Annotated in this window: 52 protein-coding genes and 1 pseudogene (1 of these 53 running past the window's edge); 28 read left to right on the top strand and 25 right to left on the bottom strand. The window is 70.5% G+C overall.

The window, feature by feature from the left end:
- Positions 1–12 precede the first annotated feature (12 nt).
- Positions 13–138, top strand: coding sequence for an ATP-binding protein (locus VIS07_18365; protein ID HEY8517479.1), 126 nt, complete (start codon positions 13–15; stop codon positions 136–138).
- Complete coding sequence (locus VIS07_18370) at positions 135–1,253, top strand: ATP-binding protein (protein ID HEY8517480.1); 1,119 nt, start codon at positions 135–137, stop codon at positions 1,251–1,253. Before VIS07_18365 ends, VIS07_18370 begins: the two co-directional genes overlap by 4 nt.
- A 21-nt stretch (positions 1,254–1,274) precedes the next feature.
- Here VIS07_18370 and VIS07_18375 read toward each other — a convergent pair.
- The 7 genes and pseudogenes from VIS07_18375 to VIS07_18405 all read right to left on the bottom strand — a co-directional run bounded on the left by VIS07_18375 (position 1,275) and on the right by VIS07_18405 (position 9,416).
- Positions 1,275–3,289, bottom strand: a pseudogene (locus VIS07_18375) (acetyl-CoA carboxylase biotin carboxylase subunit).
- 6 nt (positions 3,290–3,295) lie between these two features.
- Positions 3,296–4,903 (bottom strand): carboxyl transferase domain-containing protein, encoded by a 1,608-nt coding sequence (locus VIS07_18380; protein HEY8517481.1) that lies wholly within the window; start codon positions 4,901–4,903, stop codon positions 3,296–3,298.
- 13 nt (positions 4,904–4,916) lie between these two features.
- Positions 4,917–5,783, bottom strand: coding sequence for a lysophospholipid acyltransferase family protein (locus VIS07_18385; protein ID HEY8517482.1), 867 nt, complete (start codon positions 5,781–5,783; stop codon positions 4,917–4,919).
- Positions 5,784–5,848: 65 nt separating this feature from the next.
- Positions 5,849–6,793, bottom strand: coding sequence for an NAD-dependent epimerase/dehydratase family protein (locus tag VIS07_18390; GenBank protein ID HEY8517483.1), 945 nt, complete (start codon positions 6,791–6,793; stop codon positions 5,849–5,851).
- 75 nt (positions 6,794–6,868) lie between these two features.
- Entirely contained in the window at positions 6,869–7,300 is a 432-nt protein-coding gene (locus VIS07_18395; GenBank protein ID HEY8517484.1) for a hypothetical protein, read from the bottom strand.
- Positions 7,301–7,435: 135 nt separating this feature from the next.
- Positions 7,436–8,338, bottom strand: a complete 903-nt coding sequence (locus VIS07_18400) for a 3-hydroxyacyl-CoA dehydrogenase family protein (GenBank protein ID HEY8517485.1) — start codon at positions 8,336–8,338, stop codon at positions 7,436–7,438.
- Positions 8,339–8,378: 40 nt separating this feature from the next.
- A complete protein-coding gene (locus VIS07_18405) occupies positions 8,379–9,416 on the bottom strand; it encodes a CoA ester lyase (protein HEY8517486.1) in 1,038 nt (345 codons plus the stop codon).
- Between the two features lie 143 nt (positions 9,417–9,559).
- Here VIS07_18405 and VIS07_18410 point away from each other — a divergent pair, with 143 nt between their 5' ends.
- Together VIS07_18410 and VIS07_18415 are read left to right on the top strand one after the other, a co-directional pair.
- Positions 9,560–11,539, top strand: a complete 1,980-nt coding sequence (locus VIS07_18410) for a protein meaA (protein HEY8517487.1) — start codon at positions 9,560–9,562, stop codon at positions 11,537–11,539.
- A gap of 49 nt (positions 11,540–11,588) precedes the next feature.
- A complete protein-coding gene (locus tag VIS07_18415) occupies positions 11,589–13,223 on the top strand; it encodes an acyl-CoA dehydrogenase family protein (protein ID HEY8517488.1) in 1,635 nt (544 codons plus the stop codon).
- A gap of 22 nt (positions 13,224–13,245) precedes the next feature.
- Here the strand turns inward: VIS07_18415 and VIS07_18420 are convergent, their stop codons facing one another.
- Positions 13,246–13,533: a BolA family protein gene (locus VIS07_18420; protein ID HEY8517489.1), complete on the bottom strand. Its 288-nt coding sequence runs from the start codon at positions 13,531–13,533 to the stop codon at positions 13,246–13,248.
- A 123-nt stretch (positions 13,534–13,656) separates the two neighbouring features.
- On the opposite strand from VIS07_18420, the gene VIS07_18425 reads away from it, so the two are divergent.
- The 7 genes from VIS07_18425 to secA all read left to right on the top strand — a co-directional run bounded on the left by VIS07_18425 (position 13,657) and on the right by secA (position 21,530).
- Positions 13,657–15,306, top strand: a complete 1,650-nt coding sequence (locus VIS07_18425; protein HEY8517490.1) for a thiamine pyrophosphate-binding protein — start codon at positions 13,657–13,659, stop codon at positions 15,304–15,306.
- Positions 15,303–16,040 (top strand): competence/damage-inducible protein A, encoded by a 738-nt coding sequence (locus VIS07_18430; GenBank protein HEY8517491.1) that lies wholly within the window; start codon positions 15,303–15,305, stop codon positions 16,038–16,040. Before VIS07_18425 ends, VIS07_18430 begins: the two co-directional genes overlap by 4 nt.
- A 50-nt stretch (positions 16,041–16,090) precedes the next feature.
- Entirely contained in the window at positions 16,091–16,510 is a 420-nt protein-coding gene (locus VIS07_18435) for a hypothetical protein (protein HEY8517492.1), read from the top strand.
- A 19-nt stretch (positions 16,511–16,529) separates the two neighbouring features.
- Complete coding sequence (locus VIS07_18440; GenBank protein ID HEY8517493.1) at positions 16,530–17,162, top strand: SRPBCC family protein; 633 nt, start codon at positions 16,530–16,532, stop codon at positions 17,160–17,162.
- A 90-nt stretch (positions 17,163–17,252) separates the two neighbouring features.
- Positions 17,253–17,795 carry a ribosome biogenesis GTP-binding protein YihA/YsxC gene (gene yihA, locus VIS07_18445; GenBank protein HEY8517494.1) on the top strand — a complete coding sequence of 181 codons (543 nt, stop codon included), beginning with the start codon at positions 17,253–17,255 and terminating at the stop codon, positions 17,793–17,795.
- Between the two features lie 9 nt (positions 17,796–17,804).
- Positions 17,805–18,719 carry a glutamate racemase gene (gene murI, locus VIS07_18450; protein ID HEY8517495.1) on the top strand — a complete coding sequence of 305 codons (915 nt, stop codon included), beginning with the start codon at positions 17,805–17,807 and terminating at the stop codon, positions 18,717–18,719.
- 132 nt (positions 18,720–18,851) lie between these two features.
- Positions 18,852–21,530, top strand: coding sequence for a preprotein translocase subunit SecA (gene secA, locus VIS07_18455; GenBank protein ID HEY8517496.1), 2,679 nt, complete (start codon positions 18,852–18,854; stop codon positions 21,528–21,530).
- Between the two features lie 90 nt (positions 21,531–21,620).
- Here secA and VIS07_18460 read toward each other — a convergent pair whose 3' ends face one another.
- Both VIS07_18460 and VIS07_18465 read right to left on the bottom strand, forming a co-directional pair.
- Positions 21,621–21,908: an HU family DNA-binding protein gene (locus VIS07_18460; protein HEY8517497.1), complete on the bottom strand. Its 288-nt coding sequence runs from the start codon at positions 21,906–21,908 to the stop codon at positions 21,621–21,623.
- A gap of 155 nt (positions 21,909–22,063) precedes the next feature.
- Positions 22,064–22,285, bottom strand: a complete 222-nt coding sequence (locus VIS07_18465) for a hypothetical protein (protein HEY8517498.1) — start codon at positions 22,283–22,285, stop codon at positions 22,064–22,066.
- Positions 22,286–22,555: 270 nt separating this feature from the next.
- Between VIS07_18465 and VIS07_18470 the strand changes: the two genes are divergently transcribed.
- Positions 22,556–23,977 carry a beta-N-acetylglucosaminidase domain-containing protein gene (locus VIS07_18470; protein HEY8517499.1) on the top strand — a complete coding sequence of 474 codons (1,422 nt, stop codon included), beginning with the start codon at positions 22,556–22,558 and terminating at the stop codon, positions 23,975–23,977.
- Positions 23,978–24,013: 36 nt separating this feature from the next.
- Here VIS07_18470 and VIS07_18475 read toward each other — a convergent pair whose 3' ends face one another.
- The gene (locus VIS07_18475) at positions 24,014–24,736 is read right to left on the bottom strand and encodes a DUF1499 domain-containing protein (GenBank protein ID HEY8517500.1); all 723 of its coding nucleotides are present in this window, start codon (positions 24,734–24,736) and stop codon (positions 24,014–24,016) included.
- 147 nt (positions 24,737–24,883) lie between these two features.
- Between VIS07_18475 and VIS07_18480 the strand changes: the two genes are divergently transcribed.
- Positions 24,884–25,549 (top strand): PKD domain-containing protein, encoded by a 666-nt coding sequence (locus VIS07_18480; GenBank protein HEY8517501.1) that lies wholly within the window; start codon positions 24,884–24,886, stop codon positions 25,547–25,549.
- A gap of 137 nt (positions 25,550–25,686) precedes the next feature.
- Here the strand turns inward: VIS07_18480 and VIS07_18485 are convergent, their stop codons facing one another.
- Entirely contained in the window at positions 25,687–26,142 is a 456-nt protein-coding gene (locus VIS07_18485; GenBank protein ID HEY8517502.1) for a hypothetical protein, read from the bottom strand.
- 435 nt (positions 26,143–26,577) lie between these two features.
- Positions 26,578–27,036 carry a hypothetical protein gene (locus tag VIS07_18490; protein HEY8517503.1) on the bottom strand — a complete coding sequence of 153 codons (459 nt, stop codon included), beginning with the start codon at positions 27,034–27,036 and terminating at the stop codon, positions 26,578–26,580.
- A 263-nt stretch (positions 27,037–27,299) separates the two neighbouring features.
- Between VIS07_18490 and VIS07_18495 the strand changes: the two genes are divergently transcribed.
- Positions 27,300–29,273, top strand: coding sequence for a hypothetical protein (locus tag VIS07_18495; protein ID HEY8517504.1), 1,974 nt, complete (start codon positions 27,300–27,302; stop codon positions 29,271–29,273).
- Between the two features lie 12 nt (positions 29,274–29,285).
- On the opposite strand, the gene gatB is transcribed toward VIS07_18495, so the two are convergent.
- From gatB to gatC, 3 genes are read right to left on the bottom strand one after another with little or no spacing between them, the layout of a single operon-like run.
- On the bottom strand, positions 29,286–30,779 hold the full coding sequence (gene gatB / locus VIS07_18500; protein HEY8517505.1) for an Asp-tRNA(Asn)/Glu-tRNA(Gln) amidotransferase subunit GatB: 1,494 nt from the start codon (positions 30,777–30,779) through the stop codon (positions 29,286–29,288).
- Positions 30,776–32,278, bottom strand: coding sequence for an Asp-tRNA(Asn)/Glu-tRNA(Gln) amidotransferase subunit GatA (gatA, locus tag VIS07_18505; GenBank protein ID HEY8517506.1), 1,503 nt, complete (start codon positions 32,276–32,278; stop codon positions 30,776–30,778). Before gatA ends, gatB begins: the two co-directional genes overlap by 4 nt.
- Before the next feature lie 16 nt (positions 32,279–32,294).
- Positions 32,295–32,582 (bottom strand): Asp-tRNA(Asn)/Glu-tRNA(Gln) amidotransferase subunit GatC, encoded by a 288-nt coding sequence (gene gatC, locus VIS07_18510; protein HEY8517507.1) that lies wholly within the window; start codon positions 32,580–32,582, stop codon positions 32,295–32,297.
- Positions 32,583–32,751: 169 nt separating this feature from the next.
- Here gatC and VIS07_18515 point away from each other — a divergent pair, with 169 nt between their 5' ends.
- The 6 genes from VIS07_18515 (at position 32,752) to VIS07_18540 (ending at position 41,012) form a co-directional block, all read left to right on the top strand.
- Positions 32,752–33,429, top strand: a complete 678-nt coding sequence (locus VIS07_18515; protein ID HEY8517508.1) for a DUF2760 domain-containing protein — start codon at positions 32,752–32,754, stop codon at positions 33,427–33,429.
- The gene (locus VIS07_18520) at positions 33,426–35,321 is read left to right on the top strand and encodes an Hsp70 family protein (protein ID HEY8517509.1); all 1,896 of its coding nucleotides are present in this window, start codon (positions 33,426–33,428) and stop codon (positions 35,319–35,321) included. Before VIS07_18515 ends, VIS07_18520 begins: the two co-directional genes overlap by 4 nt.
- A gap of 40 nt (positions 35,322–35,361) precedes the next feature.
- Positions 35,362–38,196, top strand: a complete 2,835-nt coding sequence (locus tag VIS07_18525) for an Hsp70 family protein (GenBank protein HEY8517510.1) — start codon at positions 35,362–35,364, stop codon at positions 38,194–38,196.
- Positions 38,197–38,365: 169 nt separating this feature from the next.
- The gene (locus VIS07_18530) at positions 38,366–38,752 is read left to right on the top strand and encodes a YraN family protein (protein ID HEY8517511.1); all 387 of its coding nucleotides are present in this window, start codon (positions 38,366–38,368) and stop codon (positions 38,750–38,752) included.
- A 51-nt stretch (positions 38,753–38,803) separates the two neighbouring features.
- Positions 38,804–40,078: a serine--tRNA ligase gene (gene serS / locus VIS07_18535; GenBank protein ID HEY8517512.1), complete on the top strand. Its 1,275-nt coding sequence runs from the start codon at positions 38,804–38,806 to the stop codon at positions 40,076–40,078.
- Positions 40,079–40,160: 82 nt separating this feature from the next.
- The gene (locus tag VIS07_18540) at positions 40,161–41,012 is read left to right on the top strand and encodes an alpha/beta hydrolase (protein HEY8517513.1); all 852 of its coding nucleotides are present in this window, start codon (positions 40,161–40,163) and stop codon (positions 41,010–41,012) included.
- Here the strand turns inward: VIS07_18540 and VIS07_18545 are convergent.
- Positions 40,989–41,201 carry a hypothetical protein gene (locus VIS07_18545; protein HEY8517514.1) on the bottom strand — a complete coding sequence of 71 codons (213 nt, stop codon included), beginning with the start codon at positions 41,199–41,201 and terminating at the stop codon, positions 40,989–40,991. The genes VIS07_18540 and VIS07_18545 overlap by 24 nt on opposite strands.
- 166 nt (positions 41,202–41,367) lie before the next feature.
- Here VIS07_18545 and VIS07_18550 point away from each other — a divergent pair, with 166 nt between their 5' ends.
- Complete coding sequence (locus VIS07_18550; protein HEY8517515.1) at positions 41,368–43,230, top strand: FAD-binding protein; 1,863 nt, start codon at positions 41,368–41,370, stop codon at positions 43,228–43,230.
- On the opposite strand, the gene VIS07_18555 is transcribed toward VIS07_18550, so the two are convergent.
- Positions 43,227–43,841: a 2,3-bisphosphoglycerate-dependent phosphoglycerate mutase gene (locus VIS07_18555; protein HEY8517516.1), complete on the bottom strand. Its 615-nt coding sequence runs from the start codon at positions 43,839–43,841 to the stop codon at positions 43,227–43,229. The genes VIS07_18550 and VIS07_18555 overlap by 4 nt on opposite strands.
- Before the next feature lie 127 nt (positions 43,842–43,968).
- Here VIS07_18555 and VIS07_18560 point away from each other — a divergent pair, with 127 nt between their 5' ends.
- Entirely contained in the window at positions 43,969–44,160 is a 192-nt protein-coding gene (locus tag VIS07_18560; GenBank protein HEY8517517.1) for a ferredoxin, read from the top strand.
- Between the two features lies 1 nt (position 44,161).
- Here the strand turns inward: VIS07_18560 and VIS07_18565 are convergent, their stop codons facing one another.
- Positions 44,162–44,488, bottom strand: coding sequence for a gamma-butyrobetaine hydroxylase-like domain-containing protein (locus VIS07_18565; GenBank protein HEY8517518.1), 327 nt, complete (start codon positions 44,486–44,488; stop codon positions 44,162–44,164).
- Between the two features lie 75 nt (positions 44,489–44,563).
- Here VIS07_18565 and VIS07_18570 point away from each other — a divergent pair, with 75 nt between their 5' ends.
- A complete protein-coding gene (locus VIS07_18570) occupies positions 44,564–45,583 on the top strand; it encodes a hypothetical protein (GenBank protein HEY8517519.1) in 1,020 nt (339 codons plus the stop codon).
- A gap of 12 nt (positions 45,584–45,595) precedes the next feature.
- Here VIS07_18570 and VIS07_18575 read toward each other — a convergent pair whose 3' ends face one another.
- Positions 45,596–45,808 carry a twin-arginine translocase TatA/TatE family subunit gene (locus VIS07_18575; protein ID HEY8517520.1) on the bottom strand — a complete coding sequence of 71 codons (213 nt, stop codon included), beginning with the start codon at positions 45,806–45,808 and terminating at the stop codon, positions 45,596–45,598.
- Positions 45,809–45,896: 88 nt separating this feature from the next.
- Here VIS07_18575 and murJ point away from each other — a divergent pair, with 88 nt between their 5' ends.
- Together murJ and VIS07_18585 are read left to right on the top strand one after the other, a co-directional pair.
- Positions 45,897–47,585: a murein biosynthesis integral membrane protein MurJ gene (gene murJ / locus VIS07_18580; protein ID HEY8517521.1), complete on the top strand. Its 1,689-nt coding sequence runs from the start codon at positions 45,897–45,899 to the stop codon at positions 47,583–47,585.
- A 33-nt stretch (positions 47,586–47,618) separates the two neighbouring features.
- Complete coding sequence (locus VIS07_18585) at positions 47,619–48,311, top strand: methyltransferase domain-containing protein (GenBank protein ID HEY8517522.1); 693 nt, start codon at positions 47,619–47,621, stop codon at positions 48,309–48,311.
- Between the two features lie 12 nt (positions 48,312–48,323).
- Here VIS07_18585 and VIS07_18590 read toward each other — a convergent pair whose 3' ends face one another.
- Complete coding sequence (locus VIS07_18590; protein ID HEY8517523.1) at positions 48,324–48,560, bottom strand: hypothetical protein; 237 nt, start codon at positions 48,558–48,560, stop codon at positions 48,324–48,326.
- A gap of 858 nt (positions 48,561–49,418) precedes the next feature.
- Here VIS07_18590 and VIS07_18595 point away from each other — a divergent pair.
- Positions 49,419–50,495 (top strand): sigma-70 family RNA polymerase sigma factor, encoded by a 1,077-nt coding sequence (locus VIS07_18595; GenBank protein ID HEY8517524.1) that lies wholly within the window; start codon positions 49,419–49,421, stop codon positions 50,493–50,495.
- Positions 50,496–50,558: 63 nt separating this feature from the next.
- Here the strand turns inward: VIS07_18595 and VIS07_18600 are convergent, their stop codons facing one another.
- The 4 genes from VIS07_18600 to VIS07_18615 all read right to left on the bottom strand — a co-directional run bounded on the left by VIS07_18600 (position 50,559) and on the right by VIS07_18615 (position 54,971).
- Positions 50,559–52,175 (bottom strand): 1,4-alpha-glucan branching protein domain-containing protein, encoded by a 1,617-nt coding sequence (locus VIS07_18600; GenBank protein HEY8517525.1) that lies wholly within the window; start codon positions 52,173–52,175, stop codon positions 50,559–50,561.
- Positions 52,176–52,189: 14 nt separating this feature from the next.
- Positions 52,190–53,014, bottom strand: a complete 825-nt coding sequence (locus VIS07_18605) for a DUF4912 domain-containing protein (protein ID HEY8517526.1) — start codon at positions 53,012–53,014, stop codon at positions 52,190–52,192.
- Between the two features lie 117 nt (positions 53,015–53,131).
- Positions 53,132–54,652 (bottom strand): R3H domain-containing nucleic acid-binding protein, encoded by a 1,521-nt coding sequence (locus VIS07_18610; protein HEY8517527.1) that lies wholly within the window; start codon positions 54,650–54,652, stop codon positions 53,132–53,134.
- Positions 54,653–54,695: 43 nt separating this feature from the next.
- A complete protein-coding gene (locus tag VIS07_18615) occupies positions 54,696–54,971 on the bottom strand; it encodes a hypothetical protein (GenBank protein ID HEY8517528.1) in 276 nt (91 codons plus the stop codon).
- A 132-nt stretch (positions 54,972–55,103) separates the two neighbouring features.
- Here VIS07_18615 and VIS07_18620 point away from each other — a divergent pair, with 132 nt between their 5' ends.
- Entirely contained in the window at positions 55,104–55,571 is a 468-nt protein-coding gene (locus VIS07_18620) for a universal stress protein (protein HEY8517529.1), read from the top strand.
- An 88-nt stretch (positions 55,572–55,659) separates the two neighbouring features.
- Positions 55,660–57,104, top strand: partial view of a penicillin acylase family protein gene (locus VIS07_18625; protein ID HEY8517530.1) — the 5' portion only. It continues 1,015 nt past the right edge of the window; only the first 1,445 of its 2,460 coding nucleotides appear in the window; its start codon is at positions 55,660–55,662; the stop codon falls past the right edge of the window.

The following is a 57,104-nucleotide window of genomic DNA, read 5'->3' on the forward strand; positions in this document are numbered from 1 at the left end:
GATGGGCACGGTGTGGGACTTGCGATCGTACGGCGGATTGTCGAACGATACGGCGGCGTGATCAATGTCCGTAGTGCGAGGGGGGAGGGAACCGTGTTCGAGGTAACGCTTCCGCGCGAGGACGGTGCGGTCGCATGACGAGCGAGAGGGGCGAGACCCTCCAGATGCTGGTTGTTGAGGACAACCTGCGTCATGCCGAGTTGATCCGAGATGAGCTCGAGATCGAGCTGCCCGCGGTAAGCGTGAGTATCGCGCAAGGCGTGGCAGAGGCGCGGCAGGCTCTCGCCGGACAGCAGTTTGATCTGATCATTCTCGATTTTCGGCTGCCCGACGGAGATGGTCTCGAGGTACTTCGTGAGCTCAAAGCTCAGGGACGCAGTGAGCCTGTGGTCTTCGTCACGACGAGCTCGTCGGCCTCCATCGCCGTGGAGGCGATGAAGATTGGTGCCGAGGATTACATCGTTAAGGAAGAGGGTTACGTCTCGGTCTTGCCGTTCGTCGCTCGTGAGGTGGTCGAGCGAGCGCGGTTGCGCGCGGAGCGAGCAGAGCTCGAATCTCGGCTGCGGCAGGCGGAGAGGCTCGCATCGCTCAATACCCTGATGGCGGGAATTGCCCACAACTTGAACAATCCCCTCACGACGGTGCGCACGTTTCTGGAGCTTTTACCGCAGCGATACGAGAGTGACGCGGAGTTTCGGACGAGCTACTACAAGCTCGTCCTGGAAGAAATGGAACGTATTCGCGTCCTTATCGGCAGCATGATGCAGGCCGTGGCGGTACCGAAAGAGCAGGCGGATGCTGCACCGTGGAGCGTGGCGGATCTGCTGCGTGAGCTCGAGGCGTACGCAAGTGCTGGACTGCGAGAGAAGTACCTGCGTCTGGATGCCCGTTGCGAGGGAGAACTCCCCCCCCTGAATGCGGCACGGGAGTCGCTCAAGCAGGCGCTTATCGTTCTGGTCGACAATGCGATCGCGTTCTCGCCGGAGGGAGGATTGATCTCCGTCGTGTGTCGCCCTATCGGACAACCGGGCGGGCGAGCCGGCGTCGTGTTCGAGGTGAGCGATGAAGGACCGGGCGTCCCGATGGAGGACCGGGCAAAGATCTTCGCCCCCTTTTTCTCCACCCGGAGCGGGGGCATTGGCATCGGGCTCTTCGTTGCACAGAGCGTCGCGCGGGCGCATGGTGGCTCGCTAGAAGTTGGGGAGCGCGAACCGAACGGCGCGGTCTTCGTCCTCTCTCTCCCCCTCACCTGAGACCGGGCACCTCACCGCCACTCAGTACTCGCACGTCACCAGCGCCTGATCCTGATCGACGAGCTCTCCCGCCTTGACGTGCACCTCGGCGACGGTCCCCTTGGCCGGCGCGACGACCGGCGTCTCCATCTTCATCGCCTCGATGACGACCAGGACGTCGCCGGCCTCCACCGACGCGCCGGCCTCCACACGAACGTCGAGCACCTTGCCGGGGACCGGCGCGCGGAGCACGGGCTCGTGCTGCTCGACGCCGTGTCCCGTCTGCGCCATCGCCGCCGACTGTCGCGCGAAGGCCGTCTCGCGGCCGTCGATCACGACGCGCACCTCGCGCGGCGTCGCAAGCGCATGCGCCTGAATCATGGCGCCATCAAGCTTAAAAACCAACCGCGAGCCTTCGTGCTCGACGACCTCCACCGATCGGACCTCGTCACCGAGCGCGATCGTGAAGCGTCCGGCCTCGCGCCGTACCTCGACGCCGAGCACCGTGCCGTCGCGACGTTTGAGATCGATCTTCATCCGCCCGCCTCGCCGAGACGCCACGACGTGAGCGCGTCCCAGGGCGTAGACGGGCGCCCGTTCGACGAGCTCCCGACGTCGCCGACGGCCACCGATCTCCCTCCATCGCGCGACGTCGCGATCGCCAGCGCCGCCGCGATCACGTCCGGCCTGAGCGACGTGCCGCTCGCACCCGCAGGCGCCCAGTCGGCGAAGCGGCGCCCGACGAGCTGCGTGTCGACCTCGCCCGCCGCGACCGCCGGGTCCTCGAGCAGCGCGGTCAGGAACTCGGCGTTCGTCGTCACGCCGAGCACGACGAGCTCGCGCAGCGCGCCGATCAGGCGCCGGAGCGCGGCCGGACGATCCGACGCGTGCGCGATCACCTTGGCGACCATCGGATCGTACTCGGGCGGGACCGCGCCGCCGCTCGCGATGCCGGCGTCGCAGCGGATGCCGGGACCCGTGGGCGCGACGAACGCCGCGATCGTGCCCGGCGAGGGAGCGAAGCCGCGCGAGGGATCCTCCGCGCACACGCGCGCTTCGATCGCGTGGCCACGCACGGCGATGTCCTCCTGCCGGAAGGGCAGGGGCTCGCCCGCCGCGACCGCGATCTGGAGCTGCACGAGATCGACGCCGCACACCATCTCGGTCACCGGATGTTCGACCTGCAGGCGCGTGTTCATCTCGAGGAAGTACCAGCGGTCGCCATCAACCAAAAATTCGACGCTGCCCGCGCCCTCGTAGCTGGTCGCGCGCGCCGCACGGACGGCGGCGTCGAGCAACCCGGCCCGCACCTTGGGATCGAGGTTCGGCGCCGGCGCTTCCTCGACGATCTTCTGGAAGCGTCGCTGCAGCGAGCACTCGCGCTCGTAGACGTGCACGACGTTGCCGTGCGCGTCGCCGAGCACCTGCACCTCGACGTGTCGTGCGGGCGAGACGATCCGCTCGACGTAGACCCGTGGGTCGCCGAACGCGGCCTGGGCCTCGCGCGACGCCGCCTCGAGCGCTTCGGGAAGCTGCGCGGGATCGTCGACGCGCCGCATGCCGCGACCGCCGCCGCCGCCCGCGGCCTTCACCAGCAGCGGGAAGCCGACCCGTGACGCGACGTCGACGAGCGTCGCGGGATCGGCGTCGGGATCGCTGCCCGGTACGATCGGGATGCCGAGCGCGGCCATCGTCTTGCGCGCGCCGAGCTTGTCGCCCATCGCCGCGATGGCCTCGGGCGAGGGACCGACGAAGCGCAAGCCGGCCTTCTGCACGGCGCGCGCGAAGTCCGCGTTCTCGGCGAGAAAGCCGTAGCCGGGGTGGATCGCCTCGGCGCCGGTGTCGCGCGCGGCGCGCAGGATGCGCTCCACGTCGAGGTAGCTCTCGCGCGGCGCCGCGGGGCCGATCGGCACCGCGACGTCCGCGAGCGCGACGTGCGGCGCGCCGCGGTCGGCGTCGGAGTACACGGCGACGCTGCGGATGCCGAGGTCGCGGCACGCGCGGATCACCCGCACCGCGATCTCACCACGGTTGGCGACGAGCAGGGTGCGGAACATCGCGGGCTACATCCGGAAGACGCCGACGCGCGTGCGCTCGATGGGCGCATTTGCGGTCGCTGCGAGCGCGAGACCGAGGGCCGCGCGCGACTCGGCCGGATCGAGGATGCCGTCGTCCCACAGGCGCGCGCTCGAGTAGTACGGGCTGCCCTCGCGCTCGAACTGCTCGCGAATCGGGGCCTTGAACGCGTTCGCCTCCTCGGACTCCTCCTCGGGGTCGCCGCCGCGCGCCTGCTGACGGACCGTCCACAGGGTGCTCGCTGCCTGCTCGCCGCCCATCACCGAGATGCGCGAGTTCGGCCACATGAAGAGGAAGCGCGGCTGGTAGGCGCGGCCGCACATCGCGTAGTTGCCGGCGCCGTGCGAGGCGCCGATCACCAGCGTGATCTTCGGTACCGCGGCGGTCGCGACCGCGTGCACCATCTTCGCTCCGTCCTTCGCGATGCCTCCGTGCTCGTACTGCCGACCGACCATGAAGCCGGTGATGTTCTGCAGGAACACGAGCGGGATCCCGCGCGCCGTGCAGAGCTCGATGAAGTGCGTCGCCTTGAGCGCCGACTCGGAGAACAGCACGCCGTTGTTGGCCAGCACGCCGACGGTGTAGCCGAAAAGCCGCGCGAACCCGGTCACGAGCGTCGGCCCGAAGCGCGGCTTGAACTCGGCGAACAGCGAGCCGTCGAAGAGACGCGCGATGACCTCGTGCACGTCGTACGGTTGCCGCGTGTCGCGCGGCAGGATGCCGTAGAGCTCCTGCGGGTCGTAGGCAGGCTCCTCGGGTGGCGCGCTCGGAACGAGCGACGGCGTCGTGAGCGCGCCGAGGTTCTCGAAGATGCTGCGCGTGATCGCGAGCGCGTGCGCGTCGTTGCTCGCGAGGTGATCGGCGACGCCCGAGATGCGCGTGTGCACGTCGCCGCCGCCGAGCTCCTCCGCGGTGACCACCTCGCCGGTCGCGGCCTTCACGAGCGGCGGTCCGCCGAGGAAGATCGTGCCCTGCTTGGCGACGATCACCGCCTCGTCCGACATCGCCGGCACGTACGCGCCGCCCGCGGTGCACGACCCCATGACCACCGCGACCTGCGGGATGCCGGCCGCGGACATGCGCGCCTGGTTGTAGAAGATCCGGCCGAAGTGGTCGCGGTCGGGGAAGACGTCCGCCTGCAGCGGCAGGAACGCGCCGCCCGAATCGACCAGGTAGACGCAGGGCAGGCGGTTCTCGAACGCGATCTCCTGCGCGCGAAGATGTTTCTTGACGGTCATCGGGAAGTACGTGCCGCCCTTCACGGTCGCGTCGTTGGCGACGATCATCGCCTCGCGACCGTGGATGCGGCCGATCCCCGTCACCAGACCGGCGGCGGGCGCGTCGCCGCCGTACATGCCGTACGCGGCGAAAGCGCCGAGCTCGAGGAAGGGGCTGCCGGGGTCGAGGAGCGCGTCGATGCGGTCGCGCACCAGCAGCTTGCCGCGCGCCATGTGACGCTCGCGCGCCTCGGGCGGACCGCCGCGCCGGACCTCGCTCAGACGCTCGCGGAGCTCGTCGGCGAGCGCCCGGTGGTGCGCGGCATTCTCTCGGAACTCCGGGCTCGACGTCCGGATCTTGCTGGTCAGACGTTCCACGCGTGCAGAAAGCTCAGAAGAAGATGCTGCGACGGGTGCGCAGGCCGCACTCGATCATGGCGCGCATCTCGTCGCGCACCTCCTGGACCTTGGCCTCGATCACCGCGTCCTCGTCGTGCGGGTTGCCGGAGAAGTGCATCGGCGCGCCGATGTAAATGTGATACTTGACGGGAAGCGGAAGCAGCCCGAGCGGACCGAGCCACGGGAAGGTGAGCGTGATCGGGAAGGCCGGCGCGCCGATCAGCCGTCCCAGCGGCTCGACGTTCGCGATGGCCGGCGCCTGCTCCTCGGAGCCGATGACGACCGCAGGCACGATCGGACAATCGGCCTCGAGCGCGAGCCGCATGAAGCCGAGGCCGAAGCGCTGCAGACGGTAGCGCTGCGTGTAGGGCTTGTTCAGGCCACGGACGCCTTCCGGGAACGCGATCACCGCCTCCTCGCGGCGCAGCAGGTCGATGCAGTTCTTCGGCGTGCCGACGACGGAGCCGATGCGGTGGCCGATCGTGCTGATGAACGGCAGCGTCGGCATCCAGTACTCGGCCATGCCGCGGAGCACGCGCGGCGGCTCGGCCTCGAGGATCGACGCGGTCATCAGCATCGCCGCGTCGAGCGGCAGCTGTCCCGCGTGGTTCGCGATCAGCAGCATCCGCCCCGACGGGAAGTTCTCGATGCCCTCGGTCTCGACCCGGAAGTAGTAGCGGTAGAGCAGGGCGGTGAGCGTCGTGGCGTAGCGCAGCGTGCGCAGGCTCATGCCCCATGGGTCGTAGCCGTACTCGTTGAGCTGGCTCGGGATCCGCGCGAGGCGGGACTCGACCTCGGCCTCGATCTCGCCGACGACGCCCGGAAACACGAGGCGCAGCGACGAGACGACGCCCCGCAAGAGGTCGTCGACCAGGCCCTCGTCGTGCGTCGGCTCGACCGTGCGCGCACGCTCCTTCGGCGGCGTTACGCGCTTGCGCGCTCTCGCTCGACCCGCAACTGCGCGAAGATGTCGTGCAGGCTCCATTTCGGCTCGAATCCGGTGGCCGCTTTGAAGCGACGATCGCTTACCGTGCACGGATACTTGATGAAATCAATTGCGCCAGGGGGAAACGGATAGAGGCCAAAGCGGAACAGCCGCTTCACGAACGGACGCGCGAGCGACTCCGGCAGCGTCAGCGGGACGCCGCCCGTCTCGCGGATCGCGACGTGCAGCGGAACCGCTCCCGGCCCGGCGACGTTGTACACGCCGCGCAGCTGACGCTCCAGGGTCAGGAGGATCGCGCGCGCGAGGTCCTGCTCGTGGATGAACTGCATCATGGGGTCGAAGCCCATGAGCATCGGCACGTAGCGCAGCTTGAGGTACGTCCCGATCGCGCTGTGCACCGAGTCGCCGAGCGTGTTCACCGGCCGCAGGATCGTCGTGCGGACCTCGGGGTGCTGCCAGAGGAACGCGGAGCACAGGGCGTCCACCTCGGCGAGGTCGCGCACCTCGGGGTAGTTCCGGCTGACGTTGAGCGGGCTGTCCTCGTCCATGTAGCTCGGGTTCTCGGCGAGCGCGCCGTAGACATAGGCGCTCGACAGCACCGTGAGCTGGCGCACGCCATAGTGCGCGCAGTAGTCGAGGAGGCGCTTGGTCCCGAGCACGTTGACCTCGTGCCGCTCCTCGAGGCTCGCGCGGAAGTGGCGCACGAAGGCGAGGTGGATCACCGCGGTCGGACGCTCGTGGCGGAAGACGTCCTCGAATTTTCGCTTGAGAAGATCGACGACGTAGACCCGGACGGGCGTGCCGTCGGCGAACGCCGTCATCTCGTCGCGGTCGACACCGCAGACGTCCCACGACCCGGCCGCGAGCCGCGCGACCAGCCGACCCTGCCCGCCGGCGATGCCGGTGATGAGCAGCCTCTCCATGCGCGCGCTTCTATAGCGTGCGACACGTCGCGCGTCGCCAGCGAGCGCGCGCGAGAACGAGAAAGCGCTAAGCGGCTACGCGACGGTGCGAACGCGCAGGAAGCTCGCGGCCTGCACCGGACGCTTGACGGGCGCCTCGGCGATCGGAGCGGACGGAGCCGCCGGCCGCGTCTCTGCGACGGGCGGCACCAGCGCGTGCACCGTGGCCGACGAGCGCGGCTGCTCGGGCGGCAGCGCGCCGCCGTGCGCCGCGCGGTAGGCGGCGAGCAGCTGCTGCGCGCGCGTGCGCGGATCCGTGGTCAGCTCCCAGCGGATGCAGCGTGCGCGCAGACGCAGCTTCGGGTTGTCGAGCGCGCGCCGTACGGCGCTGCGCAGCGTCTCGTTCGGATCGCCGCCGATGTAGAGAACGCTGCGAACGAGGTTGCCGATCTCGAAGACCGCCATCGCCTCCGGCAGTCGATCGACGGCATCCGGAGTGAGCGGGTGCCACGCGGATCCTATTGCCATCCCCACCCCCACATGCGCCACGCCGGGCGGCGCGACGCGAGATCCGTGCCAGCAAAACCTCGAGGGAATATGGTGCTCGGCGGTGTCGCGGAGCGGTACGATCACCGCCGAGCGTCAAATCCTTGACGTCGAGCGCTACTCCGCGCGCTCGAGCGCCGGGTTCGGCTTCAGCGGCTTCGAGCTGTAGTCGTAGAAGCCGAGGCCGGTCTTGCGGCCGAGCTGACCGGCGAGGAACAGGCGACGCAGCACCGGCGGCGGCGCGAAGCGCGGCTCGCGGTACTCGTCGTGGAGGTTCGTCGCCATGTGGTACACGACGTCGAGCCCGATGAAGTCGGCGAGCGCGAACGGCCCCATCGGGTGCCCCGCGCCCTGGCACATCGCGGTGTCGATGTCGGCGATCGACCCCGTCCCCTGACGCCACGCGTTGATGGCGTCGAGCAGGTAGGGCACGAGCAGCCGGTTGACGATGAAGCCGGTCGAATCCGGCACCAGCACCGGCGTCTTGCCGAGGTCGGTGACGAACTTCTTCACCGCCGCGACGACCTCCGGCTTGGTGGCGAGCGTCGTCGCGATCTCGACGAGCTTCATCGCCGTCGCCGGGTTGAAGAAGTGCAGCCCGATGAAGCGGTCCGGACGCTTGGTGCGCACCGCCATCTCGGTGATGCCGAGCGTCGAGGTGTTGCTCGCGAAGATCGTGTCCGGACGGCAGATGTCCTCGAGCTTCGCGAACGCGTCGTGCTTCGTCGGCAGGTGCTCGACGATCGACTCGATGACCAGGTCGGCGTCCGCCAAGTCCTTCAGGTTGCCGGTCGTGACGAGGTTGTCGAGCGCGGCCTTCTGCGCCTCGGCCGTCAGGCGGCCCTTCTCGACCTCCTTCCCGAGAGCGGTCTCGATGCGCTTGCGCACGTCGTCGACCGAACCCGGCGTCATCTTGACGAGGATCGTCTTGAAGCCGGCTCGCGCCGTCACCTGCGCGATGCCGAGCCCCATCTGACCGGCACCGAGGATCCCGACGGTGCGGATCGTCTGGTCGCTCATGTTTCCCTCCGATTCGGTTGGAGCGTGAAGGCGCGCCGGCTCAAACGATGCGCCGCATCTGCTCGAGGATGTCGTAGCCCGTGATCGCCTTGGACTTGGCGGCCTGCTCCGCGAGGTAGGCCGGATCGACCTTGCCGGCCTGCACGCCCTTCGCGAGGTCGACGAGCGCGATCTTGATGGTCGCCTCGTCGATCATCTCGCCGGTCTCGGGATCGGCCATCGAGCCGCCGCCGCGCTCGTGGTAGAGCTCGGTGACGCGCTTCGCGTAGGCGAGCTGCTCGTCGGTCGGCGTGTAGCACTCGTTGCAGATCGCGGCCTGCTGCGGGTGGATGACCCACGTGCCGTCCATGCCGAGGTTCGCCGAGCCGATGTTCTTCTCGCGCAGCCCGTCCTCGATCTCCTTGACGCGCTCGGGCGTGTCGTCCTTGCGCGCGAGCTTCAGGTAGACGTTGTCGATCGCGTGCAGACCAGCGGCCTTCGCCGCGACCACCACCGCCTGCTTGGCGTAGAGGAAGTTGATGTTCTGGTTGGCGACGATCTCGCGGATGCCGAGCGTCGCAGCGAAGTCGGCGATGCCGAAGATCAGGCCCGCCATGCGCGGCGACGCGGTCGCGATCGCGTACGCGTTCAGCACCGCGCGCGGCGTCTCGATCAGCGACTCGATCTGCAGCGGGTACTTCCAGCCCGCCTCCTTCTCGAGCGAGTCGAGCAGCTTCGAGACGTAGATGATGTCCTCGGGCCCCGAGGTCTTCGGCAGCACGATGCCGTGGAAGCGGTTCGGCGCGCCGCGCACGATCGCCTCGATGTCGCCCAGGAAGAACTTCGAGTGGATGTTGTTCGGCCGGACGGTGACGACCTTGTTGCCGAAGTCGAGCGTGTTGAGCGCCTCGACCACCACCTCGCGGCTCTTCGGACCCTTGAACTCGTAAGGACACGCGTCCTCGAAGTCCGCCATGACGTGGTCGACGGGCGACTTCACCGGGTCGGCCGCGTTCTGGTGGAGCTTCATGCTGTGCCCGGGGTACGTCATCTCGGTTCGCGGGATGACGAACCGCTTTCCACCATCAAGTACGAACATGAGGCGAAACCTTTCTGAGAGGGAAATCGGGGGTCGCGGCGCGACCGCGTCGAGCGCGGGACTATAAAAGTCGCGCACCTTCGCGGTCAACCTCGATCGGCGCGGACTCCCGCAGCGCGGGTGCGACTGCTAGGTAAACGCCCGTGAAACGCGACAAGCCCTGGGTCATGCGCACCTACTCGGGCCACTCGAGCGCCCGGGCGAGCAACGAGCTCTACCGCCTCAACCTGTCGAAGGGGCAGACCGGCCTGTCCGTCGCCTTCGATCTGCCGACGCAGACCGGCTACGACAGCGACGACCCGATCGCCGTCGGCGAGGTCGGCAAGGTCGGCGTGCCGATCGCCCACATCGGCGACATGGAGACGCTGTTCGCCGGGATCCCGCTCGGCGAGATGAACACGTCGATGACGATCAACGGCACGGCGGCGTGGCTGCTCGCGCTGTACATCGCCGTCGCCGAGCGTCAAGGCGTCGACCCGAAGGTCCTTCAGGGCACGACGCAGAACGACATCATCAAGGAGTACCTCTCGCGCGGCACCTACATCTTCCCGCCCGCGCCGAGCATGCGGCTCACTTCGGACATCATCACCTACACCGTCAAGCACGTCCCGAAGTGGAACCCGACCAACGTCTGCAGCTACCACTTGCAGGAAGCGGGCGCGACGCCAGTGCAGGAGATCGCCTACGCGCTCGCCGCGGCGATCGCGATCCTCGACACCGTGCGCGAGTCGGGGCGCGTCGACGAGTCCGAGCTCGCGCAGGTCGTCGGGCGCATCAGCTTCTTCCTCAACTCCGGCATCCGCTTCATCGAGGAGATCTGCAAGACGCGCGCGTTCGCCAAGCTGTGGGACGAGATCACGCGCGAGCGCTACGGCGTCACCGACGAGAAGCTGCGCCGCTTCCGCTACGGCGTGCAGGTGAACTCGCTCGGCCTCACCGAGGCGCAGCCCGAGAACAACGTCCCGCGCATCGTGCTCGAGGCGCTCGGCGTCACGCTGTCGCGCAACGTCCGCTGCCGCGCGCTGCAGCTTCCGGCGTGGAACGAGGCGCTCGGCCTGCCGCGTCCGTGGGATCAGCAGTGGAGCCTGCGCATCCAGCAGATCCTCGCCTACGAGACCGACATCCTCGAGTACGACGACATCTTCGACGGCAGCCGGGTGATCGAGGCGAAGGTCGCCGAGATCGAGGCGGCCGCGCGGCGTGAGCTCGACGAGGTGCTCGCGCAGGGCGGCATCGTGCCCGCGATCGATTCCGGCTGGGTCAAGCAACGGCTGGTGCGCTCGCAATTCGAGCGCCTGCGGCGCATCGAGTCCGGCGAGCAGGTGGTCGTCGGCCTGAACCGCTTCACCGAGACCGAGCCGTCGCCGCTCGCGACCTCGGGCGCGTCGGCGATCCTCAAGGTCGACGAGGCCGCCGAGCGCGAACAGATCGAGTCGCTGCGCGCCTTCCGTGCGCAGCGCAACGCGGCCGAGGTCGCGGCGGCGCTCGCCGCGCTGCGCGACGCCGCGGTCAACGGCGAGAACATCATGCCGGCCTCGATCCGCGCGGCGCACGCCGGCGTCACGACCGGCGAGTGGGCAGGCACGCTGCGCGAGATCTTCGGCAGCTACCGCGCGCCGACCGGCATCGTCGGCGTCGCGACCGGCAGCACGAACGGCGACCGCGACCCGCGCGTCGCCAAGATCCGCGAGCGCGTGCGCGAGGCCGCGCAGCGCCTCGGCCACCCGGTCAAGGTGCTGATCGGCAAGCCCGGGCTCGACGGGCACTCGAACGGCGCCGAGCAGATCGCGATGGCCTGCTGCGACGCCGGCATGGAGGTCATCTACGGCGGGATCCGCCTGTCGCCCGCCGAGATCGTCGCGACCGCGCGCGACGAGGCCGTCGACCTCGTCGGCCTCAGCATCCTTTCCGGCTCGCACCTCACGCTGGTGCCGCAGATCGTCCGCGGGCTGCGCGAGCAGGGCGTCGACGACGTGCCGATCGTCGTCGGCGGCATCGTGCCGGAGGAGGACGCGCAGGCGCTGCGCGCCCAGGGCGTCGCACGCGTCTACACACCGAAGGATTACGACGTGCTCGCGATCATCGACGACATGGTCGACGTCGTCGTGCAGCGCGCTGCTTGACCGGGCACGACACCGCGGCAAGACAAAACTCAATCGGAGGAACCGAGGGATGTCCCTGTCCAGTGAAGCCGTTCAGGCGGCGCGTGCGTCCAACGAGCGTCTGCGCAAGGTGGTCGACGCGGCCCTCGCGCACGGGCGCGAGGTGACCCAGAATGGTCGCGGCATCGACGAGCACCAGGCGCACTGCGAGCGTCTCGCCTACCTCGCGACCGAGGCGCTCGCCGCCGAGACGCTCGTCACCTACGCCGAGGAGGCCGCGCAGCACGATCCGTTCGCGACCGAGTGCGCGACGATCTTCGCGGCGCAGGCGGCGTCGCGCGCGCGGGCGCAGCTCCTGGATCAGGGGCCGGCGTTCGGCGTGAGCGCTTCGCTGTTCGACGAGACGCTCGGCTCGGCCGACGAGCGCGACTTCATCCAGAAGGCGCTCGCCGACTCACGCATCGAGGCGCTCGGCCGCGAGGTGGTCGCGCGTCGCGGCACGCCCGACTCGTGGCTCGAGGCGGAGGAAGCGCGCCTGACCCGCGAGACCGTGCGCGACTTCGCGCGCTCGGAGGTCGCGCCGATCGCGCAGCAGATCCACCTCAACGACGACCTCGTGCCCGAGTCGATCATCTCGAAGATGGCGGAGCTCGGCTTCTTCGGCCTCGCCGTGCCCGAGCAGTACAGCGGGCAGGGGATGGGCAACCTCGCGATGATCGTCACCACCGAGGAGCTCTCCGCAGCCTCGCTCGCCGCGGCGGGCAGCCTGATCACGCGGCCCGAGATCCTCACCAAGGCGCTGCTCGCCGGCGGCACCGAGGAGCAGAAGCAGACGTGGCTCCCGCGCATCGCGCGCGGCGAGATCATGGTGGCGATCTCGGTGACCGAGCCCGACACCGGCTCCGACGTCGCGTCGGTGAAGGTGCGCGCGGAGAAGGGCGAGCTCGACGGCAAGCCCGGCTGGTTCCTCTCCGGCGCGAAGGCGTGGTGCACGTTCGCCGGGCGCGCGAACGTGATCGCGATGCTCGCCCGCACCGATCCCGACCCCGCGAAGGGCGCCAAGGGCCTGTCGCTGTTCATCGTGCCGAAGGACCCGTTCCCCGGACACGAGTTCGTCATGCGTCAGCCCGGCGGCGGCACGATCGAGGGCAAGGCCGACCGCACGCCCGGCTACCGCGGCATGCACTCCTTCACGATGCAGGTCGACCGCTACTTCGTGCCCGCGGAGAACCTGGTCGGCGGCGAGGGCAAGGGCTTCTACCTGCAGATGAGCGGCTTCGCCGCGGGCCGCTTGCAGACCGGCGGACGCGCGTCGGGCGTCGCGCAGGCGGCGATCGAGGCCGCGGCGCAGTACGCCAACGAGCGCTCGCAGTTCGGCAAGCCGATCGGCTCGTACCAGCTCACGCAGTACAAGCTCGGCCGCATGGCGGTGGAGATCGCGGCCGCGCGTCAGCTCACCTACCATGCGGCGCGCGTGTTCGACGGTGACGAGCGGCGCTCGCTCGAGCCGGCGATGGCGAAGCTGTTCGCCTGCGACGTCGCGGTGCGCACGACGCAGGAGGCGCAGCTGCTGCACGGCGGCTGGGGCTTCGCGGAGGAGTTCCCCGTCTGCCGCTACGTGCTCGACGCGCTCGTGCTGCCGATCTTCGAGGGCGTGAAGCCGATCCTCGAGCTCAAGGTGATCGCGCGCAGCCTGCTCGCGTAGGCGATCACCCGCGCGGCGGAGATCACCCGCGCGGCGGAACCTCTTGCCACTCTTCGGGCGTGTACGCGCGCACCGAGAGGGCGTGGATCTGCTTCGGGATCATGTCGCCGGCGGCCTCGTAGACCGCACGGTGGCGTGCGACGCGATCGAGTCCTTCGAGCTTGCGCGACACGACGATCACCGTGTAGTGGCCGGCTCCGCCGCGCGCTCCAGCGTGCCCACGATGCTGGGCGCTGTCGTCGAGCACCTCGACGTGCTCGGCTTCGAGGGCTTCGACGATCCGCCTTTCGAGCTCTGCAGCGCGATCCATGTCTCGACGCCTAGCATACGAAGACGGTCACGCGCGCCCCCGCGCGAGCTGGTGGTTGCCAGCCCATTTTGCGGCACATATAAGCCTCCCTGGCACAACGCCTCACGAACCGGGACCTTCCGAATGGCACAACTTCACGGTGGACAGATCGTCGCGCGCGCGCTCGCCAAGGAGGGCGTGAAGTTCGTCTTCACGCTCTGCGGCGGTCACATCATGTCGATCTACGACGGCTGCATCGACGAGGGCATCCGCGTGATCGACGTCAGGCACGAGCAGACCGCGGCGCATGCGGCCGACGGCTGGGGACGCGTCACGGGACAGCCCGGCGTCGCGATCGTCACCGCCGGTCCCGGCCTGACCGACGCCGTCACGGGCGTCGCGACGGCGCACCGCGCCAAGGCGCCGATGGTCATCATCGGCGGCCAGGCGCCGCGCGCCTTCCAGGACATGGGCGGCCTGCAGGACATGAACCACGTCGAGCTGATGCGGCCGATCACCAAGTGGTCGGTCGCGGTGCCGGACTCGCGGCGGCTCGGCGAGTACGTGGCGACCGCGTTCCGCATCGCGACGACCAACGTGCCTGGGCCCGTGTTCCTCGAGATGCCGCTCGACTTCCTCTTCGACCAGGTCGACGAGGAGCGCGTGGTCTCCCCGACGCAGTACCGCACCGAGGCCGGCATCGCCGGCGACCCGGCGTACATCGAGCGCGCCTTCGAGGTCATCCGCAAGGCCGAGCGGCCGGTGTGTCTGGTCGGCAGCCAGTACTGGTGGTCGCGGCGCCGCGAGGCGTACCTGCCGTTCCTCGAGACCTTCGGCATGCCGACCTTCGTCAACGGCATGGCGCGTGGGTCGATCCCGCCGGGGCATCCCTACGGCATGTCGCTCGCGCGCAAGGACGCGCTCCGTCAGGCGGACTGCGTGCTGATCTTCGGCACGCCGCTCGACTTCCGCCTCGGCTACGGGCGCCCGACGCACATCAACGCCGACGCGAAGCTCATCCAGGTCGACCTCGACGGCGGCGAGATCGGACGCAACCGCGCGATCGAGGTCGGCATCATCGGCGACACCGGTCTCGTCATGGAGCAGCTCACGCAGCTCGCGCGCAAGAGCGGCTTCCAGAAGGACCTCTACAAGTCGTGGACCGACGAGATCCGCCGCATCGACGCCGAGAAGCGCGCGTCGCACCAGTCGGAGATGACGTCGGACGCGGTGCCGATCAATCCGGTGCGGGCGTGCGCCGAGATCGACGCGGTGCTGAACGACGACACCATCGTGATCGGCGACGGCGGCGACTTCGTCGGCACGGCGGCGAACGTGCTGCGCATCCGCAAGCCCGGTCACTGGCTCGACGCCGGTCCGCTGGGCACGCTCGGCGCGGGGCCGGGCTTCGCGATGGCCGCGAAGCTCGCGCGTCCGGAGAGCGACGTCATCATCGTCTACGGTGACGGCTCGTTCGGCCTGAACGGCTTCGAGTTCGAGGCCATGGCGCGGCAGAAGATCAACGTCGTCGGCGTGATCGGCAACGACGCCGCCTGGCAGCAGATCAAGCGCGGTCAGGTGCAGCTCTACGGCGCGGACCGTGCGGTCGCGTGCTCGCTCGACTACACCCGCTACGACAAGGTCGGCGAGGCGCTCGGCTGCCACGGCGAGTACGTCGAGAAGCCCGACGAGATCCGTCCGGCGCTGCAGCGTGCGCTCGCTGCCGGCAAGCCGGCCATCGTCAATATCAAGATCGGAACCAGCGAGTTCCGAAAGGACGCGATTTCGGTGTGAACGCGCGCGAGCGAACAGCAGGCGTCATCGTCATCGGCAACGAGATCCTCTCGGGCAAGGTGACGGACACCAACTCGCCGTTCCTCGCCGAAGAGCTGCGCAAGCTTGGCGTCGCGCTGCGCCGTATCACGACGATCCCCGACGAGCTCGACGTGATCGCGAGCACGGTGCGCGAGTTCCACGAGTCGTTCGACTACGTCTTCACCTCGGGCGGGGTTGGTCCGACGCACGACGACGTCACCATCGAGGGGATCGCGCGCGGGCTCGGACGTCGGGTCATCCAGCATCCGGAGATGGTGAACAACCTCCGCCGGTTCCTGCGGGGCGAGCTCAACGCGGCGCACCTCAAGATGGCGGAGGTTCCCGAGGGCGCCGAGCTGATTCAGGACGAGAAGCTCGGCTTCCCGACGATCCGCGTCGAGAACATCTACATCCTCCCCGGGATCCCGGAGATCCTGCGCAGCAAGTTCGTCGGCTTGCGGCACTTGTTCGCGGACGAGCCGTACCACCTGAAGGTGATCTACACGTGCTTCAGCGAGAGCATGATCGCCGAGTCGCTGAACCAGGCGCTGGCGGAGTTTCCCGACATCATGCTCGGCAGCTACCCGAAGATGGGCGATCCCGATTACCTGGTGAAGCTCACGATGGAGTCCAAGGACGGCGACTACGTGCAGCGCGCCTTCGACCGCCTGCTGACGCTCCTGCCTGCGGGCTCCGTCGTACGGACGGAATGAGCGCGTCGCCGGCAAGGCGGCCGGCGACCTCGAGGAGTGGAGGTGCTGTGATGGGTGGAGTCAGGACGGGACTCGGGCGCCGCGCGCGGCGGATCGCGGTGATCGTGGGCTTGACGGTCGTCCTCGGCGCGCGGCCGGCGGCGGCCGAGGACAGCTTTCTGAGCAACGCCGGCGTCGGGCTCGGGACGGCGCTGGTCAACGTGCTGTACATTCCGGCCAAGCTCACCTACGCGACCGTCGGCGGGCTGATCGGCGGTCTCGCCTGGGTGCTGACGCTGGGCGACACCGACACCGCGATGGGCGTCTGGGAGCCGACGATGGGCGGCAGCTACGTCGTCACGCCGGACATGCTGCGCGGCAAGGAGCCGATCGAGTTCAGTGGGACGACGACCTATCAGGAAGAGGTCGTCGAGGAAGTTTCCGAAGAGTACGAAATCCGCGAATACGACGCTCGCCCGCCGGGCGAGTAGCACCGGGGGGTTCAGGTCCATGCGCAACGCCGTCATCGCCATCGTCGTCATCATCGTCCTCGCCGTCGGCGCGTACCTGCTCTGGCAGGCCCGCAGCGTTCAGCAGGCGGCCGTCAAGTGGGACGGCCCGGTGCCCGAGATCGCTTCCGAGGACATCAAGAAGGAGGGCGACGAGACTTCGGTGACGTTGACCTCGCGCATCGATGCGCCGGTCGAAGACGTGTTCCGCTCGTTCCAGCAGCCGGAGCGCACGCAGGAGCTGGTCGAGGAGATCAAGCTCTCGAAGGTGCTGTCGGGCGACGATCAGAAGAAGACCGTCGAGTTTCACATCTTGACGCTCGGCCAGCTCCAGGTCCTGACCGTCGATCTGACCTACCGCAAGGACCAGAACGCGATCGGCATCAAGACGGTCGAGGGCGTGATCGACATCGACGGCACGTACACCCTGTCGCCCTCGCCGGACGGCAAGAAGACGCTCGTCACCTACACCGCGAAGCAGCGCAACAAGCTGCCGCTGCCGGTGCCGGAGTCGGTCGAGCGCAGCGCGATCAAGGAGCAGTTCGCGAACCTGATGCGCGCGATCAAGAAGGACCTCGAGCAGCAGGGCAAGATCGTCGGCAGCGCTCCGGCGCCGGAGCGGCTCGCCGCCTGAGCGTCGCTCCGGCCGCGTCGACACGCGGCGGCGTCGATGAAGCACGCACCGCGCTCGACAAGCCCTTCGGGATGGCACTTCGCGGGCGCGATGTCTCCGGGTGGGCGCGCGCCGACGCTGTCGCTGCCGGAGTTCGCGTTCGCCGGACGCTCGAACGTCGGCAAGTCGAGCCTCATCAATCGCTTGACGCGAACGCCGGGCCTCGCGCGCACGAGCTCGACCCCGGGCCGCACGCAGCAGATCAACTTCTTCGTGCTGCCCGAGCGGATCGTCTTCGCCGACCTGCCCGGGTACGGCTTCGCGCGCGTCCCCGAGCACGTGCGCGCCGCCTGGAAGCCGCTGCTCGAGGGCTACCTCGGCAGCCGCGAGACCCTGCGCGGCGTGGTCGTCATCATCGACGCCCGCCGCGGGCTGAGAGACGAGGACGAGCAGCTTTTGCAGTTCGCGGCGGCCTGCGGACGTCCGACGATCGTCGTGGCGAACAAGATCGACAAGCTCAAGCAAGGCGAGCGCGTGCGGTTGCTGCGCGACCTCGGCGCGCGCCTCGGTGAGGTCGTCGCCTTCTCCGCGGTGACGGGAGAAGGCGAGCGCGAGCTCTGGCGGCGATTGACCGCGCTTGCCGGGGTTCGCTAGCGTCCGCGCGTGGCGAAGCCGCACAGCGCGGGGGGCGGGGTCCGCAAGGTCGTGCGGCGCGTGGCGCAGAGCGCCAGCGACCGGCCGATCGGCGTGTTCGACTCGGGGATCGGCGGGCTGACCGTGTTCAAGGAGCTCGCCGCGCAGCTGCCGCGCGAGCATCTGCTCTACCTCGGCGACACCGCCCGCGTGCCCTACGGGACGAAGTCGCCCGAGACCGTCACGTCGTTCGCGATCGAGGTGGCGGACTTCTTCGCCGAGCGCGACGTGAAGCTGATGGTGGTCGCGTGCAACACGACCTCGGCCGTCGCGCTCGACGTGCTGCGCGCGCGCTACGACGTGCCCGTGCTCGGCGTGATCGCGCCCGGCGCGCGCGCCGCCGCCGCCGCGACGGCCCGCGGCCGCATCGGGGTCATCGGCACGGAGGCGACGATCGCGAGCGGCGCCTACGAGCGCGAGCTGCAGGCGATCGCTCCCGGGGTCGAGATCTTCGCGCGCGCCTGCCCGCTGTTCGTGCCGCTGGTGGAGGAGGGCTGGGTCGACAACGAGGTCGCGCGGCGAACGGTCGCGCTCTACCTCGGCAGCTTGAAGAAGAGCGGCATCGACACGCTCATCCTCGGTTGCACGCACTACCCGCTGCTCCGTCCGGTGATCGCGGAGTACCTCGGGCGCGGCGTGCGCATCGTCGATTCGGCCGAGGAGACCGCGCGCGAGGTGCGCCGCGTGCTGCGCGAGGACGGGATGCTGCGGACCCGCGGTCGCGGCGCCGCGAGCTTCTTCGTCACCGACGCGGTGCAGCGCTTCCTGCGCGTCGGCGAGCGCTTCTACGGCGCGAGCGTGGCCTCGGCGGTGCGGGTGGTGCTGCGCGGCGACGTCGCGCGCGCCGACCGCGCCGCTCCGGTGCGCGCGCGCAGCCGCGCGTGAGGGCCTGAGGCTCGCACAGCTTTGAGATGTCGAGCGCTTTCCGGTAGCGTTTAAGGTTCGACAATGAATTCACGCAAGGTCGTGCACGCCGCGGCCGCATTCGCGCCCACCGCGCGGAGAGCGATCTGAGCCATGCTGGGCGCACTCGTCAGGAAGGTCATCGGGACCAAGAACGATCGCGAGCTGAAGCGGCTGTGGCCGCTCGTCGACGAGATCAACCAGCTCGAGCCCGAGCTCGAAAAGCTCACCGACGATCAGCTCCGCGCTCGCACGGCCGCGTTCAAGGAGCAGCTCGACCAGGGCGCGACGCTGGACGACATCCTCGTGCCCGCGTTCGCGACCGCCCGTGAGGCGTCGAAGCGCGCCCTCGGCATGCGTCCGTTCGACGTGCAGCTGCTCGGCGGCATCGTGCTGCACAATGGCAGCATCGCCGAGATGAAGACCGGTGAGGGCAAGACGCTGGTCGCCACCCTGCCGGTCTACCTGAACGCGCTGAGCGGCAAGGGCGTCCACGTCGTCACGGTCAACGACTACCTCGCGCGGCGCGACGCCGAATGGATGGGACGCCTGTACCGGTTCCTCGGGCTCGAGGTCGGCGTCATCGTCCACGGCATGGACGACCAGCAGCGCAAGCGCGCCTACCAGGCCGACATCACCTACGGCCAGAACAACGAGTTCGGCTTCGACTACCTGCGCGACAACATGAAGTTCGCGCTCGAGGACTACGTCCAGCGCGAGCTCAACTACGCGATCGTCGACGAGGTCGACTCGATCCTGATCGACGAGGCGCGCACGCCGCTCATCATCTCCGGTCCGGCCGAGGAGTCGACCGAGAAGTACGCGATCATCGACCGCATCATCCCGAAGCTGAAGCGCGGCCGGAAGGTCGAGAAGGGCGAGCCGGAAGAGGGCGATTACGCGGTCGACGAGAAGATGAAGAGCGTCATCCTCACCGAGCAGGGCATCGCCCGCTGTGAGGAGCTGCTCGGCATCGACAACCTCTACGACCCCGCGCACATCGACACCCTGCACCACATCAACCAGGCGCTACGCGCGCACGCGCTCTTCAAGCGCGACATCGACTACGTGGTGAAGGACGGCGAGGTCATCATCGTCGACGAGTTCACCGGCCGCATGATGCCCGGACGCCGCTGGTCCGACGGCCTGCACCAGGCGATCGAGGCCAAGGAGGGCGTCAAGGTCGAGCGCGAGAACCAGACGCTCGCGACGATCACGTTCCAGAACTACTTCCGCATGTACAAGAAGCTCGCGGGCATGACGGGCACCGCGGACACGGAAGCGGTCGAGTTCAAGAAGATCTACAACCTCGACGTGATCGTCATCCCGACGCACCGGCCGATGATCCGCATCGATCACCCGGACGTCGTCTACAAGACCGAGCGCGAGAAGTTCGAAGCGGTGGTCGACGAGATCGAGGAGTGCCACGAGCGCGGCCAGCCGGTCCTCGTCGGCACGATCTCGATCGAGAAGTCCGAGCGTCTGTCCGCGATGCTCAAGCGCCGCGGCATCCGCCACCACGTGCTGAACGCGAAGCACCACGAGCGCGAGGCGGAGATCATCGCACAGGCGGGACGCTTCGGCGCGGTGACGATCTCGACCAACATGGCGGGCCGCGGCACCGACATCATCCTCGGCGGCAACCCGGAGTTCCTCGCCGCCGCGGAAGCCGGTACGCGCGATCCCGACAACCCCGAGTTCCAGGCGGCGCTCGAGAAGTACACCAAGCAGTGCGCCGAGGAGCGCGAGCGCGTGCTCGCGGCGGGCGGCCTGCACATCATCGGCACCGAGCGACACGAGTCGCGGCGCATCGACAACCAGCTGCGCGGCCGTGCGGGACGTCAGGGCGACCCGGGCTCGTCGCGCTTCTACCTCTCGCTCGAGGATGACCTGCTGCGCATCTTCGGCGCCGAGCGCATCCAGGGCCTCATGACGCGCCTCGGGATGGAGGAGGGTGAGCCGATCGAGCATCGGATGATCTCGAAGGCCATCCAGAACGCGCAGGCGAAGGTCGAGGGGCACAACTTCGACATCCGCAAGCACCTGCTCGAGTACGACGACGTCATGAACAAGCAGCGGGAGGTGATCTATCACCGCCGCCGCGAGACGCTCGCCGGAACGAACCTCAAGGAAGAGGTGCTCGGGATGATCGAGGAGCTGGCGGGAAGCGTCGTCGACGTAGCGGTCGAGGAGGGCGTCGCGTCCGACGAGTGGGACTGGGACGCCGTGCAGACCGCGATCGTCGAGCGCTTCGGCATCCCGCTCGAGCTTCCGCAGGGCGAGGAGCGCGCCAAGCTCACGCCGGACAAGCTGCGCGAGCACATCACCGAGCGCGCGATCGCGGCCTACGAGACGCGCGAGGCGACCTTCGGCGAGCCGGTGATGCGTCACCTCGAGAAGGTGATCCTGCTGCAGACGATCGATCAGCAGTGGAAGGATCACCTGCTCAACATGGATCGCCTCAAGGAGGGCGTCGGGCTCCGCGGCTATGCGCAGCAGAACCCGCTGCAGGCGTACCAGAAGGAAGGCTTCACGCTGTTCGGCGAGATGATCGCGCGCATCGATGCCGAAGCGGTCCGCAAGCTGTTCACCGTGCAGCTCGTGCGCGAGGAAGACATCGAGCGCATGGAGGAGCAGCGTCGTCCGCAGCCGATGACGTTGAGCCACGGTGCGGTGGTGGAGGCGCAGACCGCCAAGTCGAAGGCGACCACCAACGACGGCGAGAAGCTCGGCCGCAACGACCCGTGTCCGTGCGGCAGCGGCAAGAAGTACAAGAAGTGTCACGGGCGCTGAGCCGCTAGCTCACGGCGCACGCCCCAAAAAGCACGAGGGCGCCGTGCTCGTGCACGACGCCCTCGGAGCGAAAGCTGCTCTTTACGTCGGTTACTTCTTCGCCGTCCCCAGAACGCCGTCCTTGAAAGTCTTGGCGACGGTGAAGCCGACCTTCTTGCGGGCCGGGATCTTGATCTGCTCGCCCGTCTGCGGGTTGCGCCCGATGCGCGCCTTCATCTTGCGCAGCCGCAGGATGCCGAGCCCCGGGATCTTGACCGACTCACCCTTCTTGATCGTCTTCGCGGCGGTCTCGACGAGCGCGGTGAGCACCTGGTCCGCCTGCTTCTTCGTGATGTCCGCCGACGCGGCAAGCTTTTCGAGTAGTTCCGACTTCGTCATAGGCACCCCCCCTCACTGCTGGTGAATGACAATTTTCAGGTAAGGCGGTGCCTCTTACGCAAGACGGCCCTTGTGTGTCAAGGCGAATCGCGCCTCGACGCGCGAAAAACCGCGCCCAGAGCGGCTCAGCGCGAGGTCGCGTGCGAAAACACCGCTCAAGAGTGCATCTCGCGCTGGTTGTTGTCGAGCGGCTCGATCTCGTGCTCGAAGAGAACCAGCGTCTCGCCGCAATCGAAGTCGACGGTGATCAATCGTCGTCCGATGTTCTCGCGCGTGGAAAGAACGGTTCCCTCGGCAGCGCGATGCAGCACTCCGCGACGGTGCGTGATGGGTCGAGTTGATCTGCAGCGCAGGCCTGGGACAAAGTGCGGATCCATGTCGGCGCACCTCCTTTCGCGTCACCCGGCTATGCATTTCCCGTGCCGCGTGGCTGCCGGTGCGTGGCCCTCGTGCTCTCGCGCGTTGCACCGTGCACCGGGCCGCGCGACACCCTTCCGTCGTTCAGAATCCGTTCTGCTTCGTCCGAGAGAAAGACGAACGACGCGCGGGATTCTTGCGCTCGTCGCGAAGAGCGCGCTGCGACGATCGTGCGATCGCGTGCCCGCAACGTCGCCAACGCGTCGCTGCGCTGATCAAGGAGCGTGCAGGTGACGTCGCGAAGCGCACCAGCGGTACGCGGCGCGATCGAAGGGTTTTACGGCGAGCCCTTCAGCCATGCGCAACGCGCAATGCTCGTGCGCTTCCTCGGCGCGCACGGCTACGACCACTACGTCTACGCGCCGAAGAACGATCCGCTGCACCGCGAACGCTGGCGCGATCCGTATCCGCCGCGCGAGCTCGCGGCGTTTCGCGAGCTCGCCGCGACCTGCGCGGACGCCGGCGTGCGGCTCGTCTACGCGATCGCGCCAGGTTTCAGCTACGACGCGAACGACCCGCGCGACTTCGAGCGCCTCGTCGCGAAGATCACGTCGATGGTCGACGCCGGCGCGCGCGGCATCGCGCTGCTGTTCGACGATCTCACGACCGACTCGACGACGCTCGATCCCGTCGTGCAAGCGGAGCTGATCGCGCGCACGGCCTCGGTCGTCGAGTCGCTCGATCGCGATCTCACGTTCTGGTTCATCGGCAACTTCTACTGCGGCACGGTCGCCGAGCTGCGCGCGGGGACGGGCTTCTGGAGCGCGCTCTACGGTCGCACGGCGCTCGAGTACTTCGAGGCCTACGCGCGCTTCGTGCCGCCGTCGATACCGATCATGTGGACCGGGCCGGCGGTGTTCACCGCGCGTCTCGCTCGCGACGACGTCGAGGAGCTGCGCGCGCTCGTGCGCCGACCGGTCGTGCTCTGGGACAACTTCCCGGTCAACGACACGCTGCCGGGACAGCTCTTCCTCTCTCCCTACGTCGGACGCGAGCCCGAGGCGCTGCGCGCGCTGCACGGGGTCGTGCTCAACCTGATGTCGCAGGCGAGCGCGAACCGCATTCCGCTCGCCACCGCGGCCGAGCTGTTCGCGAATCCCGACGCGTACGATCCGGTCGCGGCGCTCGAGCGCGCCGTGCGCAAGGTCGCGCGCGACGAGCGCAGCGCTGCGGCGCTCCGCATGCTCGTCGAGCAGCAGAAGGGACACCCGGTGCTCGCGGGGCAGGCATGCGCGCAAGAGCTCGCACGTCACATCGCGGCCGCGTTCGGCGACGAGCGCGTCGACGCGGACGGCATCGCGGCGCTGCGCGACTATCTCGTTGCGCTCGTCGAGAACGACCGCGCGCTGCGCGAGCACCTCGCCGACGATCCGCTGCTCGACGAGGTCGCGCCGTGGAGCGAGCAGCTCGCGCGTCTCGCGCGCGCGGCGCTGCTCGGCCTCGAGGCCCTCGACGGCGTCGCGTCGCGCGAGGAGTACGAGAGCGCGCGCGACGCCGCGCGCGCGACCGATCGCGTGGTCGCGGCGACCGTCCTGCCGCCCGTGCTGCTGCCGCTGGTGGCAGGGCAGGGCGACACCGTCGACCGCTTCGCGACGCTGTTCGCCGAGATCGACCGGCGGCTCGACGCCGCGGCGTCCCGCGACGTGTCGTAGCGTCGGGCGAGCGCTCGCGCGCGGCGCGACGACGCTCTACTGCGAGCTCGCCTTCGACTGCTGCAGCGCTGCGAGGAAGGCGCGGATGCGCGCCGCATTCGCGCCGAGGTCGCTGCGACCGTCGCGCGACTTCGAGCGCATGTCGACGATGCTGCCCGCGCCGTCGGGTCGCACGCGAATCACGATGTCGTCGCGGAAGCCGAAGATGCGCGTTTCCTCGACCGCCTCGATCGTTCCCGCCTCGGTGTCGACCTGGGTCACCGTCCAGCGCGGCATGCGCGCCGCGACGTGCACCGCGCGCAGCAGCGCCTCCGCCGGCGGCTCGGCGAGCTCGAGGGGCCGTAGGTCCGCGCAGCACGCGCGCTGCGTCTCCGCGAAGGCCGCGGGGTACGACATGTCGCGCCCGACGTTGGGCGGCAGCATCGCAGCCTTGCGAAACGCCGGCGGGTCGTCGAGGTCGGTCGTGAAGTCGTTGATCGGTGGCGCGCCGCCCGCGCCGCGCACGGCGACGATCACGAACACCAGCGCGACGAGCAGCCCGAGCATGCGTGCGACGCCGTAGCGACGGCCACGCACGAGACCGATCACGGTGCCGATCGCGAGCAGCAGCGAGAGCAGTCCGCCGAGCGCCATGACGTAGAAGCCGACCAGCGCCGGAACGAGGCGCAGCCACGCGAGCAGCGGCCCGGCGATCGCTGCGAGGATCGCGAGCAACGCGATGACGTCCAAGACCCCGGAGCGCTGCGATCCGCGCGCCATGCCGTTCCCTCCCTCGGTCGCGGATGACGACCGCTGTAGGCCCTGCGTTATCGACGCTTCGCGACGCGCGCGCAAGGCTCCCGGAGCGGGTCGCGTGCGCAGTCGGCGCGTTGACTTCTCTTTTGCGCGTCTGCGAAGCTGCGCGCCATGAAGATTCGCTCCCGCTTCGTCACGATCGCTCTTCTTCCGACCCTTCTGTCCCTGGCCGCGTGCTCGCGCGAGGAGCCGGCCGCGACGCAGGCTCCGACGACCGCGCAGGCCCCCGCCCCGCAGGCCGCCGCACCGGCCGCTCCGGCCGCAGCTCCTGCGGCTCCCGCTGCCCCGGCTGCCGCGCCGGCCGAGAAGGCCGAGGCGCCGGCCGCCGACCTCGCGAACGATCCTCGCGTGCTCGAGAACCCGACTCCCGAGGAGCCCGGCTTCCTGACCGCGTTCGCCGACGCGGACGAGACCATCGGCGACGCGCCGTTCACGGTGAAGCTCAACGTCGACGTCGTCGAGAACACCGGCACGCCGCCGTACACCTACATCTGGGACTTCGGCGACGCGACGGAGTTCAGCACCGAGAAGTCGCCGACGCACACCTACACGATTCCGGGCAGCTTCCGGGCGAGCGTGATCGTGCGCGACAGCAAGGGTGAGGTCGACCAGGACTACATCGACGTCTCGGTCAGCGACCCGAACATGCCGTCGGGGATCACGGCGGAGCAGCTGATGCAGCAGGTTCCGGTCGAGGAGATCCTGCGGCAGGCGCGCGAGGCCGCGGCGAAGGGCGCTGGTCAGCAGGGCGCGACGGGCGAGGGCGGCGCGCAGTAGGCAGTTAGCCGATCGCATCGCCTCGCCGCGCAACGTCGCGCGCGAGAGAAACGAAAAACCCCGCGGGCGGAATTGCCCGCGGGGTTTTTTCTGGTCGAGTGGCTGCGCGCGTGTGCGCGCGTCGTGAGCGACGAGAGCTAGAAGGTCGCCGTGCCGTCGATGAAGGCGCCGCTCGGCGACTGGCAGTACACCTGGGCGTTGAAGCCCTTCACGAGGGTGGCGATGAGCGCGCCGTCCGCCTCGTAGTCATGGCAGGGCGGCAGGCCCGGCGCCTTGCTGGCGATCTTGCTGATCTTGGCGACGAACTTGGGAAGAACGCCCTTGGACGGATCGTTCAGGCAGGTATCCACGCCAGTGGCCTTGCCCTTGGAGAAGTTCGCGGCGCCCTTGGCGTAGCACTTCTCGACCGAGGCGGCGAGCTTCGCGCCTTCCTTGGTCGCCTTCTGGACGTTCTTCAGAACGGCCGGATCCGGCGGGATGAAGCCGCCGCCGAACTCCGGCGGGAGTGGACCGGTCACGTACGTGCCGGCGAGGGCCGCGGAAGCGGAGAGAGCGAACGCAAGCGCTGCCGCGGTGCTCAGGAACTTCCTCATCATTTCGAGTGCCCTCCTATCCACCGTCTGGTTTGCGCCGTAGGCTTCCCAGTGCGCAGTGAATGCCACTCGACCGTTGATCAGCGCATGCGTGGGGCCCAGGCTACAGCTGCATCGGCGCGGAAACTACGGCGGGTGCGATCCGTGGTCAATAGGGTAATCGCTGCACGGAAGTAGGTCGGCGAATGCATGCGCGACGCAGGCTCCGATGCCTGCCCTTCGCGCCAGCGACCGACGCCGCTGCACGACGAGATGAGCGCGTCGCGCACGGTTCGCAGCACGCGCTCGCGCAGTGGGCGCCCCTGCGAGAACGGCGTCGCCCGAAACGACGAAGGGCCCCGGGGGGAGCCCCGGAGCCCTTCGTGGGTCGAGTGCGGGGCGACCGTCGTCACCCCGATCGGGAACGAGTTGGAACGAGAACTGGAAAAGGAAGCGTTAGAACGTGGCCGTGCCGTCGACGAAGGCACCGCTCGGCGACTGACAGTACACCTGAGCGTTGAAGCCCTTCACCAGGGTGGCGATGAGCGTGCCGTCCGCGGCGTAGTCGTGACACGGCGGCAGGCCCGGCGCCTTCGCCGCGATGCTGTTGATCTTCGCGACGAACTTGGGGAGCACGCCCTTCGACGGGTCGTTCAGGCAGGTGTCCACGCCGGTGGCCTTGCCCTTCGAGTAGTTCGCGGCGCCCTTGGCGTAGCACTTCTCGACCGACGCCGCGAGCTTCGCGCCCTCCTTGCTCGCCTTCTGCACGTTCTTCAGAACGGCCGGGTTCGGCGGAATGAAGCCGCCGCCGAACTCGGGCGGAAGCGGACCGGTCACGTAGGTGCCGGCCAGCGCCACCGACGCCGACAGAGCCACCGCCAGCGCGGCAGTGGTGCTGACGAACTTCTTGATCATAGACATTGCCCTCCTACAGGAGTTGGGGTTGGGCCGTGGGCTTCAAGATTCGCAGGATTTTCACTCGACCGAAGGGTGCGACCCCATTTGCCCCGGCTGCAGCTGCATCGCGCGCGAATCTATGAAGCGGGCGCTTTGCTCGTCAACCAATTTGCCTGCATGCGGAGTGAAAACGTCCGCCGTCGTCTCAGCCTATGAGACGAAAATCGCGTGGCTTTCTCGCGAGCGCTGCCGCGCGCGTCGCCGCTTGCTAATCGAGCCGCGTGCAGCCGCTCGACGACGCCGCTTCGCACGCGGCGCCGACCCCTTCGCCGCCCGACGCGCGTAGCGAGCCGCTGGTCTGGCTCGCCCGGCTGCTGCTCGTCGTCCTCCTCGTGCTGAGCGCCGTGTGGACGGTGCGCCGCACGACCTGGTACCTCGCGATCGACCAGTTCGGCTACCTGACCTTCGCCTCCGACCTCGCGCAGGGCCGCGTGCTGCACCAGTGGGAGGTGCTGCCCGCGCTGGAGAAGTTCCTGCCCGTGAACGAGCCGGTCGACGTCTTCGCGCAGACCTACGTCCGTCACGAGCACCGGCTGTTCTGCCGCTACGCTCCGGGCTTTCCGCTCGTGCTCGCGCTGGTGCGCGTCCTGCTCGGGCCCGAAGCGCAGCACTACGTCAACCCGGCGATGCTGCTGCTGTTGCTCGTTGCGCTCTACGTGCTGGGCTCGCGGGCGCTGCGCTCGGAGTGGCTCGGGCTCGCGACGGCGCTGCTCGGCGTGCTGCTGCCGAACTACGTGCTGCTGTGGTCGACGTCGCCGCTGCGCGACGTGCCGGCGCACTTCTTCGCGCTCTCCGGGCTCGCCCTGCTGCTCGGCGACCCGCACGGCACGGCGCGCGGCGTCCGTACGGCGCTCGCGGGACTGCTGCTCGGCTTCGCGACCTCGACGCGCGTCGACGCGGTGCTCTATCTCATCCCCGCGCTCGGTCTCGTCGCGCTCGCGCGCGCGACGCTGGTGCGGCGCGTGGTGGTCGGCGGCCTCGGCTTCGCGCTCGGCGTGCTGCCGCTGCTCGTCTACAACACGATCGCGACCGGCAACCCGCTGCGGCCGACGCAGGCGATGGAGGTCGACTCCGTGCTGTCGCGCGCGCCGGTCTCACCGGCGAGCGAGTCGCCTGCCTGGAAGCTGCGCTTCGTGAGCGAGGCGATCGCCGCGGAGCAGGAGCCGGCGCCGGAGATCGCTCCGCCGGGCGCGCTCGGCAGGTCGCCGCAGCCGCGCCCGACGCCGCAGCTCGTGCAGGGCGGCGGTCTGCGCTTGAGCCACCTCGAGCGGACGTTGCCTGCGAACCTCGCCTCGCTCCGCGAGGCGCTCGGCGACTTCGCGATCGCGCTCGGCGCGATCGGCGCGCTCGTCGCGTGGCGCTCGCCCGCGCTGTTCGTCCTCACGGTGCCGTACGTCCTGCTGTCGGTCTTCTTCTTCAGCCTGTGGACGCTGCCCGGACCGCGCTACCTCGCCGGCGTCATGCTGCTCTTCCCGCTGCTCGTCCTCGAGGGGGCGCGCTTCGTCGGCGTGCTGCCGGCGTCGCTCGCGGCGCGCGGCTTTCGCCGCAGCGCGTACGTGGCCGCGGCGGTGATCGTGCTCGGCGTGGCGCTCGCGGTCGCGACCGCGCCGTTCGAGGCGCCGAACGCGCTGCCCTGGGTCGACGTCGCGCTCGCCGTCGGCATCGCGGCGGCCGCCGTGATCGGGGCGCGCGGCGGTGAGGGCATCGCGCTGCGCCTTGCGACCGTCGGGCTCGGCGTCGCGCTCGCGATCGTCCTCGTCTGGCGCTCGACGAGCTCGCTCTCGGCGCGGGCGACGTTCCAGCACGAGCAGGTCGAGCGTGCGCGCGCCACGGTCGAGCAGGCCCTCGAGGGCAGCCCGATCGTGATCACGACGACGCAGATCGGACGTCCCGCGGAGAACCTCAACTACTACACGCGCGCGAACGCGATCTACATCGAGGAGGTGCTGCGCTGGCGCGCGCCTCTGCAGCACATGATCGCGCGCTTCCTGCGGCTCGGGTTCTCGGTCTACGTCCTGTTCCCCGCGGAGTACGCGAAGTCGTGGCTCGCGCACCCGAACATCGCGCCCTGGTACGAGGGCGAGGTGCGCGCCATCCCTGCCGCGCAGGCGATGAACTACTTCGTCGCCTCGCCCTACCACCGCGGCGTCGACCTGTGGCTCGTCCGCCTGCGGCTCAAGGAGCAGCCCGGCTGACGGCGGCGGGCGTCAGCCGGCGAGACGCTGGCGCAGGATCTCGTTGACCGCCTGCGGGTTCGCCTTGCCGCCGGTCGCCTTCATCACCTGACCGACGAAGAAGCCGAGCAGCTTCTCCTTGCCGGCGCGGTACTCGGCGACCTTGTCGGCGTTCTGCGCGAGCACCTGGTCGACGGCCGCGGCGATCGCGCTCGTGTCCGTCACCTGACGCAGGCCTTTGCGCTCGACGATCTCCGCCGGATCCGCGCCGCTCGCGACCATCTCCTCGAACACCGACTTCGCGATCTTGCCGCTGATCGTGCCGTCGTCGATCAGCGCGATCAGCTTGGCGAGCGACTCGGGGGCGACGGGCCACGTCTCGATGACCAGCGCGTCGTCGAGCTTGCGCTCGCGCACGAGGCGCAGGATGTCGCCCATCACCCAGTTCGAGATCGCCTTCGCGTTCGCGTGCCGCGCCACCGCCGCCTCGAAGTAGTCGGCGAGGTCGCGACGCGCGGTCAGCACCTCGGCGTCGTACTCCGGGATCTTGTACTCGCGCACGAAGCGCTCGCGACGCGCGCGCGGCAGCTCGGGCAGGCGTCCGCGCAGATCCTCGATCCACGCCCGATCGACGCGCAGCGGCAGCAGATCCGGCTCGGGGAAGTACCGGTAGTCGTGCGCGTGCTCCTTCGAGCGCATCGACGCCGTGAGGCCGCGGTCGGCGTCCCACAGCCGCGTCTCCTGCACGATCGTGCCGCCCGACTCGAGGACGTCGATCTGCCGGCGGATCTCGAAGTCGATCGCGCGCTCGACGCTGCGGAACGAGTTCATGTTCTTGATCTCGGTCCGCGTGCCGAACGCCGTCGTGCCGCGACGGCGCACCGAGACGTTGGCGTCGCAGCGGAAGCTGCCTTCCTCCATGTTGCCGTCGCAGACGCCGAGGTACTGCAGGATCGCGCGCAGCGCGCGCAGGTACGCGCTCGCCTCGGCGGGCGACGCGATGTCGGGCTCGCTGACGATCTCCATCAGCGGCACGCCCGCGCGGTTCAGATCGACCAGCGAGAACTCGTCGTGCGCGTCGTGGATGTTCTTGCCCGCGTCCTCTTCCATGTGGATGCGGGTCAGGCGGATGCGCTTCGGGCCGCTCGGCGTGTCGATGTCGATGCCGCCGTTCACCGCGAGCGGCTGGTCGTACATGCTGATCTGGTAGCCCTTCGGCAGGTCTGGGTAGAAGTAGTTCTTGCGCGCCCAGCGGGCGAGGGGCGGGATCTCGCAGCCCGTCGCGAGCGCCGTCATCACGGCGAACTCGAGCGCGCGCTCGTTCAGCACCGGCAGCACGCCCGGCATGCCCATGCAGACGGGGCAGGTGTGCGCGTTGGGCGCGGCGCCGAACTGCGCCGAGCAGCCGCAGAACAGCTTCGACGCGGTCAGCATCTGCGCATGGACCTCGAGCCCGATCACGGGCTCCCAGTCGCCGTACGCGTGCTCCTGGCTCACGGTGGAATCCGTCTTCGCGGCGTCGTTCATGCCGCGCCTCCCTCGCCGCGTGCGGCGCTCGAGGACGTCGCGAGCCGCGGCCGGCGCTCGTGCCAGTCGCTCGCGCGCTGGTACGCGTCGCCGACGCGCAGCGCCGTTTCCTCGGCGAACGCCGGCGCGATCAGCTGAAGCCCGATCGGCAGCCCGTCCGCGTCGAAGCCGCAGGGCACGCTGAGGCCGGGGAGCCCGGCGAGGTTCACCGAGGTCGTGAACACGTCCGAGAGGTACATCGCGAGCGGATCCGAAGTCTTCTCACCGATGCGGAACGCCGTGGTCGGGGACGTCGGCGCGGCGATCACGTCGCAGCGCTCGAAGGCGCGCTCGAAGTCGCGGCGGATCAGCGTGCGCACCTTCAGCGCCTTGAGGTAGTACGCGTCGTAGTAGCCGGCCGACAGCGCGTACGTGCCGAGCAGGATGCGCCGCTTCACCTCGGCGCCGAAGCCGGCGTCGCGGGTGTGGCGGTACATGTCGAGCAGGCTGTCGCCCGGCTCGCCGGCCCGCAGACCATACTTGACGCCGTCGTAGCGCGCCAGGTTCGAGGACGCTTCCGCGGTCGCGACCAGGTAGTAGGTCGCGATCGCGTAGGGCGTGTGCGGCAGCTCGACGTCGACGACGCTCGCCCCGAGCTTCGCGAGCGCGTCGATCGCCGCGCGCACCGCGCGCTCGACGTCCGGCGCGATGCCCTCGGCGAAGTACTCGCGTGGCACGCCGATCCGCAGACCGCGGACGTCGCCCGTCAAGGCGGCCGCGTAGTCGGGGACGGGCTTCGGCACCGACGTCGAGTCGCGCGGGTCGTGCCCCGCAATGACGCCGAGCAGGTCCGCGAGGTCGCGCACCGTCCACGCGAACGGCCCGACCTGGTCGAGCGACGACGCGTACGCGATCACGCCGTAGCGCGACACGCGGCCGTAGGTCGGCTTGAGCCCGCACACGCCGCAGTAGCTCGCCGGCAGGCGCACCGAGCCGCCGGTGTCGGTGCCGAGCGCGCCGAGCGCCTCGCCGCCGGCGACCGCGGCTGCCGAGCCGCCCGACGAGCCGCCCGGCACGCGCGTCGGATCCCACGGGTTGCGCGTGATGCCGAAGGCCGAGTTCTCGGTCGACGAGCCCATCGCAAACTCGTCGAGGTTCGCCTTGCCGATCAGCACCGCGCCGGCGCGCGCGAGACGCTCGACCGCGTCGGCGTCGTACGGCGGGACGAAGCTCTCGAGGATGCGCGAGCCGCACGTCGTCCGGATGCCGCGCGTCGTGAAGATGTCTTTGAGGACGATCGGGATGCCGAGCAGCGGGCCGCGCTCGCCGCGCGCGAGGCGCTCGTCGGCGGCGGCCGCGTCGGCGAGCGCGCGCTCGGCGGTCACCTCGAGGAGCGCGTGCAGCGTCGGCTCGACGGCTTCGACGCGGGCGAGGAAGGCTCGCGCGAGCTCGGTTGCAGAGATGTCGCCGCGCTCGAGGGCGGCGCGGGCAGACGCGATCGAGGAGAACGGAACGTCCATCGGCGGCGGGGGAAGACTACTCGATGATCTTGGGCACGCGGAGGTACGTCAGGGTGCGGTCGGGCGCGTTCGCGACCATGTCCTCCGCCCGATCCTCGTTCACGACGCGGTCCTCGCGTACCGGCGTCGCGAGCTCGATGACGTGCGCCGTCGGCTCGACGTCGGTGGTGTCGAGCGTTTCGAGCTTCGCGACGTAGCCCAGGATCGCATCGAGATCGTCGCGCAGCGACGTCCGCTCCTCCTCGGTGAGCCCGAGGCGCGCGAGCAGCGCGATGTGATCGACGTCTTTCAGCGAAACCGGCATTTGTTATCGTTACCAACCGGCGCGCGAGGCGGCAATTTCGCAGCCGCTACCGGCGCGTCGATCCGGGCCGAGAAGCGCCCGGAAGTCGCTCGTCGAAATCAACTCGTTGAAGGAAGCGCTCATGCCAACCTCGTCGCGAGGGTCGGGGACTCTCATCTCGGTGCTCCTGTTGATCGCCCTCGCGGCGGCCGACGCGTTCGTCGTCTACCGCGTGAGCCGTCCGGACATGCTGCCGCTCTTGTCGGTGTGCAACGAAGCGCTCGGCACGGGCGGTCCCGCGGCGGCGCTGCGCTGCACGGCGGAGTCGGGGCTGCTCGGGTGGCTCGCGATCCCGGTGGTCGGACCGCTCGTCATCGCGCTCGTCGCGGGCCTGCTCGGCGGCCGGCGTCGCGCGGCGGTGAGCGAGGAGGCGAGCGAGGACGCCGCCGAGGCGAAGGAGGAGCGCGCGCCCGAGCTACCCCCCGCGGCGGCGGGGCTGCGCCTGCTCGCGACGCTGCAAGAGGAAGCGCGTCTCGTCGACTTCGTGCGCGAGGACATCGAGGGCTACAGCGACGCGGAGATCGGCAGCGCCGTGCGCGGCGTGCACGCGGCGCTGCGCAAGGCGCTCGACGAGCGGCTCGTCCTCGAGCCGATCCTGCCCGGTGAGGACGGCGATCAGGTCGAGGTGCCGGACTCCTTCGAGCCGGCGCTGATCCGCGTCACGGGCAAGCTCGCCGGCGGACCGCCGTACCGCGGCGTGCTGCGCCACGGCGGCTGGCGCGCGCGTGAGGTCCGCCTGCCGACGGCGACGCCCGGCAGCGACCCGACGATCATCATGCCCGCCGAGGTCGAGGTCGGGGGCGAGTGAAGCAGGGCAGCACACCGGATCCGTCGACGCCGAGCCGCTGGATCGTCGGCATCGACCTCGGCACGACCAACTCGGCGCTCGCGTACGTCGACACGGCGGAGCTCGAGCAAGGCGCCAAGGCGGTCGAGATCCGCACGCTCGACATTCCGCAGGTGACCGCGCCGGGAACGGTCGAGCCGCGGCCGTTGCTGCCGTCGTTTCTCTACCTCGCGACGCCGGAGGAGACGGCGGCCGGGAGCTTCGTCCTGCCGTGGCAGAAGGAGGCCTCGGGCGAGGTCGTCGGCGCGCTCGCCGCGAAGCGCGCCGCGGAAGCGCCGGACCGCGTCGTGTCGTCGGCGAAGTCGTGGCTGTGCAACGAGCGCGTCGATCGCACGGCGCCGATCCTGCCGTGGGTCCCCGACGCCGCGCAGACGGCCGATCCCGAAGCGCCGCGCCGCTCGCCGCTCGCCGCCGCGACCGCGTACCTCGCGCACCTGCGCGACGCCTGGGACCACGCGTTCGCGGCGTCCGACCCGAGCGCGCGGCTCGCGCTGCAGGACGTGTTCTTGACGGTGCCCGCGTCGTTCGACGCGGTCGCGCGCGAGCTCACGGTGCGCGCCGCCGCCGAAGCGGGCCTGACGCGCATCCACCTGCTCGAGGAGCCGCAGGCCGCGCTCTACGCCTGGGTCGAGCGCGCTGGCGACGCGTGGCGCAACGACCTCAAGGTCGGCGACATCCTGCTCGTCTGCGACGTCGGCGGCGGCACGACGGACTTCAGCGTGGTGCTGGCCGACGAGGAGGAGGGCCGCCTCGAGCTGCGCCGCGTCGCGGTCGGCGACCACCTGCTGCTCGGCGGCGACAACATGGACCTGGCGCTCGCGTTCGCGGTGCGCCAGCGCCTCGCGAGCGAGGGCAAGCGTCTCGACGCGTGGCAGTTCCGCGGGCTCGTGCTCGCCTGCCGCGACGCGAAGGAGAAGCTGCTCTCCGCGGATCCGCCGGAGTCGGTGCCGCTCGTGATCCTGGGACGCGGCAAGAAGCTCGTCGGCGGCACGATCCGCTCGGAGCTCAAGCGCAGCGAGGTCGACGCGCTGCTGCTCGACGGCTTCTTCCCGGTGGTCGACGCCGACGCGCGCGCGCAGACCGGCGACCAGGCGGGGCTCAGCGAGATGGGTCTGCCGTACGCGTCCGACGCGGCGATCACGCGTCACCTGGCGTCGTTCCTCGCCTCGCACCGCGCGGTCGCGGACGACGCCGGCGCGAAGGCGGTCGGCGACGACGGCATGATCCATCCGACCGCGCTGCTGTTCAACGGCGGCGTGATGCAGGCGGCCGCGCTGCAGCGGCGCGTCGCCGAGGTCGTCTCGGGATGGGCGAAGAGCGCCGGCGCGGAGCCGCCGCGCGTTCTCCCGGGCAGCGACTTGACGCACGCGGTCGCGCGCGGCGCGGCCTACTACGGTCTCGCGCGGCGCGGGCGCGGCGTGCGCATCCGCGGCGGCACGGCGCGCTCGTACTACGTCGGCGTCGCGAGCTCGATGCCGGCGGTGCCGGGACAGCCGCCGCCGGTGAAGGCGCTCTGCGTCGTTCCGTTCGGCATCGAGGAAGGCACCGAGCTCGACGTCCCGAACGCGGAGTTCGGTCTGCTGGTCGGCCAGGAGGCGCGCTTCCGCTTCTTCGCGTCCTCGACGCGCAGCGAGGACCCGGTCGGTCTCGTGCTCGACGAGTGGGACACCGAGGAGCTCGACGAGCTGCCGCCGCTGACGGCGCGCCTCGACGGGCGCGAGTCGGGTCGCGTGCCGGTGCGCCTGTCGGCGCACGTCACCGAGATCGGCACGCTCGAGCTGTGGTTCGTCGCGCGCGACGGCGGCGAGCGCTGGAAGCTCGAGTTCACGGTCCGCGAGTCGGGCGCGACGTGAGCGCGCGCGGGTCGGCACGAGCGCGCGTGGCGAGGCGAGCGTGAGCGAGCGACGCGGACGCTGGGTCGTCGGCATCGACCTCGGCACCACCAACACCGCGATGGCGAGCGTGCGACCTGCCGCCGGCGCCAAGGTCGCGGTGTTCCCGGTCCCGCAGCTCGTCGCCGAGGGCGAGACGCTGCCGCGCCCGACGCTGCCGTCCGCGATCTACCTCGCGGGCGAAGAGGACGTGCCCGCCGGCGTGCTCGCGCTGCCGTGGCGCGAGGATGAGCGCTACGTCGTCGGCGCGCTCGCGCGCCGCCTGGGCGATCGCGTCGCGGGACGGCTCGTGACGTCCGCGAAGTCGTGGCTCTGCCACGGCGGCGTCGATCGCACGGCGGCGATCCTGCCGTGGGGCGGCGACCCGTCGGTGAAGAAGCTCTCGCCGGTCGCGGCCTCGACGCGGATCCTCGAGCACCTGCGCGACGCATGGAACGCGTCGCATCCCGACGCGCCGCTCGCCGAGCAGGACGTCGTGCTCACCGTGCCGGCGTCGTTCGACGAGGTCGCGCGCGAGCTGACCGTCAGCGCGGCGCGCGCGGCCGGGCTCGAGCGCGTGCGCCTGCTCGAGGAGCCGCAGGCCGCGATCTACGCGTGGATCGAGGCGCACCCCGACTGGCGCGAGCACCTGCCCGCCGAGGGCACGGTGCTCGTCGTCGACATCGGCGGCGGCACGACGGACTTCTCGCTCGTGGCCGTGCGTCGCGGCGCGGAAGGTCTCGGCCTCGAGCGCATCGCGGTCGGCGAGCACCTGCTGCTCGGTGGCGACAACATCGACCACGCGCTCGCGCGCCTCGTCGCCGAGCGCAGCGAGGAGGCGCGCTCGCTCGACGCCGCACGCTGGCAGCAGCTCACCTCGCTGTGCCGCGACGCGAAGGAGCGCCTGCTCGGCGACGATCCACCGGCGAGCGTCGTGGTGTCGGTCCCGGGGCGCGGACGCGGGCTGATCCGCGGCACGGTGAGCGCGACGATCACGAGGGAGGACGTCCTGCGGGTCGTGCTCGACGGCTTCGTGCCGCAGGTGCCGCACGACGCGCGGCCGCGCACCGATCAGGGCGTCGGTCTGAGCGAGCTCGGGCTGCCGTTCGCGAGCGATCCCGAGATCACCCGCCACCTCGCACGCTTCCTCGCGACGGCGACCGATCCGACGTCCGAAGATTCCGCGCCGCCCGCGCCGACCGCCGTGCTGTTCAACGGCGGCGCGCTCAAGGCGGCGGCGATGCGCGCGCGCATCCTCGACGTGATCGAGTCGTGGTACGGCTCGCGTCCGATCGAGCTCGCGGGCGGCGACCTCGACCTCGCGGTTGCGCGTGGTGCCGCGGCGTACGGGCGCGCGCTGCGCGGCCACGGCGTCCGCATCGCGGGCGGCGCGGCGCGCGCGTACTACGTCGGCGTCGCGGCGGCGCGCGACGCGAGCGGTGCGGAGAGCGCGCGCCACGTGCTCTGCGTCGCGCCGCGCGGCATGCAGGAAGGCGCCGAGATCGAGGTCGCGGTGCCGGAGTTCGAGGTCCTGACCAACACCCCCGTGCGCTTCCCGATCTACGCGTCGTCGACGCGCACGGGCGACGCCGCCGGCGCGCTGCTCGACGCCGATCCGACGTCGCTCACCGAGCTGCCGCCGATCTCGACCGTGCTGCGCTTCGGACGCTCGCTCGAAGCACGACCGATCGCCGTGCACCTGCGCTCGGAGCTCACGGAGACCGGCACGCTCGCGCTCTGGTGCATCTCGCGGAAGACCGATCACCGCTGGCGGCTCGAGTTCGACCTGCGCGCGAGCGACCGTCGCGACGCCGCCGAGCCGCAAGCGACGCACGAAGCGGGCGACGACGACGCCGAGCTCGACGCGCAGGCGTCCCGCCCGCCGACCTCCGGCCAGGAGATCGTCCTCGCCGAGGAGCGCATCGAGGCCGCGACCAAGCTTCTCCACGAGTGCTTCGCGGCGCGCCCCGGCAGCGACCCGAAGCTGCTGACGCGCGCGCTCGAGGAAGCGCTCGACGCCGGGCGCGACGCTTGGCCGATCGCGGCGGTGCGCCGGCTGTGGGACGTGCTGTTCTCGCTCGAGGCAGCGCGCGAGCGCACGCCCGAGCACGAGGCGCGCTGGCTCAACCTCGCGGGCTTCCTCCTTCGTCCGGGCTACGGCGAGGAGCGCGACGCGTGGCGCGTCGAGCACCTGTGGCGTCGCTTCGACGCGGGCCCGCGCTTCGCCAACGCGGCGCAGGTGCGCGCCGAGTGGTGGATCCTCTGGAAGCGCGTCGCGGGCGGGCTGACGCGACAGCAGCAGCAGGTGCTCCTGCAGTTCATCCGGCCGCACCTGATGCCCGAGAAGGCGAAGAAGTCGAAGCTGCGCTGGAAGGCCGGTCCGCAGGAGCTGCGCGAGATGTGGCAGGTCGCGGCGTCGCTCGAGCGCCTGCCGGCGGGGACGCGCGCCGAGCTCGCGCAGGCGCTCGCGCCGCGCGTCGTCAAGGGCAAGGCGGGCGACGCCGAGATCTGGGCGCTCGGACGGCTCGCGGCGCGCGCGCCGATCGGCGGCCCGGTGAGCAGCGTCATCGACCCGCGTCTCGTCGAGCCGTGGCTCGAGGCGCTGCTCGCGGCGACGTGGGAGCGAAAGTCCGCCGTCGCGCTCGCCGTCGCGCAGATGGCGCGGCTCACCGGCGATCGCGCGCGCGACATCGATCCCGGGCTGCGCGAGCGCCTCGCGGAGCGTCTGGCGAGCGAGACGGAAGGACGTCGACTCGCGCGCTGGCTGCGCGAGGTGGTGACGATCGGCGTGCAGGAGCAGGCGCTGGTGCTCGCCGAGTCGCTGCCGGTGGGCTTGCGGCTCGCGACTTCTGCTTGACGCTCGCTCGACGCGAGCGCGCCGACCGTCGCTGCCGAGCGGCCGTCGCTGAGACAGGACGGCGAGCTCGCGGCGCTGCGCGTAGGCGGCGTGGCATGCCGCCGGGCATGCAGCGCGCGCAATGCGCTCGCGCCTTGCGCGAGAGCCGCACGGCGCGAAGAGTCCGCGCATGCCTGCGCCCACGGACGCCAAGGACCCGCGTCTCGCGCGCGGTCGCGCCGCGGAGGACGCCGCCGCGCGCTTCCTCGAGCGCCAGGGCTACGAGCTGATCGCGCGCAACGTGTGGCTGTGCGGGGCGGAGCTCGATCTCGTCGCGCGTGACGGCGACACGGTGGTGTTCGTCGAGGTGCGCTCGCGCTCGCACCGGCGCTTCGGCAGCCCGGTCGAGACCGTCGGCTTTCGCAAGGCCGTCCGCGTCGCGCGCGCCGCGCAGGCGTTCCTCTCGCTGCGCGGCTGGAGCGGACGTCCGGCGCGCTTCGACGTCGTCGGCGTCGACTGGACGCCGTCCGGGGCGCGCTGCACGCTCGTGCGTGCGGCCTTCGAGAGCCCCTTCTAGAGCCGGCTCCGCAGTGGCGCGCTGACGGCAAACGTGTTGAAAAAAGCCGCCATGCTCGACATCAAGCTGATCCGCGAGCGGCCGGATTTCGTCAAGGCGGAGCTCGCGAAAGTGCAGTGTCCGGCCTCTCTGATCGACGATCTGCTGGCCGCGGATCGCGAGCGTCGGGAGGCGCTCCACCGGCTCGAGACGCTCCAGGCGGAGCGCAACCGGAAGTCGAAGGAGATCGGTGCGCTGCCGCCCGAGCAGCGCAAGGCGGCCGGTGCGGCGCTGAAGTCGCTGTCCGAGGACATCGCGGCCGCGGAAGCGAAGGCGGCCGAGGCGGAGCGCCGCTTCGACGGCCTGATGCTCGAGATCCCGAACCTGCCCGCCGAGAACGTTCCGGTCGGGAAGGACGAGAGCGAGAACGTCGTCGTCCGCACCGTCGGCGAGATACCGAAGTTCGACTTCACGCCGCTGCCGCACTGGGACCTCGGTCCGGCGCTGGGCGCGATCGACTTCGAGCGCGGCGTCAAGATCTCCGGCACGCGCTTCTACATCCTGACCGGCGTCGGGGCGCGGCTGCAGCGCGCGCTGATCTCGTTCATGCTCGACCTGCACACGCGCGAGCACGGCTACGTCGAGGTCTACCCGCCGGCGATGGTGAAGCGCGAGTGCCTCGTGGGAACCGGCAACCTGCCGAAGTTCGCCGACACGGTCTACCACGACGCCGAGGAGGACTTCTGGTTCGTGCCCACGGCCGAGGTCCCCGTGACCAACCTGTACCGCGAGGAGGTGCTCGACGGCTCGCTGCTGCCGATCAAGCACGTCGCCTACTCGCCGTGCTTCCGCCGCGAGAAGATGTCCGCGGGACGCGACGTCCGCGGCATCAAGCGCGGGCACCAGTTCGACAAGGTCGAGCTCGTCAAGTTCACGCGCCCCGAGGACTCGGACCGCGAGCTCTTGTCCCTGCTCGACGACGCCGAGGACGTCTGTCGTCGCCTCGGGCTCACGCACCGCGTGGTGCAGATGTGCACCGGGGATCTGAGCTTCACCGCGGCGATCAAGTACGACGTCGAGGTCTGGGCGCCGGGCTGCGGCGAGTGGCTCGAGGTCAGCTCGTGCTCGAGCTTCCGCGACTTCCAGGCGCGCCGCGCGAACATCCGCTACCGGCCGGCGCCGCAGGCGAAGCCCGAGTTCGTGCACACGCTGAACGGCTCGGGGCTCGCGCTGCCGCGCGTGATGATCGCGGTGCTCGAGACCTACCAGCTCGCGGACGGCTCGGTGCGCGTCCCCGAGGTGCTGCGTCCGTACCTCGGCGGCGACGAGGTGCTGCGCCCGGTCTGAGCACCAGGTTCGGATCTCGTCGGAGCGCCGGCGACGCGGCGAGTCGTCGCGCGTCCGCAGGGGGATTGCTAGAGCGACCCGGATGCCGGCGGTCCAGCGCATCGAGGTCAACGGGGTCCGGCTCGCGGTGACCGATCACGGCAGCGCGGCGCCGGGCGACGCGCGTCCGCTCGTGCTCGCGCACGCGACCGGCTTCTGCGGTGGCGTCTGGAATCCGCTCGTGCCGAAGCTGCGCGAGCGCTTCCGCGTCATCACCTTCGACCAGCGCGGCCACGGCGACAGCGACAAGCCCGACACGCCGTATCCGTGGACCGAGTTCGTCGCCGACCTCGCGGGGCTCATCGAGACCCTCGGGCTGCGCGACGTCTACGCCGTCGGGCACTCGAAGGGCGGCGCCGCGGTGGCGGGCGTCGCGGCGACGCGTCCCGGGCTGATCGCACGTGCGGCGCTCGTCGAGCCCGTGCTCGTGCCGCGGCTCGGCGACGAGCAGCAGCGTCCCTCGAGCAACCTGCTCGCCGACGGCGCACGTCGCCGTCGCATGGTCTGGGAAAGCCGGCAGCAGATGCTCGACGCGTTCTCGGGGCGACCGCCGTTCGACGTCTGGCGGCGCGACTTCCTCGAAGCGTACGTCGAGCACGGCACCACGGTGCGTCCCGACGGGCGCGTCGAGCTCAAGTGCCCGGGCGAGATCGAGGCGCGCGTCTACGAGGGCGGCGCGCGCTCGGCGAGCCTCGAGTACCTGCCGAAGATTCGTATCCCGACGCTGATCGTCGCGGGCGAACGCAGCACGACGCTGCCGGTCGAGCTCGCGCGTCAAGCAGTCGCGATGCTGTCGAACGGGCGCCTCGAGATCCTCGCGAACGTCGGCCACTTCGCGCCGATGGAGGCGCCGGCCGACGTGCTGCGCCTGCTAGAGGCGTTCTTCGGAGACTGACGCTTGACGGTGGTCGCGCCCCTGCAGCCGGACCGGCTCCCGCGCCTCGCCCGGATGGTCGCCGAGCGTGAACGGGTCGTGGGTCGAGCGGACCAGGTAGCGCCACTGGCCGCGCATGCGCGTCCCCGCCGCCAGGATGCGGCGCTGTGAGCGCATGCGGGCGAGCTGGTCGGTCGCACGGCGTGTCATGCCCGGGGGCGGTAAGCATGCCGCATGCCATTGCGGAGGCCCGCGTGATCACTCGACATTCCGCTTCCTTCCGCGCGGCAGAGTCAGGTTGGACGCGTCTGCCGCGTCGCTCGCGTCAGGTTTCTGGCAGGGGCGAGCTCGAGCGTCCGTACTGGGGAGAGCTGCGTTGAGGATCGTCGTCTGCGTGAAGCAGGTGCCCGAGGTGTCGGAGCTCGAGCTCGACCCGGCCACGCGAAGGCTGCGACGCGAGGGCGTGCCGCTGATGCTCAACCCCTTCGACCGGCGAGCGATGCTGGAAGCGGTGCGCCTGCGGGAGGAGGCGGGCGGCACGGTGGTGGCGCTCAGCATGGGGCCGCCGCAGACCGCGGACGCGCTGCGCGAGTGTCTCTCGCTCGGTGCGGACGAGGCCGTGCACCTGTGCGATCCGCGCTTCGCGGGCGCCGACACGCTCGCGACCTCGCGCGCGCTCGCCGATGCGCTGCGGCGCATCGGCTTCGACCTCGTGCTCGCCGGACGCTTCAGCATCGACTCCGAGACCGGGCAGGTCGGTCCGGAGGTCGCGGAGCTGCTCGGCGTGCCGTGCGCGAGCGGGGTGCGACGCTTGACGCTGCGCACGGAGGACGCCGGCACCGTCCTGCAGCTCGAGTGCGAGCGCGACGACGGCTACGCCGACGTCGAGTGCCCGCTGCCGGCGGTCGTGACGTGCACCGATCGCTGGAAGACGCGCGTCCCGGTCGTCGTGCCGGACGAGGAGGCCGCGCAGTCGCGGCCGCTCCACACCTGGACCCGTGAGGACCTCGGCAACGATCCCGCGCGCTACGGCGAGCGAGGCTCGCCGACCTGGGTCGAGGAGGTCCAGGCGGTCGCGTCGCAGCGCGAGCGCCGGCTGCTCACCACCGAGGAGGGCATCGACGACGCCGTCCGTGCGGTGCTCGACGAGATCGCGGCGTTGCGTGAGCGTGCGGCGCGCGAGGAGCGGCGGCACGCGCTCGCGCACGCGCGGCGCGACGATCCGCGCGGCGCGATCTGGGTGCTCGCCGAGCGCGCCCACGACGGACGGCTGCGCTCGACGACCGCCGAGCTGCTCGCGGCCGCAGATCGCCTCGCCGCGCGTCTCGGCGTCGGCGTCTGCGCGTACGTCGTCGCGCCCGACCTGCCCGCGGAGGAGCATCCCGTCTCCAACGTGGAAGCGCTCGCCACCGAGCTCGGACACCTCGGCGCCGACGTGCTTCTGCGCTCGAGCACGCAGGACGCTCCGAGCGAGGCGCGCCAGCTTGCGGACCTCGCCGCCGCGGTGCAGAGCTTCGCGCCGCGCATCGTGCTCGCGCCGGCGAGCGGGCTCGGGCGCGAGCTCGTGCCGCGTCTCGCGGCGCGTCTCGGCCTCGGGCTCACCGGCGACGCGCTCGGCGTCGAGCTCGACGAGGAAGGTCGGCTGCGTCAGCTCAAGCCGGCGTTCGGCGGGCAGTTCGTGGCGCCCGTGCTGTCGCACACGCGGCCCGAGATGGTGACGGTGCGGCCGGGGATGCTCGAGCCCGCGCAGCCGCAGCCCGAGCGGGGGGCTGCGACCATCGTCGCGCTGCCTGTGCTTGACGTCGCGCCGTCGCCCAGGCGGGTCGTGCGCTTCACGCCCGAGCTTTCGGCGAGCGTCGACCTCGACGCTGCGTCGCTCGTCGTCTGCGTCGGCTTCGGCGCCGGACCGAAGGAGCGCATGCCGCAGATCGAGGCGCTCGCGTCGGCGCTCGGCGGCGTGGTCGCGGGCACGCGCCGCGTCTGCGACCTCGGCTGGCTACCGCGTCAGCTGCAGGTCGGGATCTCGGGGCGCAGCGTCGCGCCCGCGCTCTACCTCGCGCTCGGCGTCCGCGGCTCGTTCAACCACATGGTCGGGCTGCAACGCGCGAGGCGCGTGATCGCGGTCAACCGCGACCCGCGCGCCGAGATCTTCGCCGGCGCCGACCTCGGCGTCGTCGCGGACGCGCCGAGCTTCGTCGACGCGCTGCTCGCGCGGCTCGGTGAGCGGAACGGCGGCTAGTCGAGGATCTGCTTGTCGACGATCTTCAGGTCGTCGTCGAGGCGGTAGACGATCGGCACGCCGGTCGCGAGGTTGAGCTCGAGGATCTGCTCGCGGGTCAGCTTCTCGAGGTCCATGACGATCGAGCGCAGGCTGTTGCCGTGCGCCGCGATCAGCACGGTCTCGCCCTTGCGCAGCGCCGGCACGACGTGCTGCTCGAAGTAGGGCAGGGTGCGGGCCGCGGTGTCCTTCAGGCTCTCGCCGCCCGGCGGCGCGACGTCGTAGCTGCGCCGCCAGATGTGCACCTGCTCGTCACCGAACTTCTTCGCGGTCTCGGCCTTGTTGAGCCCCTGCAGGTCGCCGTAGTGGCGCTCGTTGAGCGCCTGGTCGCGCTCGACCGGCAGATCCTTCTGGCCGAGCTCCTCGAGCACGATGTCGAGCGTCTCCTGCGCGCGCGACAGCATCGAGGTGAAGGCACGATCGAAGCGGATGCCCGACTCGCGCAGTCGCTGCCCCGCGCGGCGGGCCTCCTCGCGGCCGCGGTCGGTCAGCGGCACGTCGACCCAGCCGGTGAAGCGGTTCTCGAGATTCCACTGAGATTCGCCGTGGCGGAGCAAGACGAGCGTCGGCACGTGTTCTCCTTCTTCGGGTGTCGCCCCCGTGCTTCAGAGCGACTACGCGAAGGGCGCTGCGCCTTCAAGGCGCGGCAGCGGTGTGATAGCGTCGCGCGCGAGCACGCTCTTGGAGGGAAGAACCTCGATGAAGGTCGTCGTCGATTTCGACAAGTGCAACAGCAACGCGGTCTGCCAGGCGGCGGCCCCGGAGGTATTCGAGGTCCGCGAGGACAACTTCCTCTACATCCTGCAGGAGAACCCGCCGGAGAGCCTGCGCGCCAAGGTCGAGGCCGCCGCGCGCGGCTGTCCGACCCGCGCGATCACGATCGAAGACTGACTCAGCCGGTGATCGGACGTTCCGGCTCGCCGATGCAGTACGCGCATCGGCACAGGCCTCGCAGCTCCTCGACGAGGTAGAAGGTCTCGTGTCCGTCCGACCAGCGCAGGTAGACGCTCGCGTCGCCGACGAGCTCGAGCGTCTCGAGGCTCACGTCGCGTCCGCCCGGCAGCTCGTTGCGCGCGCGCACTTCCGCGCAGGCGTCGCACGGACAGTGTGCCCGCAAGTGGACGTGCGGTAGGATCGAGTCGTGGCCGTCCTCCCAGTCGACGCCGAGCGCGTAGCGCCCGACCGCTCTGGTCTGACGGATCTTCGCCGGCGCGGCCATCGTTCCGTCGATGGTAGGGGAGCCGGACCACCGCGACAAGCGAGGTCGCGTGGCGCGCTCCTCGCCGCGCTGCTGGTGATGGGCCTGGGCCTCGTCGGCGTCTGGTCGAGGCCGGCGCGCGGCGAGCCGATCCGTCCGGAGGACGCGACGCAGCACATCGGCGAGGACGTGGTGGTCGAGGGGCACGTCTCCAAGGTCGTGTGCTCGCCGCTCGCGTGCCTGCTGTCGTTCGAGACCGACTTCAGCGGGCTCGTCGCGTCGATCCCCGGCGACCGGGTCGCCGCTTTCCCGTCGCCCCGGCAGGCCTACGACGCGCGTCGCGTCCGCATCCGCGGCACGGTGCACGAGAACGCCGGCCGGCCGCGGATCGAGCTGCGCGACCCGGGTCAGATCGAGGTGATCGAGATCTCCGTCGGCGTCGGCTCGACCACGACGAGCGTCAAGGAGGCGGATGCCGCCTCGGTGGGGCAGACCGGGGACGCGCCGTCGTCCGCGTCGCTGAACGTCGGGACGCTGGAGGCGGACGACGCCCTCGCTTCGGCGCCGTCGCTGGACGAGGACGACCTCGCCGCGGCGCCCGCGCCGATCGCCACGCCGCGGGAGTCGCGCTCGCGCGTCATCGACCCGGGGCGCTTCGAGGTGCGTCAGGGTGGACCGCGCCCGCCGCGCGCGCGTCCGCAGGATCCGAGCGAAGGGCTGGTCGCGGAGCTGCGGCGTGGCGGCGGCGAGACGACCGTCGAGCTGCACGCGCTGCGCGAGCAGGTCGCGCGCCTCGAGCAGACGACGCGCGAGCTCGCCGACATGGTCGCCGCGCTCGAGGAGCGCTTGACGGTGCTCGAGCAGAGCCCGCACGCGTCGAGCCACGTCGATCCGTCGGCGCTGCCGGAGGTTCGCCCGTACGTCGTGTCTGGCGACGGCTCGTCGCGCCTGGCGCCCGTCAAGCGCGGCTGGAGCTCGGAGCGCGTGCTGCGCGTCTACGGGGCGCCGCTCAACACGGTCACCGAGCCGAACGGCTACATGACCTGGTACTACGCGAACGGCCGCGCGGTGACGATCGATCCGCGCGGGCGCGTGTCCTCGAGCGTCGGCTTCTGACGGCAGCGCGGCTCAGGCCGCGTTGCCGCCGGGCGGCAGCTTCTCCGAGCCCGATCCCTCGACTTGCTCGCCGCCGTCCTCGTCGTCGCGCCGCTCGACCGCGTCACGGAAGGCGCGCAGCGACTTGCCGAGGAAGCTCCCCACCTCGGGCAAGCGCCCGGGTCCGAACACGAGCAGCGCGATCACGAGGATCACGATCAGCTCGGGAAAGCCGATGCCCCACATTCAGAGGCATATCAACGCCCGGGATGCGGAGAGTCAAGCTACACCCCGAGATGCCTGCCGGCATCGTCCATGATAGCTGCGGAGCGCGATGGCGGAGGAGCGTGCGGGGGCGCTAGCCGGTGAGGCGCAAGCGGAGGCGACGCAGCCGGTTCGGCTCGCACGCTCGGCCTCGATCGTCGGCGCCGCGATCCTCGTCAGCCGCGTGCTCGGCCTCGTCCGCGAGCAGGTGTTCGCGGCTTCTTTCGGCGCGGGGCGCGAGCTCGACGCCTTCGTGACGGCGTTCCGCATCCCGAACCTGTTCCGCGACCTGTTCGCCGAGGGCGCGCTCTCGGCCGCGTTCGTCACCTGCTTCACGCAGAAGCTCGCGCGCGAGGGCGAGGAGAGCGCGTGGCGGCTCGCGAATCTGGTGATTCACGCGCTCGTCGTGGTGGTCGGCGGTCTCGTGCTGCTCGGCATCGCCTTCGCGCCGTGGATCGTGAGCGTCATCGCGCCGGGCTTCGCCGAGACGCCCGGCAAGACCGAGCTCACGATCTTCCTCACGCGGCTCATGTTCCCGTTCCTGCTGCTGGTCGCGCTCGCGGCGGTCGCGATGGGGATGCTGAACGCACGTGGACGCTTCGGCGTTCCGGCGTCGGCGTCGAGCTTCTTCAACCTCGGCTCGATCGTCGTCGGCCTGGGCGCGGCCTGGTGGCTCGCGCCGCAGTACATGCGGACCGTGTGGGGCGGCTCGGCGGGCGAGGTCGCCGTCGGCGGCGCCGAGCGCGCGATCGTCGGCATGGCGATCGGCACCGTGGTCGGCGGCGCGCTGCAGCTGCTCGTGCAGGTGCCGTCGCTCTACCGCGTCCGCTACCGCTACCGCCCCATGCTGTCGTTCAGCGATCCGGGCGTCCGTCAAGTACTCGCGCTGATGGGACCGGCGACGATCGGAGCGGCGGCGGTGCAGGTGAACGTCCTCGTGAGCAACAACTTCGCGTCGCAGGTCGGCGACGGCGCGGTCTCGTGGCTGAACGTCGCCTTCCGCTTCATGCAGCTCCCGATCGGGCTGTTCGGCGTCGCGGTCGGCGTCGTCGCGCTGCCGGCGGTGTCGCGCAGCGCGGAGCGCGAGGATTTCGCCGAGTTCAACGCGACCATCGCACGCGCGCTGCGTCTCGTGTTCGCGCTCTGCCTGCCCGCCGCGGTGGGGCTCGCGGTGCTCGCGCCGCAGTTCGTCGGGCTGGTGTACGAGTACGGGCGCTTCTCCGCGCACGACACGGCGATGGCGTCGCAGGCGCTCGTCGCCTACGCGGTCGGGCTCGCGGGCTACGCGAACATCAAGGTGCTGGTGCCCGCGTTCTACGCGCTCGGCGACGCGCGCACGCCGGCGCTCATCTCCTGCTTGTCGATCCTCATCAACGCGACCGGCGGCTGGCTCGTCGTGCACTGGCTCGACGGCGGGCATGCGGGGCTCGCCGGCGTGACGTCGGCGGTCGCGCTCCTGAACTTCGCGCTGCTCTTCGGCTTGCTGCGCGGACGCCTCGGCGCCTTTCCCGGGCTCGCGGCGGACGTCGGACGTCTGCTCGTGGCGGCGGCGGCGGTGGCGGTGGTCTGCGTGACGGTGCGCGTGGCGATCGGGCTCGTGCTGCCGCTCGACGCTCCGCTCGGTCGCGCCGCGGTGTCGGCGCTCGGCGTGCTCGCGGGCGCGGCGACGTTCGCGGGCGTCGCGTCGGCGCTCGGCGTCGGCGAGGTCCGTGAGCTCATCCGACGGGTCGCTGCGCGGCTTCCGGGCCGGACGCGCTGACGGCCGCCGCCGATGGTGCTATACGCGCCGGTCATGGCGTCGTCGGCGGGCGCGAAGGAAGCCCACGTTCCCGCAATCATCGCCGGCTACCCGACGCAGGTCGAAGCGTTCGACCTCGACGCCTTCACGATCGGTCTGGTGACCGTGCGCAACCTCGAGCAGCACGTCGACCGCGATCGGCTGCTGAACGACGAGACCTTGGTCCCGCCGTACTGGGCGATGGTGTGGGGCGGCGCGCGCGCGCTCGCCGTGCACATCGCGACGCGCCTTCAGTGCGAGCGCCGGACGGTGCTTGACGTCGGCTGCGGGCTCGGGCTCGTCGCGCTCGCCGCGGCTCGTGCGGGAGCGCGGGTGACGGCGATCGACCGCGAGGTGGCGCCGATCGAGTTCCTGATGGCGAGCGCCGCGGTCAACGGCACGCCGGTCGAGGCGCTGGTCGGCGACATCACGACCGCCCGCTTCGCCGAGCCGTTCGACCTCGTGCTGGCGGCCGATCTGCTCTACGAGCGCGCCGAGTTCGAGGCGCTCGCGCGGGCGCTCGGGCGTCAGGTGGCGCCGGGAGGCACGCTGTGGGTCGCGGATCCGCAGCGCGTCGACACGGCGACGTTCTACCAGGCGCTGGGACGCGAGGGCTTCGCGATCCGCGAGGTCTGCGTCTCCGAGGTGCGCGAGGAATGCGCGCTGCTCAGGGTGCGCCTGATCGCGCTGCAGCGCGCGGGTGAGTGACGGCTTGCGCCGTCACTCGGCCGGTACGGCGCCGTCCGCGTAGCGGTACTCGACCTGGTGGTCGAGGAGGACCTGCCCGTCCTCGGTCATCCAGCCGAAGCGCGTCGTCCGCTTGCCGTCGATCAGGTGGTTGACGAGCTTGATGCGGCTCACCGCCTTGCCGCTGTCCTTGGCGACGTGCCAGGCCTTGAGGGTGACCTTACCGCGCGTCGAGGCGCGGGCTGTCTTGCTGAGCTTTTTCTCTGCCATTGCGCTCTCCGTCCGGGCTGTCGGTTCCGCTCTGGTAGCCCCCGGCTCATGCCGGCGCAAGGCACGGCCGAATGTGGTGAACGATGGACGATGCGATCACGCCGCCTCTGCGGTCGACGGGGAGGGGTGGGCGCGCGGACGACGCCCGCGCGCCCACCCGGCTGTCGCCGGAGGAGGTGAGGGGCGTGGCGGGGGGGACGGGGCCCGCCGTCTCGGCGACAGAGCTTGGAGCGAGAATGCGGCCGGCGCTCGGTTTCCCGCCGGTGCCGCCGATGGTCAGCAACCGATATGCCACTCACCGTGCGGAAATCGCGGAAATTCTCCCGACGCAGTTGCAACGGCCCCTTGAAATCGTGCGAAAATGCTGCACTTTATGGCGATCCCGTCACCGTTGCCAGGACGTCGTCCCGACCCACCGTGAAGGTTTTTTAGAAGCACGTCTTTCGTTCGCGAAAAAAAACTGGCAAATTTGATTATCAGCTACTGACACGGTGAGTCATCGCTGCTAAAATCTAGAGACCTTGGGGTGGTGGAGAGGCGGTTGAATCTACGCGGCGCAGTCTCGTCGAGTCAGTTGGCAATTACTTTTCCGACCTCTTTGTACGCCCGGACAAGGTAGGTGATTGTCGGCCCCGGACCCTCCATGAGCGAGGCCAGGGCCTTAGTGGACCCGGTGGAGCCGCACGTCGGCACGCGCCGAGGTAAGAACCCGAGGAACAGAACAGGATGCGAAGCGCAGCGATGTATCAGGCAGATGCAGAGCCCGCCGAGTGGAGCGATCCCCAGGACGAGCAAGCTCAGGCGACGGCGACGCCCTCTGCTCAGGATCTCGGTGATGTAGAGGCTGAGGCCAAGTCCATGGAGCCTTTGGTCGGGGATCTCGACGTCCTCGGCCGCTTCTACGCCGATCTTGCCAAGACCCCGCTGCTCGACCGTGAGGCCGAGCGCGCGCTGACCACGGAGATCAGCAAGGCCCGCGACGCGGTCGTGCGCTGGCTGCGACGCAACCCGCGCATCGTCAACGTGACCCTCACCGAGCGCGGCCGCGGCGTCATCCGTCCGACCGAGGAGTTCCGCGAGCGGGAGATCCTGCTGGTGGCCGATCGTGCGCGCCGCCTCGCGCGTAGCCCGGCGAAGCTGCGCAAGCTGCGCCTGACGCGCGAGCGCGTGAGCAAGTTCGCCCGCGAGCTCGATGCGCGGCTCGAGGTGTACCGCGTTGCGCGCGACGCCATGCTGAAGGCGAACCTGCGCCTGGTCGCGGCGATCGCCCGCAAGCACGCGCGTCGTGGCCTGCCGCTGCCCGACCTGATCCAGGAGGGCACGCTGGGCCTGCTGCGCGCGGTCGAGAAGTTCGACCCGGCGAAGGACATCAAGTTCTCGACCTACGCCGTCTGGTGGATCTGGCAGTACATCGCCCGCTCGATCGACAACGACCGTTCGGTCGTGCGCACGCCGGTGCACTGGCACGAGCTGCGGCGCAAGGTCGGGCGTCTCTCGCAGGCGCTCGAGAGCAAGCTGCACCGTGCGCCGTCGAAGGACGAGATCATCCAGGCGGGTGGCATCGACCAGAACCAGCTCGAGATGATGGCGGAGCCGGCGCACGTGCTCTCGCTCGACATGGAGCTCGGCCACGACGACGACCGCACGCTCGCCGAGGTGATCCCGGACGAGCAGGGCGATCGTCCCGAGGCGCGCAGCATGGCGGGCGATCTGTCGCGTCACCTCGAGAGCGTTCTCACCGAGCTGCCGGATCGTGAGCAGGCGATCATCCGCCTGCGCTTCGGGCTCGACGACGACCAGGTCGAGACGCTCGAGGAGATCGGCGTGCGCTACGGCGTGAGCCGCGAGCGCATCCGTCAGCTCGAGGCGAAGGCGCTCACCCGCCTGCGCGACCTCTGTGGGTCGGCCGGCCTGGACGCCTTCCTCGAGGCCTGAGGTCGCAAGACACTCGACGGGATGAAGAAGCCCCGGAGGTTCGCTTCCGGGGCTTTCTTCGTTTCAGCGGTACACCCGGTAGTCGATCGCCGGGAAGATCGGGTCGCGGGCCTCGATCTCGGCGAGCCACTCGGGCTCGAGCGCGCCCGTCTCGAGCGCGCTCGCGAGGCGATCGAAGCGCGCGAGGTGGCTGCGCGTGCGCTGCACGGCGTAGCTCACCACCGTGCCGCGCGACATGATGAACGCCCAGTCGCTCGACTGCGCGAGCAGCAGCTCGCGCGCTGCCTGGTTCAGCGCGCGCAGCTCGAGCCCGGTCGCGGAACGGAAGCGCCGAGCGAGCCGGGTCATGCGGCGGCCCGCGGCGTCGAGGTGGCGGTAGATCCAGTCGTTCTCGCCCGAGAGCCACACCGCGTTGTAGCCGCCTTCGCCCCAGCTCGACGTCGCGGGCGTCGCCTCCTGCGCGACCGGATGGCTCGCCAGGTAGTCGAGCGGCGTGACGAGCGCGAAGGTGTTCTGGTCGTAGGCGGCCTTGCGGATCATGACGTCGAGCCACTGCGGACCCTCGAACCACCAGTGGCCGAAGAGCTCGGCGTCGTACGGCGCGACCACGATCGGCGGGTGCTGCATCGTGCTCGCGAGCCAGCCGATCTGCCGCCCGCGACTGCGCACGAAGTTCGTCGCGTGCGCCTCCACCTTTGCCCGCGCCCACTCGAGGACGTAGGGTTCCTTTTCCTGCGAGGGGCCGGTGATGCGGTGATACTTGACGCCGATCGCGACGCGCTCGCCGGTCGGCGGCAGGAGCGGCCGCACGAGCTCGTAGTCGAGATCCCAGCCCGCGTCGCGGTAGAAGTCGCGGTAGTCGACGTCGCCGGGATAGCCGTGCGTCGCGCTCCAGACCTGCGCCGACGCCTCGCCGTCGCGCCCGAACGCCACCATCCCGGCCGGCGACACGATCGGCGCCCACAGCGCGAACACCGGACGCGGACGCGCGTGCAGCACGCCGTGTCCCTCGAGGATCACGCAACGCACGCCGTGCTGCGTGAGCAGGCGGTCGAGCCCCTCGTAGTAGCCCGCCTCCGGAAGCCACATCGCCTGCGGCTCGCGTCCGAAGAAGCGCCGGTACTCCGCGAGCCCGACCTCGATCTGCGCGCGCACGCTGGGCTCGTGCTCGGCGAGCATCGGCAGGTAGCCGTGCGTCGCCGGGCAGGCGATCACCTGCAGGCCGCCTTGCTCCTGCAGGCGACGGAAGCCGTGCACGAGGTCGCCTTCCCAGGTCTCGACGAAGGCGCGCCGCGCCCGGCGCAGCAGGTCGCGGTTGTAGATCGCCACCCGGTGCAGCTGCGCGTCGCCGCGCGTCCGCTCGACCTCGCTCTCCGAGAACGCGATCAGCTTCTCGAGGTGACGCAGGTAGCGCCCCTGGAGGAGCGGGTCGGACAGCATGTTCAGCAGCGGCGGGGAGAGCGACAGCGTGAGGCGGTGCGGGATGCGATCCGCGGCGAGCCCCGCGAGCACATCGAGCAGCGGCAGGTAGCTCTCGGTGATCGCCTCGTAGAGCCAGCGCTCCTCGAGGAACTCCTCGTACTCGGGATGGCGCACGAACGGCAGGTGCGCGTGCAGCACGATGGCGACGTAGCCGCGCACGCGCGCGCCCGCTTGCGAGCTCCAGGTCGAGGACGGCATCGGGGGGCGCAGAGTCAGCCGCGCTCGGGCGACGCGCTCGGCTCGGTCTCGAGCGGATGTCCCGCCGGACGCTCCGCGCTCGAGATCCACATCAGGGTTTCCTGCGCACGACGCAGCAAGGCGTCCCGCGCTTCGCGCGACGGCAGCGGCGGCGGCTCGACGGGCTCCTGGCTCGGCGACGCGAGCTGGCGCCAGCGCGGCGCCTCCTCCGCAGCCGGACCCGCGGGCGGCATGCGGACCCAGGTGGAGGCCACGCGCGGCACGAACGCGCCGTCCTCCTCGAGCCAGCCGAAGGTCACGCGGACGGCGTCGCACGGCGAGGGCAGGTCGAGGTACGTCGCGTCGGCGAGCGGCGCGAGCGGCACGATCCAGGTCGCGCCGCCGTTCGCGCTCGCCGCATCGCTCTGCGCATCGAGGTCGCTCGCGCGCGTCTCGATCTGCACGGCGTCGCGCAGTAGACGATCCGCGTTCGCCGCGCGCTGCGCGCGCGTCGCCTCGCTCAGGCTCCAGTAGACGTGCACCGTGCACGGGTCGCGCGGCCGCACGACCACGCGATCCTCGTCGTAGCGCTCGGGCACCGCGCCGTCGTCGAGCGGGACGCGCCGGCGGGGTCGCGGCGCGCCGCTCTCGTCGTCTCGTCGCGTCTCCGGCGAGCGCGTGCGCGCCGCCATGCCGCCGGTGAGCGCGCGCAGCGGCGGTGGATCGTCGTCGCTCTTCGGAGCCTGTCTCGGTGCGAGCCCGCTCGCCTCGAGCAGGCGCGCCGCGACGCCGACCAGCGTCTCCCCCGCGGCGAAGAGCGCGCTCGCGATCCCGCTGGCGAAGTCGATCGTCGACTTCACGGCGCCGCCCATCGCACGGACGGAAGCCGGGTCCTGCTCGAGGGAAGCCACGTCGACGCCACAGAGTTAACCGAGTGGTCGGGAGCGCGCGAGCTTTGCCGAGACCGCGTAGAGGCCTCAGTGATCGGCGGGCAGCAGCACGACCCGCCGGTACGGCTCGCGCCCCCGGCTCACGGACTGCAAGCCATAGCGCTCCGCGACCGCGTGCTGCGCGCGTCGCGTCGCCGCCGGGCGGGCGAGGAGCTCGATCGGCTCGCCGCTCTCGAGCACCGAGCGCGCTGCGGCTTCGGCCTCGGCGGCGGCGTCGTCGATCTCGCGCTCGATGTCCTGATCCGGTCCGTCGACGTCGCGGCGCAGGTCGTCGAGGAACGCCTCGATGTGCGACATGCTCGCGCTGCGCAGCATGTGCACCGGCAGATCGCGGTGCAGCGCCTCGCGCAGCTTCGCGGGCTGGCGCTTGCTGTAGCTGCGCAGCGTGAGGACCAGGTCCGCGTCGCGCACCGAGCGCGCGACGCGCGCCGGCGCGCCGGTCAGGTGGATCGCGCGCTCGAGCCGCTCCTCGCTGATCGCGAACGGGTAGATGCGGATGAAGCGCCGGACGGGGCGCCGCTCCGGGACGGGCTCGCGCTCCGCGGGCTGCACCTCGACCTCGCCGTCGTCCCTGCGGACGCGCACCTCGGGCGACCACGGGTGACCGCGCAGCATCGCGTCGACCACCTTCGCGACGTCGTGATGGATCGCGAGGCGATCGCGCGTCTGGATCTCGATCAGGACGTCGAAGGTCGGCGCCTGCTTGCGCTCGAGGACCGTCTTCTGCGTCCGCCGACGTCGCGCCTCCTCGTCGCCCAGCGTGACGGCCTGGATGCCGCCGATCAGATCGCTCAGCGTCGGGTTGGTGAGCAGGTTCTCGAGCGTGTGGCCGTGCGCGGTCGCGACGAGCTGGACGCCGCGCTCGGCGATCGTGCGCGCCGCGGCCGCCTCCGCCTCGGTGCCGATCTCGTCGATGACGATCACCTCGGGCATGTGGTTCTCGACGGCCTCGATCATCACCGCGTGCTGACGGTCGGGGGACGCGACCTGCATGCGACGCGCGCGTCCGATGCCGGGATGCGGGATGTCGCCGTCGCCCGCGATCTCGTTCGAGGTGTCGACGACGATCACGCGCTTGCCGGCCTCGTCGGCGAGGACGCGCGCGGCCTCGCGCAGCAGCGTCGTCTTGCCGACGCCCGGCGGACCGAGCAGCAGCGTGCTGCGACCCGACTCGATGACGTCGCGCACGATCTCCACCGTCCCGTACACCGCGCGCCCGACGCGGCAGGTGAGACCGATGACGTCGCCCGCGCGGTTCCGGATGGCGGAGATCCGGTGCAGCGTGCGCTCGATGCCGGCGCGGTTGTCGCTCGTGAACGCGCCGACGCAGGCCGTCGCGTGCGCGAGGTCGTCGCGGGTCACCACCTCGTCGCCGAGCCAGACCGATCCGTCGGGGAAGCGCGCTTCGGGCTGACGGCCGAGGTCGAGGACGATCTCGATGAGCGTCTCGAGGTCGGGGTGACGGGCGAGCGCGGCGCGGACCGTTTTCGGAAGCACCGCGAGCAGGAGGTCGATGTCGTCGGTGGTCTGGACCTGCTGCCGATTCACGACGGGCTGCGCGATTGCCTCCTGGTCTGCTTAGGGCCGGCTCTCAGTGGCGGATCTCGAACGCGGCCTTGAGCGCGCAGAGGTGCTGCAGCTCGTCGCCGAGCTCGTTCAGCCGCTTCTGGAGGCGGATCGCTTCCTGCCGCGCCCACTCGAGCTCGGGGAGGCTGATGCGCGCGAGCGCCTCGCGCAGCTCCTCGTAGAGCTTCAGCAGCTCGCCCGTGCTCGCGATGCCGCACTCGGCGAACCGCCGACCGACCTCCTGATTGAAGCGAAAGATCGCCTCCACTTGCTGGATCGTCTGCTCCACCTGGATGGTCACGTTCCCTCCCGTCGCGGATTCGCCGCTGGCGCTGTCGCCGATCCTATCGCGGTGCCGATGGAGGTGGAAGCGTGGGACCGCTTGCTCTAACGTACGCGGAGCCCGCGTCCGAAGCGGCTGAAGGGGGTGCCGGTGCCGCAGGTCAAGAAGATTCTGGTCGCGATCGACTTCTCGAAGCTGTCCCACGAAGCGCTGGACTACGGCATCGCGCTCGCGCAGGACCTGGGCGCGCGCCTGTCGGTGCTCTACGTCGTGGAGCCGCTCGAGTTCACGGGCGTCGACGTGCTCGGCGGAACGCCGATCGCGACGCAGTCGATCATCGAGGAGCATCTGAAGCAGGCGAAGATCGAGCTCGAGCGTGTGAAGGCGCGCAAGCTCGCCAATCTGCCCGGCGCGACCGTCTCGGTGCGTCTCGGACGCCCGGCCGAGGAGATCGTCGCGGCGGGCGGCAAGGGGCGCTCGAACCTGATCATCGTCGGCACGCACGGACGCTCGGGGCTCTCGCACCTCTTCATGGGCAGCGTCGCCGAGCGGGTGGTTCGCCATGCGGCGTGTCCGGTGCTCGTCGTACCGACGCGGAAGACCAAAAGAAGTGATTGAGGGGGGGCTTTTCTCTGGTAAGCGTTGAGTCGGTGGCGAGGAAGCAGGACGTGATCGCGGGATCCGCGGTCCGCGCACCGGGTGTCGGATGAGCGGTCGCGACGACGAGCGTCGCGGCTTCGGCGGTCGGCCGTGGGCCACCGATCCACCGCCCGCGCCGCGGCGACCGCTCGACCCGCGCGAAGACCAGGCGCCGTTCGGCGGCACGACCTGGGGCCGCAACTTCGCAACGGACATCGATGCCGGCGAGGAAGAGGAGGAGCCTCGCGAGACGCCACGCCGTCGTCGCGGCCAGCCGGAGCCGTCGCCGTACCCGCGCAAGACGGTCGCCGCGCTCGGCGCGCGCGCGAAGGTGGTGCGTGATTCGGCGGGTATCCCGCACGTGACCGCCAAGACCGAGCGCGACGCGTACGCCGCGCTCGGCTTCTGCATGGCGGAAGACCGCCTCTGGCAGCTCGACGTGCTGCGCCGTCTCGCGTGCGGTCGCCTCGCCGAGATCCTCGGCGAGCCGTTCGCGCGGCACGACGCGCTGATGCGCACGATCGGCATTCCGCGCCGCGCCGCCGTCGCGGCGAATCGGCTCGAGGGCGTCGCGCGCGACGTGCTCGCGGCGTTCGTCGGCGGGATCAACGCCGTGCGCGCGGAAACGAAGCCCGAGGAGTGCCGCGTCCTCGAGTACGAGATGGAGCCGTGGACGATCGCGGACTCGCTCGCCGTCGAGCTGTACGCGACCTGGGCGATGGCGCTCGAGACCTGGCCGCACAAGCTGCTGATCGCGCGCGCGCTCGCGACCGCCGGTCTCGAGCGGGCGCGCTGGATCTCGCCGCCCGGTCTCGAGCTCTCCTTGGTGCCGGAGCAGGTCCTGGCGCTCTGGCGGCGGCTCGATCTCCGCATCCTCGACCACGTGCTCGCGTTCCCGGGAGGCGGCGGCAGCAACGGCTGGGCGGTCGGGCGCGACCGCGCCGAGGGCGGCAGCGCGATCGTCGCCGGCGATCCACACCTCGCGGCGACGCTGCCGAGCGTCATGTACCTCGCGCACCTCGAAGCGCCGGGCTTCTCGGTCGCCGGGGTCGCGCACGTCGGCGGACCGGTGATGCAGCTCGGGCGCAACAAGACCTGCGCCTGGGGTGTCACGAACTTTTCGCTCGACGACGTCGACTGCGTGATCGAGGAGCTCGACGGCATCGGCAACTTCCGCACGGAGAACGGCTGGGCGCCGCTCAACGTTCGCAGCGAGCTCGTGCGCGTGCGCGGCGGCGAGAGCCTCAAGTTCGAGGTCGCGGAGACGCGCAACGGTCCGCTGCTCTCGCACCTCGTGAACCAGCTCGACGGGCCGCACCCGGAGATGCGCATGCTCGCGATCGCGGTGCGCTGGGGCGTGAACTCGCTCGGCACCGCGCTGCCGGGCTGGCTGGCGCTCGCGCGCGCGAAGTCGCTCGCCGACGTCGCGAAGGCGGCGGCGCTGCTCGACAAGGGACCGCTCGCGCTCAACCTCTACGCCGCGGACGCGACGGGCGCCGTCGGCCGCTGGGG

Source organism: Candidatus Binatia bacterium, from assembly GCA_036563615.1.
In the GTDB taxonomy this organism is placed as follows: domain Bacteria; phylum Desulfobacterota; class Binatia; order UBA12015; family UBA12015; genus DATCMB01.

Bases quoted from the DNA above. Each gene is read 5' to 3' on its own strand.
- VIS07_18530 (HEY8517511.1), top strand. From the start codon at position 38,366: ATGCCTGCGCCCACGGACGCCAAGGACCCGCGTCTCGCGCGCGGTCGC.
- VIS07_18435 (HEY8517492.1), top strand. From the start codon at position 16,091: ATGGGTGGAGTCAGGACGGGACTCGGGCGCCGCGCGCGGCGGATCGCG.
- VIS07_18560 (HEY8517517.1), top strand. From the start codon at position 43,969: ATGAAGGTCGTCGTCGATTTCGACAAGTGCAACAGCAACGCGGTCTGC.
- VIS07_18400 (HEY8517485.1), bottom strand. From the start codon at position 8,338: ATGAGCGACCAGACGATCCGCACCGTCGGGATCCTCGGTGCCGGTCAG.
- VIS07_18585 (HEY8517522.1), top strand. From the start codon at position 47,619: ATGGCGTCGTCGGCGGGCGCGAAGGAAGCCCACGTTCCCGCAATCATC.
- VIS07_18390 (HEY8517483.1), bottom strand. From the start codon at position 6,793: ATGGAGAGGCTGCTCATCACCGGCATCGCCGGCGGGCAGGGTCGGCTG.
- VIS07_18440 (HEY8517493.1), top strand. From the start codon at position 16,530: ATGCGCAACGCCGTCATCGCCATCGTCGTCATCATCGTCCTCGCCGTC.
- serS (HEY8517512.1), top strand. From the start codon at position 38,804: ATGCTCGACATCAAGCTGATCCGCGAGCGGCCGGATTTCGTCAAGGCG.
- VIS07_18480 (HEY8517501.1), top strand. From the start codon at position 24,884: ATGAAGATTCGCTCCCGCTTCGTCACGATCGCTCTTCTTCCGACCCTT.
- gatA (HEY8517506.1), bottom strand. From the start codon at position 32,278: ATGGACGTTCCGTTCTCCTCGATCGCGTCTGCCCGCGCCGCCCTCGAG.
- VIS07_18545 (HEY8517514.1), bottom strand. From the start codon at position 41,201: ATGACACGCCGTGCGACCGACCAGCTCGCCCGCATGCGCTCACAGCGC.
- VIS07_18485 (HEY8517502.1), bottom strand. From the start codon at position 26,142: ATGAGGAAGTTCCTGAGCACCGCGGCAGCGCTTGCGTTCGCTCTCTCC.
- VIS07_18475 (HEY8517500.1), bottom strand. From the start codon at position 24,736: ATGGCGCGCGGATCGCAGCGCTCCGGGGTCTTGGACGTCATCGCGTTG.
- VIS07_18395 (HEY8517484.1), bottom strand. From the start codon at position 7,300: ATGGCAATAGGATCCGCGTGGCACCCGCTCACTCCGGATGCCGTCGAT.
- VIS07_18490 (HEY8517503.1), bottom strand. From the start codon at position 27,036: ATGATCAAGAAGTTCGTCAGCACCACTGCCGCGCTGGCGGTGGCTCTG.
- VIS07_18465 (HEY8517498.1), bottom strand. From the start codon at position 22,285: ATGGATCCGCACTTTGTCCCAGGCCTGCGCTGCAGATCAACTCGACCC.
- gatC (HEY8517507.1), bottom strand. From the start codon at position 32,582: ATGCCGGTTTCGCTGAAAGACGTCGATCACATCGCGCTGCTCGCGCGC.
- murJ (HEY8517521.1), top strand. From the start codon at position 45,897: ATGGCGGAGGAGCGTGCGGGGGCGCTAGCCGGTGAGGCGCAAGCGGAG.
- secA (HEY8517496.1), top strand. From the start codon at position 18,852: ATGCTGGGCGCACTCGTCAGGAAGGTCATCGGGACCAAGAACGATCGC.
- VIS07_18575 (HEY8517520.1), bottom strand. From the start codon at position 45,808: ATGTGGGGCATCGGCTTTCCCGAGCTGATCGTGATCCTCGTGATCGCG.
- VIS07_18565 (HEY8517518.1), bottom strand. From the start codon at position 44,488: ATGGCCGCGCCGGCGAAGATCCGTCAGACCAGAGCGGTCGGGCGCTAC.
- VIS07_18590 (HEY8517523.1), bottom strand. From the start codon at position 48,560: ATGGCAGAGAAAAAGCTCAGCAAGACAGCCCGCGCCTCGACGCGCGGT.
- VIS07_18425 (HEY8517490.1), top strand. From the start codon at position 13,657: ATGGCACAACTTCACGGTGGACAGATCGTCGCGCGCGCGCTCGCCAAG.
- VIS07_18540 (HEY8517513.1), top strand. From the start codon at position 40,161: ATGCCGGCGGTCCAGCGCATCGAGGTCAACGGGGTCCGGCTCGCGGTG.
- VIS07_18600 (HEY8517525.1), bottom strand. From the start codon at position 52,175: ATGCCGTCCTCGACCTGGAGCTCGCAAGCGGGCGCGCGCGTGCGCGGC.
- VIS07_18370 (HEY8517480.1), top strand. From the start codon at position 135: ATGACGAGCGAGAGGGGCGAGACCCTCCAGATGCTGGTTGTTGAGGAC.
- VIS07_18595 (HEY8517524.1), top strand. From the start codon at position 49,419: ATGGAGCCTTTGGTCGGGGATCTCGACGTCCTCGGCCGCTTCTACGCC.
- VIS07_18420 (HEY8517489.1), bottom strand. From the start codon at position 13,533: ATGGATCGCGCTGCAGAGCTCGAAAGGCGGATCGTCGAAGCCCTCGAA.
- VIS07_18460 (HEY8517497.1), bottom strand. From the start codon at position 21,908: ATGACGAAGTCGGAACTACTCGAAAAGCTTGCCGCGTCGGCGGACATC.
- yihA (HEY8517494.1), top strand. From the start codon at position 17,253: ATGTCTCCGGGTGGGCGCGCGCCGACGCTGTCGCTGCCGGAGTTCGCG.
- gatB (HEY8517505.1), bottom strand. From the start codon at position 30,779: ATGAACGACGCCGCGAAGACGGATTCCACCGTGAGCCAGGAGCACGCG.
- VIS07_18415 (HEY8517488.1), top strand. From the start codon at position 11,589: ATGTCCCTGTCCAGTGAAGCCGTTCAGGCGGCGCGTGCGTCCAACGAG.
- VIS07_18405 (HEY8517486.1), bottom strand. From the start codon at position 9,416: ATGTTCGTACTTGATGGTGGAAAGCGGTTCGTCATCCCGCGAACCGAG.